Origin of the sequence: Dactylosporangium sp. NPDC000244, assembly GCF_040300725.1 — a bacterium.
Lineage (GTDB): Bacteria > Actinomycetota > Actinomycetes > Mycobacteriales > Micromonosporaceae > Dactylosporangium.
In genome coordinates this window covers 230685-286456 of record NZ_JBEPEH010000005.1, presented here as the reverse complement: position 1 = coordinate 286456, position 55772 = coordinate 230685, and the positions used below count along the sequence as shown (strand labels likewise).

The window sequence follows — 55772 nt, the reverse complement described above, 5'->3', positions numbered from 1 at the left end:
CGGCGCAGGTCGACCGCCTGCTCCTCGTCAAGGTGCTGCTCCACCCAGGGCAGCTCCTGGAAGAAGACCACCAGCTCGTCCTGCTTGGTCGCGACGTGCTCGACCTGCAGCCGGATCAGCGCCCGCATCCGGTCGGCGGCGTCGCCGGTGCGCGGCACCCGGCCGACGAGCTCGAGGGTCGCGTCGACCTGGTCGGACATCAGCTCGTAGAGGATGGCGCTCTTGGAGGGGTAGTAGTGATACAGCGTCCCCTTGTTGAGCCCGACCGTGTCGGCCAGCAGATCCATGGTGGCCGCGTCGTAACCGTGCTCGCGAATGAGGCGGGCTGCGGTGGTTCGGACTTCAGCGCGTCGCGATGGCCGAGGCACCCTGTTCCCTTCGCTGCGGTTTCCTTCGCCAGGTTCGGATGACGATGATAGAGGCACCCGACCGCGGACGCGATCCAGAGCGCTGGATCGTCACCGCTGCGGCGGGAGAGTGACGGCATTGCGTCGCCGACGCGCCGCCGTGAGCAGATCGGCGATGCCGCGCCGCCGGTGCAGACCTTACGGCCGTTGACGACGTAGACCTCGCCACAGCGTGGTGCAGCACCACGAGAACACGAGCCGCGGCGGGCCGGCACGCAGCAGCTCCTCGAAGACACCCCCGCCGGGTCAAACATAATCGTCTTAATCATCTAGCTGATTTGACTGAACTTGGTTAGCATCGGCGCATGCCCAGCGGCCTCGTCCGGACGTCAGACGACGACGGAGTACGCACGGTGACACTCCATCGTCCCGGGAAGCGCAACGCGTTGTCCCGCGCCATGCAGGTCGACCTCTGTGACGTCCTCGCCGCGGCCGACCAGGACGCCGCGGTCCGCGCGGTGGTGCTCACCGGCACCGATCCGGCGTTCTGCGCCGGGCTCGACTTCACCGACCGGGACCAGTTCGCCGACCGGTACGGCAACCAGTTCCGGCACCACCCGGCCCGCGCCCTGCGGGCCATGCGCAAGCCGACCATCTGCGCCGTCAACGGGGCGTGCGTCTCCGGTGGGCTGGAGGTCGCGCTCAGCGCGTCGTTCATCGTCGCCTCCGACCGGGCCTCGTTCGCCGACACGCACGCCCGCCTCGGCGTGGTGCCCACATGGGGCCTGACCGCCCTGCTGCCACGGGCTGTCGGCGTGCGCCGGGCCCGGGAGCTGTCGGTGACCGGGCGCACCGTCCCCGCCGCCGAGGCGGTGGCGATCGGCCTGGCCAATGATGTGGTACCGCATGAGCAGTTGCTCGCCTTCACACAGGCGCTGGCCTGTCAGGTGCCGGCGACGACCGCCGTCCATGACGTCCTGCGCCTCTACGACCGGGCCGAGGCGGCCGCCGTCGCGGCGCCACTGGAGATGGAGTGGATCGCCATGCTGGACCGTCCTTTCGACGCCGAGGCGTTCGCCGCCGCCGGCCGCGATGTGGCGCGCCGGTCGTGAGCATCCGCTTCACGCCGGACGAGGCCTGGGCCTTCGTCGAACGCGCGCACACCGGCATCCTGACCACGCTGCGCGCGGACGGGTGGCCGGTCACGCTCCCGGTCTGGTTCGTGGTACTGGACCGGACGATCTGTTGCACCACGCCGACCGGCACGAAGAAGGTCGCCCGCGTCCGGCGCGATCCCCGCGCCGCCTTCCTCGTCGAGTCCGGCCACGCCTGGACCGAGCTGGCCGCCGTACACCTGACCGGATCCATCGCCGTCGTCGCCGACGAGCCGACCGAGTCGGCCGTGCGGCAGCTGTTTGAGGCCAAGTACGCTCCCTCGCGGGTGGCGTCCGACCGCATGCCCCAGGCCGCGCAACGCGCCTACAGCGACCGGGTCACGCTGCGCTTCACGTCCGACGACCGAATCCTCAGCTGGGACAACAGCCGCATCCCCCTGCGTGACTGACGCCCGCACCGCATCATGGCCGACAATCAGCTCACACCAGGTGCGGGCGTCCCGCGCGAGAGGAGTTCGCCATGGCTGGCCCGCTGCAGGGGTTGCGCGTCGTTGAACTGGCCGGCATCGGGCCAGGTCCGTTCGCCGCGATGCTGCTCGCCGACCTCGGCGCGGACGTGGTCCGGGTCGACCGGGTCGGCGCCGTCTCGCCGATCGGCGCCGACCCCGCCGGTGACCTGCTCAACCGGGGCAAGCGCTCGATCGCAGTCGACCTCAAGCAGCCCGCCGGCGTCCGGACCGTGCTCGGCCTCGCCGCCTGCGCCCACGCGCTCATCGAGGGCTGGCGGCCCGGCGTCGCCGAGCGGCTCGGCGTCGGCCCGGACGCGGTCCTGGCCCGCAACCCCGCACTCGTCTACGGCCGGATGACCGGTTGGGGTCAGCATGGCCCGCTGAGCACCACCGCCGGTCACGATGTTGACTACATCGCCCTCGCCGGGGCGCTCGACCCGATCGGCACGGCCGGTGGCCCGCCGCAGATTCCGGTCAACCTTGTCGGCGACTTCGGCGGCGGCTCGCTCTACCTGGTCGTCGGGCTCCTGGCCGCGCTGCGCGAGGCCGAGCGGACCGGCCGCGGACAGATCGTGGACGCCGCGATCGTCGACGGCACCGCGCACCTCACCACGATGATGCACGCCATGCGTGCGAGCGGGCTGTGGCAGGACCGGCGGGGCGCGAACCTGCTCGACGGGGGCGCCCCGTTCTACGCCGTGTACGAGACCGCGGACGCCCTGCACATGGCCGTCGGCGCGCTCGAGCCGCAGTTCTTCGCCGAGCTGGTGCGCCGCCTCGGCCTGGACGGCGACCCGGACCTGCCCGGCCAGTTCGATCGCGACCGCTGGCCGGAGATGCGCCGTCGATTCGCCGAGCGGTTCGCCACCCGCACCCGCGACGAGTGGACGGCGCACTTCGCCGGTGGCGACGCCTGCGTCACGCCGGTCCTCGCCCCCGGCGAGGCCGCCCGCGACCCGCACCTCAGTGCCCGGGGCACATTCATCGAGCGGCACGGCACGGTCCAACCGGCGCCGGCGCCGCGATTCTCTGCCACCCCGGCCGAGCTGACTACCCCGCCGCCGCTGCCGGGCGAGCACAGCCGCCAGATCCTTGTCGACTGGGGCGTCGAGGACGCTGACGCCCTGCTCGCCTCCGCCGCGATCCACGAAGCCACCCCGGCGGAGGCGCGCTGACACGCACCGAGACTGGCCGTTCGCCGGTCAGTACAAGAGGCGTCCAGCACGGCGAAGTCACGGAAGCCGGCGGAGGTGCCAGCGCCCGCGACTCTCGGCGCATTGCTCGCGAATCCACACCTCGGGCTGCGCCGGCCTACACGGTGAGCCGCGCAGGCCGTCGATCACAAGGATGGAATTGCTCAGTCTCAGAGCAGCTCCAGCAGGGTCGCGTTGGCCTGTCCTCCGCCCTCGCACATCGTTTGCAGCCCGTACCTGATGTCGTTGTCGCGCATGTGGTGAAGCATCGTCGTCATCAGGCGGGCACCGCTGCCACCGAGCGGATGGCCCAGTGCGATCGCGCCCCCGAGCGGGTTCACCCGCTCTGGCCGGGCGCCGAACTCGGCCATCCAGGCCAGGACAACCGACGCGAACGCCTCGTTGATCTCGACGACACCGATGTCCTCCAGTGACAGGCCTGAGCGCTTCAGCAGCCGCTGCGTCGCCGGGATGGGCCCGGTCAGCATGGGCATGGGTGCCGACCCGACCACGACGGAGGTGCGGATCCGGGCTACCGGCCGCAGGCCCAGCTCGGTGGCCCTGTCCGACGTGGTGATGAGCAGGGCGGCCGCCCCGTCGCTGATCTGCGACGCGTTGCCGGCGGTGACGACGCCGTCCTCCCGGAAGGCTGGGCGCAGCTGGCTCATCACCTCGATGCTCCCGCCGCGCCGGATGCCCTCGTCCCGGCCGAGCACGGTGCCGTCCTCGAGCGTCACCGGCACGATCTGGGCGGAGAACCGGCCCTCGTCGGTGGCGGCCGCGGCCCTGGCGTGCGACTCGAGGCTGAACTCGTCCAGCCGGGTGCGGGACAGTCCCCACTCCTGAGCGATCGTCTCCGCGCCGACGCCCTGGTTGGGGAACTCGGCGCCGTACCGTTCGACGTAGCGGCGCCCGAGCGGGGAGCCTCCGGCCTGGGAGGAGCCCATCGGTACCCGCGACATGACCTCCACGCCGCCGGCCACGGCCACATCGTAGTGGCCCGCGATCACGCCGGCGGCGGCGAACGAGACGGCCTGCTGGGACGATCCGCACTGCCGGTCGATGGTGACGCCGGGGATGTGCTCCGGCCATCCCGCGGACAGCACCGAGGTGCGCGCGATGTCGAAGGACTGCTCCCCGACCTGGCCGACGCATCCCCAGATCACGTCGTCGACGACGGCCGGGTCGATACCGGCCCGATCGCTTAGCGCCTGCAGTACCAGGGCGGAGAGGTCGGCGGGGTGGACGCCGCTGAGGCCGCCGCCGCGCTTGCCGATCGGCGTACGGACTGCTTCGACGATGACTGCGTCTCTCATGACGTACGTCTTCTCCTAGGTCGGCGGATCAGCGCGGCGCCATCCGCAGGGCGCCGTCCATGCGGATGACCTCACCGTTGAGGTAGTCGTGGTGGATGATGGCCAGCGCGAGCTGGGCGTACTCGTCGGGCCGGGCGAGGCGCCGCGGGAACGGCACGCCGGCGGCGAGGCCCTGGCGGAACTCCTCGGAGACAGTGGCCAGCATTGGGGTCTCGACGATGCCCGGCGCGATGGTGTTGACCCGGATGCCGTACTGGGCGAGGTCGCGCGCCGCGGGCAGGGTCAGGCCGACGATGCCGCCCTTGGACGACGAGTACGCGGCCTGGCCGACCTGCCCCTCGTAGGCGGCGACGGAGGCGGTGTTGATGATGACGCCGCGCTGCCCGTGCTCGTCCGGCTCGGTCGCGGCGATCGTCTCGGCGGCCAGGGCGAGGACGTTGAAGGACCCGATGAGGTTGATCTGCACGACGCGTGCGTAGAGGTCGAGGTCGTGCACGCCGCCGCGGCCGAGGATCCGCATGGATGGGCCGATACCGGCGCAGTTGACGACCGTGCGCAGCGGCAGGCCGGCGCCGGCGGTTGCGACGGCGGCGCGGACCTCCTCGTGGTTGGTGACGTCGGTGGCGAGGTACTCGACACCGGGCAGTCGAGCCGCCGTGTCGATGCTCTGCTGGAGGTCGAGCGCGAAGACTCGGGCGCCCTCGCCCGCCAGCCCGGCGGCGGTCGCGGCGCCCAAGCCGGAGGCTCCGCCGGTGACGATGGCTGCCGTGTCAGCGACCTGCATCAGTCCTTCTCCTTTGGGGCAATGGTGATTGTCGCGGTGCCGTTCTTCGCGAGTGCGCGGCCGACGACCATCCGCTGGATCTGGTTGGTTCCCTCGAAGATCTGCATGACCTTCGCTTCGCGCATGTAGCGCTCGACCGGGAAGTCCCGGGTGTAGCCGTAGCCGCCGAAGACCTGCACGGCGTCGGTCGTGACCTTCATGGCGTTGTCGGTGGCGACCAGCTTGGCGATCGATGCCTCGCGGCTGAACGGCAGGCCGTGGTCCTTCAAGCGTGCCGCGTGAAGGGTCATCGCGCGGGCGGTCTGGACGGCCGTCTCCATGTCGGCGAGCAGGAACGCGAGGCCCTGATGCTCGATGATCGGCCGGCCGAAGGTGGTGCGCTCCTTCGCGTACGCCACGGCCAGGTCCAGGGCGCCTTGGGCGAGGCCCGTGGCGACGGCCGCGATGCCGAGCCGGCCGGAGTCGAGGGCGGCGAATGCGATCTTGAGGCCATCACCCTCGGCGCCGATCCTGCGGCTGGCGGGGATCCGCACGTGGTCCAGGCGCACCGTGGCCGTCGGCGACCCGGTGAGGCCCATCTTGCGTTCGGGCGGGTCGGCGCTCAGGCCCGCGGCGTCGGCGGGGACCAGGAAGCACGAGATGCCTTTGCGCTCGTCCGAGGTGCGGGCCATCACCTGGTAGAAGTCGGCGTGCCCACCGTGGGTGGTCCACGCCTTCGCGCCATTGAGCACGTAGTCGTCGCCGTCGCGGACGGCGCGCGTCGTCATGGCGGCCGGATCGGAGCCCGCGTTCGGCTCGCTGAGGCAGTAGGCCCCGAGCAGGCCCCCGCCGAGCATGTCCGGCAGCCATTGCTGCCGTTGCTCCGGGGTACCGAAGTTGACGAGCCCGAAGCAGGACAGCGCGTGCACGCTCGTGCCCACGCCGACGCTGGACCAGACCCTGGCGACCTCCTCGAGCACCTGCAGGTAGACCTCGTAGGGCTGGCCCCCGCCGCCGTACTGCTCCGGGTACGGCAGGCCGAGGACGCCGATCGCGCCGAGCGTGCGGAACACGTCGCGCGGGAATACCTCGTCCGCCTCGGCCTTCGCGGCCCTTGGCGCCAGTTCCTTGTCGGCCAGGTCGCGGGCGACCTTGATCAGGTCAGCGCTCTCGCTGCTGGGCATGACACGTGATGCGGGCATCGAAAATCCTCGGGAGTACGATATTGAGTACTAGAGTATCAGCTACAGTACTCGACATGATGCCCTGCCGTAGGGTCTGTGCCATGCCGTCGTCTGCGAAACCTCGCATCCGCCGCGAGGAGATGTTGGTCCAGCTCCGCGAGCTGTTCCTGGCCGAAGGGTTCGCGTCGTTCAACGTCGGCGACCTGGCGGAGCGGCTGCACTGCTCGAGGACCACGTTGTACGCCGTGGCACCCAGCAAGGAGCAGATCGTGGTAGCGGCCGTTCGCTCGTTCTTCAAGACGGCGGCCGAGCGCATCGAGGCCAGGGTCGCCGCCTCGGACGATCCCGCACGGCAACTGGCGATCTACATGGACGCCGTGGCGTCGGAGCTCCAGCCGGCCTCGGCCGTGTTCTTCGCGGACGTGGCCGAGTTCGGTCCGGCCAATGAGGTGTACCAGGAGAACACGCAGTACGCGGCACGACGGGTCCAGGATCTCGTGACCGAGGGCGTCAAGCTCGGGGTGCTGCGGCCGATCCACGCCTCGTTCGTGGGCGCCGCGGTGGCCGAGGTGATGAGCTCCATTCAGCGCGGCGCGATACAGGCGGCGACCGGGCTCGACGCGGCGGAGGCCTACCGTCATCTTGCCGACCTGGTCATCAGCGGCCTGACGGAGCGAACGGAGAGGACGGTCTGATGCGCGAGGCCATCGATACATCGGCGGCCGCGGTGCGAAGTGACATCGCGGAGGGGGTGGCGACGATCGAGCTCAACCGGCCGGAGTCCGCCAATGCGCTGGATCTTCCCATGGCGGCGGCACTCCACGACGCCGTGCAAGCGGTATCGCGCGACCCCGGCGTCCGCTGCGTGCTGCTGCTCGGCCGGGGCCGGAACTTCTGCGCCGGCGGTGACGTCGCGGCGATGAGCGGCGCCGCGGATCGGCACGCCTACGTGCTGAATCTGGCCACGACGGCACACCGCAGCGTGCTGGCCCTCACCGAGCTGGACGTTCCCGTGGTCGCCGCCGTCCAGGGCGCCGCCGCCGGCGCCGGGCTGGCGCTCACCCTGGTCGCCGACGTGGTCCTCGCCGGCGAGTCGGCGAGATTCCTGACGGCGTACGCGCAGGCGGGGCTGACACCGGACTGCGGAACATCTTGGCTCCTGCCACAGGTTGTGGGCCTGCGCCGGGCGCTCGCCCTCACGCTGACCGACCGCCGCCTGACCGCGCAGGAGGCCGCCGACTGGGGGCTGGTCACCGGCGTCTGCCCCGACGATCAGGTTACGGAGTCGGCTCGCCAGATCGCGCTGCGCATGGCGTTGGGGCCGGTCCCCGCGCTCGGCCGGACCCGGCGCCTGCTGCGTGACGCGCCGGGGCGTTCGCTGGCCGAGCAGCTGGATGTCGAGGCGGCGTCGATCGCCGAGGCAAGCGTGTCCCCCGCCGCCGACGCCCGGCTCGCCGCCTTCGCCGGCAAGAGCGGGAAGTAGGTTCAGCACTACCGGCGTCCGGGGGTCAGACCGCGCCGGCCGTCGACGCCAGGAGGCGCGGCAGGCGGTCGCGGATGATCTCCTCGGCGTCGGCGATGATGCTGTTCACCACGTTCTCGCAGCTGTCGACGTCCTCGATGAGGCCCTGCGCCTGGCTGGCCCACCACATCCCGTCCTGCATGGCACCCGCCGTCAGGACGCGCTCACGGCCCCGCGCCCCCGAGGCGAGATGGGCCACGTCGGCGAAGGCGGCGCCGGGCTGCCGTGAAATCTGGGCGATCTCCTCCGACACGGCGTTGCGCGCCACGCGGGCGGAGTTGCCGAACTCGCGGAAGACGACGGTGGTGTCACGCTCGGAGTTCGCGACGATCTGCCGCTTGACGTTGTCGTGGATGGGCGCCTCCGTCGTCGCCATGAAGCGCGTCCCCATGTTCGCCGCGCACGCCCCGAGCGACAGCGCGGCCACGAGGCCGGCGCCGGTGGCGATGCCGCCGCTGGCGATGACGGGGATGCTGAGCGCGCGGCTCGCGGCCGCGATCAGCACGAGACCCCCGATGTCGTCCTCGCCCGGGTGACCGGCGCACTCGAACCCGTCGATGCTCACCGCGTCGACCCCGAGCGCCTGCGCCTTCACGGCGTGACGCACCGAGACCGCCTTGTGAATGACCTTCACGCCGGCCGCCTTAAAGTGCGCTACGTGCGGCTTCGGGCTGCTGCCGGCCGTTTCGACCACGCCGATGCCCGACTCGATGATCACCGCCCGGTAGTCCTCGTAGGGAACCGGGCGGATCGTCGGCAGGATGGTGAGGTTGACGCCGAACGGCTGGTCCGTCAGCTCGCGCGTGCGCTCGATCTCCAGCGCGAGCGCTTCGGGGGTCGGCTGGGTCAGCGCGGTCAGGAACCCCAGAGCGCCGGCCTCGGCGACGGCCGAGATCAGGCCGGCCGTGCCGAGTCCGGTCATGCCCCCGCACAGCAGCGGATGCCGCACGCCGAAGGTCTCCGTGAAGACAGTTCTGATCATGTTGAGGACGGCTTTCGCTTCAGGGGTTGTGATACCAGAGACGGTACTACAGTACTCGTTTCAGTATCAACGACGGCGCCGGCGAGGAGTGTCAGCGTCCTCGCGATCGACGCCGCCCGGCCCGCGGCAGCACGCAGCTCCTCGTCGGCGGCCGTGGACAGGGTCTCCGGCGCGTACAGGCCGAGCCGTGTCCCGTCGAAGCGGAAGATCCTGCCGGTCACGTCGCGCGTGGCCTCGCTCAGCAGGGCCACGACGGCCGGCGCCACGTCTTCGGGCGCTCCCAGCGCGGGGCGGTCGGGCCGGGCGTCGATCGCCGCCATCCCGGTCTCCGCCAGCGGCGAGATGGCGTTGACCCGGATGCCGGCGGGCGCGCACTCGAGCGCCCAGCCCGCGGTCATGGCGGCCACCGCCCCCTTGGTGGCGCCGTAGGCGCTCATGCCGGGGATGCCGAACCGGGAACCCGAGACGACGGTGACGATGGAGCCGCCCGTGCCCTGCCGGAGCATGGCGCGCATGGCGTGGGTCGCGCAGAACTGCACGCCGAGCACGTTGATCTCCACGATGCGCCGAAGCCACGCCTCGTCCTCCTCCCAGGGCGCGGCGTGATGGGTGACCCCGGCGTTGGCCACCAGCCCGTCGAGGCGACCGAACCGCCGCTGCGCCGTGTCGACCAGCCTGGCGGCCGTCGACCACGAGCCGACCGAGCCGGGCTCCGCGACCGCGTGGCCACCGGCGGCGGCGACCTCCTCGACCACGGCGAGCGCGGCTTCCTCGTCCACGTCGTTGACGACGACGCTCGCCCCATGGGCCGCGCACGCGTGGGCGTACGCGCGGCCCAGGCCCTTTCCGGCGCCGGTGACGACGACGCAGCGCCCGTCCAGGAGACGGGCCATCAGCCGGCGTCCGTGCCGAACAAGTCGACGAGCGCCGCCTTGTTGATCTTTCCGGTCGGGTTCGTCGGCAGGGCCCGCACGACCCGCAACAGCTCCGGCTGCTTCTGGCGGGCCAGGCCCTGACCGGTCACGGCACGGCCGATCTCCTCGATGGTCCAGTCGTCGCGCCGCGAGACGATGGCGGCGCCGATGCGCTCACCGAGCCGGCCGCCGGGCACCGCGACGATCGCGACGGCGTCGATCTCGGGATGCTTGCCGATGGCTTCCTCGATCTCGCGGGTGCTGAACTTCTCCCCGCCGCGGTTGATGATGTCCTTGATGCGCCCCGAGATCCGAACCTGCCCGTCGCGCGCCAGCGAACCGAGGTCCCCGGTCCGGAACCATCCCCCGGGCGCGAACGCGTGCGCGTTCAGCTCTTCCCGCACGTAGCCGAGCATCATCTCGGGCCCGCGCAGCAGCAGCTCCCCGACCTCGCCCGGCTCGACGGCCTGTCCCGCGGGGTCCACGACCCGCAGCTGCACGCCCGGGGCGAGGTGGCCGTCGGTCTCCGCCCGGTACTCGAGCGGATCCAGCTCGTTGGCCAGCGTCGCCGTCGGCAGTTCGGTCATGCCCCAGGCCCGGTACGCCGCGATGCCGAGCTCCCCCGCCCGCGCGATGAGCGCGGGCGGGACGGAAGCTCCTCCGCAGCAGTACTGGCGCAGCGACGACCGATCGCGCCCCGCCGAGGCGTAGGCGTCGAGCAGCTCCCGCAGGAACGGCGTGGCGCCGGCCATGTAGGTCGCGCGCGTACGGTCGACCAGCTCGACGCAGGCGCCGGGGTCCCAGCGCTCCATCAGTACCGCGGCGCCTCCCACCCGGGCGGGGATCATGAACCCTTGCAGCAGGCCCGTGATGTGCGTCATCGGCGAGGCCATCACCATGCGGTCCCGGAACGTCAGCCCCCACTCCGCGATGGTCGTGCGCAGCTCGTGCTGCAGGCCCGCCACGGAGTGGACCACGCCCTTGGGCTCGGACTCAGTGCCCGAGGTGAACAGCACGAGGCATGGATCCGCCGGGCCGGCGGGCTCGACGCCCGAGGGCAGGGAGCCGGTGCCGGCCGAGTCCGCGGACCGCCAGCCGGCCGCGCGGCCACCGACGATCAGCCGCGCGGCAGGCTCGTGGCCGATCGTGCTGAGCGCCTCGTCGAACTCGTCGGGATAGTCGCGGCGGGCATCGGCGGCGTGGGCGATGACGGCCGCCGGTCGCACCTGGTCGAGGGCGCTGAGGATCTCGCGCGGGCCGTAGAGCGGCACGATCGGGCTGCTGATCGCGCCGATGCGCCAGATCGCGGCCGCGGCGGCGACGGCCTCGACGCCGGTCGGCAGCATCCAGGAAACTGCGTCGCCCGGCCGCACGCCGCCGTCGAGGAGGGTTCGGGCGATCGCGGCGGATCTGGCGGCCAGCTCGGCGAAGCTCGTCTCCCCCGCGGCCGTGATGACCGCCGGCCGGCCCGGCCAACGCGCCGCCCCCTGCTCCAGGAGGTGCCCGATCCGCTCGTCGGTGAGGAAGCCCTGCCGGCACCACGCCTCCGCGACGTCGGGTGCGACGATGCGCCGCCGGCCGCTCCAGTCAGCCACCCTCATTGCTGCGTCCACTCCGCCGGGCGCTTCTCCAGGAACGCCGCCGGCCCTTCGATCGCGTCCGGATGGGAACGGTGCCGCCGGATCAGCTCCCAGCCGAGGTCGAGCTCGGTGGCGATGCGGCGCTCCTCGAACGTGCGCAGGACGCGCCGGCTGAGCCGCACGGCCTCCGGCGAGTTCTTCGCGATCATCCCGGCGAGCTCCAGGCCCCGGTCCCGCAGCGTCGCGGGGTCGGCCACCTCGGACACGAGGCCGGCCCGCTCGGCCTGCTCGGCGGAGAGCGACTCGTACCGCCCCAGCAGCACCATGCGCGTCAGGATGTCCGGGCGCATCCTCAGGCGCAGCTGCAGCGGCTCGAGCGCCGAGACCTGCCCGACGCTCACGTGCGGGTCCAGGAAGCGGGCCGCGGACGAGGCGATGCAGATGTCGGCGTCGGCGACGAAGTGCAGGCCACCACCGGCGCAGGCCCCGTTCACGGCCGTGATCACCGGGATCTCCACGTGCGCCCCCGGCAGGAAGTCGAGCTCGGCCGCCGCGGTGTCACCCACCCGGGTACGTGGCGCCGCGAGCATGCCCGCGTCGGCGCCGCCGCAGAAGGCCTTGCCGGCGCCCGTGAGCACGATTGAACGCAGCCCCGGCGCACCGGCCGCGGCGCGCCACAGGCTCGCCAGCGCATCCATCAGTTCGTCATTGAGAGCGTTGGCCGCCTGCGGGCGGTTGAGGGTCACCAGCAAGGTGCCATCGATGACCGTGCTGAGCAGCACTCCCTCCGCGCGTTCCAAGTCTGCTCTGTCGCGCTGGCTCGACACTGGCGCCTCCTCACGGCGCTTCCCGCGCCCTCCCTTGACTATCGTCCAAATCATATATATGTTTCTGCGCCATGCGGAAGAGGGATGTCACGTCAAGCGCCTGGAGGGACGCCCCGTATGCATGACTTTCTCCAGTCGGTCCTCGTGCCGGGCCTGTCCGACGGCGCGATCTATGGCCTAGTTGCGGTGGGTTTCGCCACGCTGTTCTCGACGACCGGGGTGATCAACTTCGCACACGGCCAGATGGTCATGTTGATGCCCATGTCTGTGCTCGTGGCGATGCAGGCCGGCCTGCCCACATGGCTCGCGTACGTCGTCGCGCTGGTGGTGGTGGTCGGGGTCGCCCTCACGGTCGAGTGGTCGGCGGTACGACCGTTCGTGCAGTCGGGCCAGTCCGTCTCGTGGTTGCTCTCGACACTGGCAGTGAGCGTGATCTTGGCCGAGCTGCTGGCCATCCCGTACAACGGGGAATCGCGCAATTTCAAGCACGGTGTCAGCGCACACCGGTTCGACCTGGCGGGCATCGCCATATCGCCGGCCGAGCTCGCGTCGATCGCCGCGCTGTTCGTCGTGACTGGCCTGCTCGTCGCCTTCTACCGGTACACCCGAATCGGGCTTGAGCTGCGCGCCATCGCCGACGATCTCGACGGTGCGGAGGCGGTCGGGATCTCCCGCGCCCGCGCCTCGCAGATCGCCATGACGCTTGCCGCGCTGGTCGCCGCGGTCACCGGGGTGCTGGTCGCCTCGACCCAGCTCGTCACGCCGTCGCTGGGACTGTCGTACACGTTCTACGGCTTCGTGGCCACCGCGATCGGCGGCATGGGCAGCATCGGCGGAGCCCTGGTCGGCGGCCTCATCGTCGGCGTCCTGAGCCAGGCGATCGGCGTGTACGTCGGCAGCCTCGTCGTGAACCTCGCGGTGTTCGCCCTGCTGCTGGTCGTCTACGTGATCCGCCCACACGGCCTCTTCGGCGCCGCGCCGGTGCGGGCGGTCTGATGGTGCACAAGCTGCTCGAGAAGCCGGCCCGGGCGATGGCTCCCGTGTCGCGAGCGCTGCGCGGCGGCCTGGAGCGAACTCGCGAGGCCGTGCCGCCCCCCGTCCGCAGCGTGCTCGCGGCGCCGGGCCTGCACAGCCTGCTGATGGCGGCCGTGGCGCTGGTCCTGCTCGTCGCGTGGGGCCCGCAGTCGTACAACGGCTACGTCCTGCAGCTGATCTGCCTGTACGCCGTCGCCACCCTGGGCCTCAACATCACCACCGGGTACGCGGGCGCGCTCTCGCTGGGCCAGGGCGCCTCGTTCGCCATCGGTGCGTACATCACTGCCATCCTGGTGGCATCGCACGGATGGCCGTTCTGGATCGCCATCCCGCTCGCCGTCCTGGGCGGGCTCGTCGCCGGCGCGGCGATCGGCTTCCCGGCCGGGCGCTTCGGCGCGATCGGCCTGGCCATGTTGTCGCTCGGCCTGATGCTCGTCGTCAACGACATGCTCATCCAGTTCCAGAACGTCACCGGAGGCAACTCCGGACTGTCCGGCATCGACCCCCGCCTCTGGTTCGACCACGACCCGGTGGAAACGCCGTGGGTCGTCCCTACCGTCATCGTCGTCGTCGCCGCCCTCTGCTACTGGCTGCACGCCCGGTACCGGGTGTCACGGCTCGGCCGATCCACCGTCGCGGTTCGCGACGAGCCCATCGGCGCGTCGGCCCTCGGCATCTCGGGCTACATCACGAAGGTTGCGGGCTTCGCGGTCGGCTCCGCGCTGGGCGCGCTCAGCGGAGGGCTCTTCGCGATCCTCTCCGCCTACATCTCCCCGGATGCCTTCTCGCCGAACCTTTCCATCCTGTTCCTGGTGATGGTCGTCCTCGGCGGCAGCGGCTCCCGGCTCGGACCGGTGGTCGGCGCGGCGCTGCTGATCCTGATCCCGCTCCGCCTCGACGCGTACCCGCACCTCAACAACCTCCTCTACGGCCTGCTGCTCATCGTCCTCATGCGGCTGCGCCCCCGCGGCCTCTTCAGCCGTACCGCCGCGCCGGCCAAACAAGCGCTGCGGGAGATCGCCGGCACGCCGCCCATCGAGGTGCCCGAACGCGCGCCCGGCGCGCCGATCCTGCGGCTGACGGACCTGCGGCGCACCTTCGGGGGCGTCAACGCCCTGCGCGGCGTGTCCTTCGACCTGGCGCGCGGGGAGATCGTGGGCCTCATCGGCCCGAACGGTTCCGGCAAGACGACACTGCTCAACGTCGTGTGCGGGCACTACCCGCCGACGGCCGGTCAGATCGAGCTGGACGGGGCGGAGATCGGCGGGCAGAGCCCGGCCGCCATCGCCCGGCGCGGCGTCGCCCGCACGTTCCAGACCCCGAAGACGTTCCCCGGCATGAGCATCGAGGAGCATCTCGCACTCGCGGCCGCTCGCGGCGACCGCGAACCGGAACTGCTCCAGGCCTGCCGCCGCGGCGCCCTCGCGCTGCTCGAGCTGGGCGGTTTCGACCCGCACGACGCGGCCGCCATCACCCGGGAAAGCAGGGTCATGAGCCACGGTCAGTTACGTTTCCTGGAAGCCGCCACCGCCATCAGCGCCTGTCCGCAGGTCCTCCTCCTGGACGAACCGGCGGCGGGACTCTCGGCCTCGGAGATCGAGGGATTCGAGCGCGTCGTGAGCGACGTCGCGGCGGCTGGGATCGCCGTCATCATCGTCGAGCACCACCTGGAGATGATCAGCCGCCTGGTCGACCGGGTCGTCGTCCTGGACCTCGGTACCCTCCTCTGGGAGGGCCGGCCCGAGGATCTCCACACCGTCGATGCCGTCCGCGCCGCCTACATGGGTGTCGCATGAACGGCGGGCGCCTGAAGGTGGACGGCCTTCGCGTACGGTACGGCGGCGTCACCGCCGTCGAGGACCTCTCGCTCACGGTGGAACCCGGGACGTGCCTGGCCCTGCTGGGCGCGAACGGCGCCGGGAAGACCTCCACATTGCGTGGCATCGGCGGTCTCGCCGCGGCCGGCGGCGGCATCTGGCTGGACGACCGTCGCCTCGACACGCTCTCGGCGAGCAAACGGGCCCGTGCGGGCCTGGGCCACGTGCTCGAGGGCAGGCACGTCTTCAAAAGCCTGTCCGTGGCGGAGAACCTCCGCGTGGCGGCGGGCCGGGCATCCCGGCCCTCCGAGGTCGACCCGCTCGACCTGCTGCCCGAGCTGCGTGAGCTGATGCCCCGCCTGGCCGGCGGCCTGAGCGGGGGCCAGCAGCAGATGCTGGCCATCGCGCGAGCGGTCGCGGGCGCTCCCCGCGCCATCATGCTCGACGAGCCGACGAACGGGCTTTCGCCCAAGCTGGTCGGACGGACGATCGAGATCCTTGCCGATCTGCGGGACGCCGGCTTCTCGGTGCTGCTCGTGGAGCAACGGCTCGAAGTCGCCCAGAAGCTCGAAGCCGACGTCGTGGTGCTGCGGCACGGGCGCGTGGAGCACCGCCTGCACGGGACCGACCCCAGCCTCCCGGACCTGCTTCACGCCGCCTATCTCTCCTGAGAACTCACAGAAAGCACGAGGACCACATGGCCACCTTCATCAAGAGAGGCGTTGCCGCCGCAACGCTGTGTACGGCGCTCGTCGCCCTCGCCGCATGTGGCGGCGGCGAGTCCTCCGGCAACAAGGGCGAGAGTTCCGGCTCCACCATCAAGATCGGGTTCGTCGGGGCGCTGACCGGCTCCCTCGCGCCGAGCGGCCAAGTGTCACTCGCGGGGCTCAAGGCCGGCGCCGAGTACGTGGAGCAGCACAACCCCGGCACAAAGATCGAGATCATGCAGAAGGACACCAAGGGCGAGCCGACCGCGGCGGTCGCCGCGACGCGGTCGCTCGCACAGGAGGGTGTCTCCGCCTTCTACTTCACCACCGAGGCGTTTCCCCCGGTTCAGGACATCCTGAACCAGGTGAAGGTGCCCGGCGACACGGCGGGCGGCATCGGCTCGATCCTGGCGGACGTCGGCGACTCGAAGCGGTACAAGTACGCGTTCAGCACCGGCGCGGGCACCTCGGGCGACACCTCGATCGTGCCCCTGCTCTCGTACGCGGCCTCGGCCGGCAGCACGGTGGCGATGCTGGACGACTCCTCGGCGTACGGCACATCGCAGACGAAGGAAACCCTGGCCGTCGCCAAGAGCCAGTTCCCCAACGTGAAGATCGTGCAGGAAAGCTTCCCCTCCACCGCCTCGGACGTCACCGCGCAGCTGTCCAAGCTGCGGGACTCGGGCGCGCAATCGCTCATCGTCTGGTCGTACGGCGCCCCGCTGGTCGCGGCCATGTCGAGCCTGAACAAGATCGGCTGGAACCCGCAGATGTCCGGCGTGCTGGGCATCGGCGATCCCGCGACGTCGGAGCTCATCCCGAACGGCATGAAGAGCACCCTCGCCGCCGGCCCCATGGCCAAGACGTTCCTGTCGGCCACGCAGGGCGAGTCCCCCACCGGCATCACCGCGGACTTCGTGAAGCTCTACCTGAAGGCCAAGGGCAAGGACTCCTTCAACGCGCTGGACACGGTGGGCGCCATCTCCTTCGACTGGGTGCTGCTGGTGACCCAGGCGTCGCAGAAGGTCAAGTCGACCAACGCCGACAAGATCAAGCAGCAGCTGGTCTCCGGCGAGGCGCTGCAGGGCGCCAACGGCACGTACAAGTTCGGTGCCGACAAGCGCATCGGGCTGGACGCCGATCAGCTGGGCGTGTTCGTGCCCGCCAAGCCGTGCCCGAACGGCAAGTGCGTCGAAGCCTCCGTAGGCGCGGGGCGCTGAATGCCTGAGGAGACCACAGTCGATCTCCGGATGGGATCGCAGGCGGACGACTTGCGCGTCCGCCTGCGGGCCCTGCTCGCCGAGCTCCTCCCCGAGGACTGGACGACATCGTTCGCACGCGACCCGGCGGTGCAGTCGGTCGTGGCCGGGGTCACCGGACGCCTCGCGAGCGAAAAGCTCCTCACGCTCAGCTGGCCCAAGGAGTACGGCGGCGCGGAGGCCGACGTCTGGCAGCAGACCGTGCTACGGGAGGAGCTGTGGGCGCACTTCGAGCCGCGCGGCCCGCAGTACATGGGCTTGAACTGGGTCGGGCCGGTGATCATGGAGGTCGGCACGGCGGAGCAGCGGGCTACCCACCTGCCCGCCATCTCGGCCGGGCAGGCCGTGTGGTGCCAGGGCTTCAGCGAGCCCGGGGCCGGCTCGGACCTCGGCGCGCTGCAGCTCAGTGCCCGCCTCGACAACGGCGAGTGGGTGCTGAACGGCCAGAAGATCTGGACCTCCTACGCGGGCCTGGCGCAGTGGTGCTTCCTGGCGGCGAAGACCGACAAGGCGGCCGGGAAGCGCGAGGGCATCACCATCTTCCTGGTCCCCATGGACCTGCCGGGCATCACCGTCGTCCCCATCGAGTCGATCATGGGCGAGCAGCACCTCAACGAGGTGTTCTTCGATGACGTGCGGATCGGCGGCGACGCGATCCTGGGTGGCGTCGGCAACGGGTGGGACGTCATCAAGCTGGTGCTGAAGCACGAACGCATCGGTATTCCGCGTTACGCCCGGGACGAGCGGGTGCTCGCCGCGCTGGCGGGGCACGGGTCACTCGAGGAGCCGACGGCGCTGCATTCCTACGCCCGCGCGCTGGTCCACGCCCGCGTGGCCCGTCTGCTCAACTACCGCGCCGTTGCGTTGAACGACGCCGGGCGGCTGACGGACCGCGAGGCCTCCATCGCGCGGCTGGCGTCGATCCAGCTCGACCAGGAGGTGGCGCAGCTGGCGCTGGACCTTGCCGGCGCCGACGCCCTCGCCCCCGACCCGTCGGCCGGCCTGCTCGGACGCGTCGAGGACGTGTTCCGCTACGCACGGTCGGCGACCATCGCGTCCGGGACCATCGAGGTCCAGCGGATGCTGGTCGCCCGATCGTCGATCGAAGGAGCTCGGCATGCGTCGTGAGTGGCCGCAGGCGGCGATCGTCTACCAGGAGAGCGTCGCCAAGGCGCTCGGGGCGCTGGGCGGCGTCAACATTGCGCGCGACGCGGAGACGGACCCGGGCCGGCGGCGGGCAGTCGTGGCGCCGGCCCTGGACAAGCTCGACCTCCGGACCCTGGATCCCTGGGGCGAGCAGGACGAGTCGGCGGCCGCCGTACTCGGGGTCAAGGCGGCCGGCGCCGTCGTGCTTCCGTGGCCGCTGGTCCACGAGCTGGCCCTGGCCCCGCACCTGCGCCGGGAGATCAACGGCGTCTACCTGTCCGCCGGCGCACCCGGGCGACTCGACCATGCCGACCTGTTCGAGCGCGCCGTCGCCGTCGACCTGGTCCGGGGCGGCGCCTCCTCGGTCACGGCGAGCCCGCTGCAGCCGGCGCCGCTGGACCCGTTCGCCTCGGGCGTCGTCCTCGGCGCCACCGAGCTGGACATCGACGTGCCGCGGGCCGTCTCGATGCACCTGCTGCTCGATGCGTTCTGGGTGCTCGGCGCGCTCGGCACGGCCGTCGAGCTTGCGGTCGTCCACGCGCGGGAGCGGCAGCAGTTCGGCAAGCCGATCGGGAGCTTCGGTGAGATCCGGTGGCGCATCGCGGACATCGCACTTGCCCTCGATGGGCTCGAGGAACTGACGTTGCACGGGTGGTGGCTGGTCCGGGAGGGCGCGGCAAGGCCCGCGGACCTGCTCGCCCTCCGGGTGCAGATGCTGGAGTCGGCGAACGTCGTACTGTCCAATGCGCACCAGGTGCTTGGCGCGATGGGCCTGTGCGAAGAGCACGATCTCACCGTGATCGACCGTCACCTCCAGAGCGTCCTGCACCGCCCGGCCGGGCTGATCGCCTCGACGGATCTCCTGGCGCAGGCGGTCGCCAGGGAGGGCTTCGACGGCATATACCCGGTTGCGGCCCGGCGCTAGACGCCGGCGCGACAGCGAACAAACGCCCGGCCGGGTTTCGACCCGGCCGGGCGTTGTGCATCGAACCTGACTGCGGTCAGGCGACGGTCATTCCTGGGCGTTCATGCGGGGGTTGCCGTACTCGTCCAGCACCCGCACGGGCGGAGCGTTCTCCGAGGCGACATACAGCTGCGACGCCTGCAGATGGGCCCGCATCAACCGTCCGGCCTGATCGGCGTCGCCCGCCTCGATCGCATCCACGATGGAGTCGTGCGCCCGCAGGACCGCGCGACGCAGGTCCACCGTGGGGTAGCTCTCCTCCTCGGCCGCCTGGCGCGCCCAGCCCCGCTCCTGAATGCTCCAGACGCTCTCCAGCATGCCGACGAGGATCCGCAGCGTCTGGTTACCGGCCGCGTCGACCAGCTCCTCGTGGAACTTGCCGGCCGCGCCCGTGAAGGCGGGCCCGTCCTCCACGACCTGCAAGGCCTCGTCGCCGAACTGCCGGAGCCGGGCACCGATGGCGGCGTGGTCCTCGCGAAGCGCCGCATGCTCGGCGCACAACGGCTCCAGCAGGTTGCGGGCGGCCGCCAGGTCCGGCATGGGCAGTGCACGCGAGTGCATCAGCAGTCCCATGTGATACGCGGCGGAGTCCAGTGTGGGGCTCTTGATGACGGTGCCGCCCCGCTTCCCGCGGCGGACGCTCACCAGCCCCTCTGTCTCCAGGATGCGGAACGCCTCGCGAAGGCTCGGACGGCTGACCGGATAGTTCTGGAGCATCACCGGTTCCGTCGGCAGCTCCGATCCGTCGACGAGATCGCCTTCCATGATGCGAAGCCGCAGCTGAGCCGCCATCGCCTCGGCCACCCTTGGTGTCCGCAACGGCACCCGGCGAGGGCGCGCGGAATTCTCGGGTTCGGGCATCAGAGAGTTTCACCGCCGTCGACAAAGATCGTCTGACCCGTGATGAACGAAGCGAGATCGCCCGCCAGATGTACCGCTAACGCCCCCAACTCCGCGGCGTCGCCCGTGCGTCGCATCGGAATGCGCTCCTTCAGCCAGGCCTGACCTTCGGGACTGTCGTGCAGGGCCTGGGTCATGCTGGTGCGGAAGTGCCCCGGCGCGATGGTGTTCACCGTGACGCCGAACGCCGCCCACTCTTTGGCGAGCGCTCGCGTGAGCTGACCCAGGGCGCCCTTGGCGACCTGGTAGCTCACGGTCAGGTTGGCCGACCTGGCGACGCTGCTCGACGCAATGTTGATCACCCGGCCTCGCTGCTGCTCCAGCATCCCCGGCACGAACGACCTGATCAGATGCAGCGATCCGCGCACGTGCGTGTCCAGCACCGAGTCCCAGTCCTCATCGGACATGGCGACATCGGCCGGCCCGGATCCCGGCTGCCCGACCTTCTGGCCGGACGACTCGTCCACCGGCAGCGCAACGACAGGCTTCTTGACCAGATTACCAGCGTTGTTCACGAGGATATCGATGGCCTTGACCTCATTGAGCACGTCGTCCCGTAGGCGATCCAGATCACCAGGTTGCCGAATGTCCGCCGGAAAGGCAAGCGCCCGGCCTCCCGCGGCATTGATCTGCACCACGAGGCTGTCGAGCTCTTCGGCCTTACGGGAAACGACGCACACGACGGCGCCCGCCTCCGCCAGGGATGTCGCGATCGCGCGCCCCAGCCCGCGGCCAGCCCCGGACACGAGGGCAGACCGTCCGGCGAGTGAGCCCGCGACGTGGGTGGCTGTCATAGTCTGCCTTTCGGAAGTCCGAGCGTTCGCTCCGCAATGATGTTCCGTTGCACTTCGGACGTGCCGCCATAGATCGTGGCGCCCAGCGAGTCGAGCCGCTCGTCGAAGAGCGCCGGGTCGTCGAATGCCTTCTCGCCAGCCACTTCCAGCGACAGCAGCGCCGCGCGCTGCACCGACTCGGAGCCGAGCAGCTTGAGGATCGACGCCGCGGGGGATGGCAGGTCCGCGAACCGCTGGGCGGCCGTGCGCAGGCCGGTCAGGCGAACACTCTCCGCGTCCGCCAGCGCGCGGCCGAGCTTGACGAGCTGGTGCTGCGCCAGGTCGGGGGCGCGCAGCGCGGGACCCATGGCCCGGTTGGTCTCCAGCCACGTGTTGATCCAGATCATGTCCCGCTCGTGCTCGAGGCTGGACATGGCCACCGTCCAGCCGCCATTGAGCTCGCCGAGCAGCGCGTCCTGCGGCACCTTCACGTCGTCGAGGAAGACCTCGCAGAAGGACTCGACCGCGGGACCGGCGGTGCGGATCGGGCGGACCACCACCCCGGGGCTTCGCATGTCGAGGATCAGGCACGAGATGCCGTGGTGCGGCTTGCCGCCGGTGGCGGTGCGGACGTAGAGCGTGCACCACCGCGCCTCGTCCCCCTGTGTCGTCCAGATCTTCTGACCGTTGACCGTGAACACCCCGTCGGTAAGGGTCGCGGTCGTGCGCAGAGACGCCAGGTCCGAGCCGGCGCCGGGCTCGGACATGCCGAGGGCCCACCATTCGTCGCCGCGGGCGGCTGGGCGCAAAAGCCGGTCCCGCTGGGCGGCGGTCCCGAAGGCCCGGATGGCCGGTGCCGCGACCCCGACGCCCTGGATGTTCATCAACCGGGGAACCCGGCGACGCGCGCCGACAAGCTTGACGGCCAAGGCATCGGCACCGTTCAGGTCGCGCCCGCCCTCATCCCGGCCCCACTCGGGGATCAGCCAGCCCTCGTCGAACGCGGCCGCCTGATAGGCCTTGCGAAGCTCGGCATCGCCGCGGTACCGCTGATAGTTCTCGACGTAGTCGGCCGGCAGGAAGTCATCCAGGAACGCGTCGAACACAGCCCCCAGGTCCGTCATCGAGCTTCCCGCCTTTCGATCCGTGCCGCCGCCATGAAGAGGTCGTCGGGGGTGCCGAGCAGGCCGGCGCTCTGATGGGCGCGGCGCAGGAACAGGTGGCAGTCCGCCTCGAAAGTCACGCCCATGGCGCCCATCAGCTGCGTGAACCGTGCCGCGACCTGGACGGCCGCCTCGGCCGCCACCGCATTGGCCAGCAGGCAGTCGCGGGTCGGCACGTCATCGAGGGCTCCCGCAACGAGGCGCAGGGCCGCGCCGAGCGTAAGGCTACGAGCCTTCTCGACCGACACGTAGGCGTCCGCGAGCTGGTGCTTGACCGCCTGGAACGCTCCGATCGCCTGACCGAACTGCTGGCGCTGCAGCACATGCTCGATCGCCGCGTCCAGGGCACCCGCAGCGGTACCGACAAGGTCGGCGGCAAGGCAGACGCGAGCGCTCGCCATGATCCGTTCCAGATCGTCGAGCGCGATCGCGCGGGATTCGACGGCGGCCGCACCCTGGAACCGCAATGCCGGGACGGGCCGGGAAGGATCAATCACCGTCGCGCGCTCGAGCACCTCGACCCCGTCCGCGTCCCGGTCGACCACCGAGATCCAGGCGCGGTCCGGCCCTTGCACAACCAAGGTGAAGGTGGCCGCGTCGAGACCGCCGAGCACGTGCGCCCGCTCGACGAAGCACCGGCCGTCCTCGACGACACCCTCAGCGGTGGAGAAGCCCGCGGGCGACCGCCGGTAGTCCTCACGGTGCACCCCGGCCGCGATCTGCGTCTGGGACGCCAGCACCGCCGGCAGGAGCGGCACCGCCAACAAGCTGCGCCCGGCCTCCTCGAGCATGACGACCAGGTCGATTGTCCGGCCAAGCCCGCCGACGGCCTCGGGAACGCCGATGTCCAGGTAGCCGCCCTTCGAGAGGGTTGCCCAGCCGTCGGGCGCAAGCGCGGCGCCGTCGATGGCGGCGCGCATGTCCGCCGGACCGTTGAGTGATCGGAACTGAGCGCAAGCCGTCTCAGCGAGAGCACGCGCATCCTCGTCCGGGGCCAGAAGAGACCAGTCCACCATCGTATCCAGGAACTCCTCAGCATCATCCGGCCTCCGACGCTCGCGATGCTACCCGAGTTTTCCTCATTCGAGTAATATGATTTAGATGTTTAACCCCTCACACGTCACCGCCGACATACCTTTGGCTCGGATCACCGAATTTCTGGAAACTATCGAAAACCGACGGACCAATCGAGCGTGACCGGCAAATCGGGACACTCATGGCCTACCGGTTCCCTGACTTGCAGACGCGCGGGCCACGGCTCGGCGACGTGCGCGGCCGCGGCCGCGGCCGCGGCCGCGGCGACATGATCGCCGTTGAAATCTTGATGGTGCGGCCGGAGGCTCTGGTCACTGGTGCTGAGCCGGCGTATGCCTTGAGTGCTCGCGCGTCGGTGAAGCGGGCTCGGTCATCGCCGATCTCGGCCAAGAGCCGGCCACCACTGAGATCGCCGGTTCCGGGGAAGCTGGTGATGACCTCGTAGTCGGGGTGAGCTGGCCTGCGTTTGTCGCATTCGGCGTTCAGCGTGGCGAGCAGTGCGAGCGCTTGGCGGCCCATGGCGTCTTCGACGAGCGGCGCCTGCCGCAGCTGCGGCAGGTGAAGAGCTTCAGAAATCTCTGCGGCCTGCCGGTCGATGCCGCGTTGTCGGCCGGCCTTCCGTAAGGCCAGCTGCTCGACCGCCGTGGTCATCGCCGCGCCGCGTGCCCGCAGCGCCGCGATGTCGTCGGGGCTGGCCCGCTGCGCAGCCCGGGCAGCGACCAGTGCCTCGACGGCCCGGCGGATCTCGGTAATCTCAATCGCTTCCGCGGCCGAGATCTCGCGTACCCGGGCGCCCCGGTTCGGCTGCAGCTCGACCAGGCCCTCGCCGGCCAACCGGGTCAGCGCGTTGCGCAACACGAACCGGGTGGTGCCGTACCGCTCGGTGAGCTCCGTCTCGATGAGGCGCTGGCGGGGCGCGGAGTCCCCGCGGCAGGATCGCGGCCCGCAGCGCTGCCGACCCACCGCCGCCTGATGTCCAGGCTCGCGCGATTCCTCATCCTCCGCTTCGCGGGGCCGCCGTAACAGGGGTGGCCGGCCGAGCGCGTCGGGCGCGGACCTACCGGCCCGGGCGGCCCGCGTCCGACGCGGTGCTGCCTCACAGGCCCGCGACGCGCAGGCCGGCGTGGATCTTGTAGCGCTTGTTGATCGCGATGAGATTGGCCGTCAGAGCTTCGACGCTTCGGAGATCCACCTGGGCGACTACCTCCCGGCCAACCTGACCGAGATCCAGCGCTGGCTCGATCGCGAGCCCGGCGCCCACGACTGGCGCCCGTTCGTCCGCTACACCCTGCAATGCGAGGGCATCGCGCACCCGTCCGACGAGGAGCTCGCCGCACGAGAAGACCTGACCAGAAGCAAGATCACGGATTTGGTACTCGTAGATGCCCGCCATCCCCGCCCGCTCGACCGCGCGTACGCCACCGTGATCAGCCCGTACTGCGCGGACTCCGCCACGGGCGACCGGGCCACCTGGCAGTTGTTCATGCGCCACATCACCGGCCTGGTCGAGCCCGGGGGCCTGTTCGTCACGGCCGCCCTGCGACGATGCCGCGGCTACACCGTGGCGGGCAAGACCTTCCCCGGCGCCGACATCGACGAACACGACATACACGCGGTGCTCCAGCCCGAGTTCGCCCCGTTCGACGGCACGATCGAGGTCCGCCACACGGGCCAGGACACCGCCCATGGCTACTCGGCGATCGTGCTCTGCCAGGCCCGCCGACAGCCTTCTTGAGGAGGGGTGTCCGGCGGCGTCCACACCGGCCTGATGCTGACGGTCTTCGAGGACCCGCACGGCCGGTGGGACGCCGCGATCGTCAGACGCTGAACCGGCTGCGGTACCGCCGCGGCGTCCAGCGGTGACCCAGCGCGGTGAGCAGGACGCCGATGATGACGGCGATGCTGCCGAGCTGGGCGAGGCCGGTGACGGCGGCGCCGGTGACCGGCAGGGGGCCGGTGGCGACGGCGGTGGGCACGACCGTGACGGCGGCGGTGAGGTACCGCACCGTGTTGTCGGGCGCGAGCCCGGCCGCGACGAGGGTGTGGCTGCCCGGGGCGAGGCCGGCGGGGACGGTGACGGTGGCGCTGAACGCGCCGGTGCCGTCGGTCGTGACGGTGCCGACCGTCACCGGCGTGGAGTAGATGGCGACGGTGATCGTGGTGTTGGGCTTGTACCCGGAGCCGGTGATCGTGATCGTCTGGCCGGGCTGCGGGGTGGTGTCGGTGGCGCCGGTCAGGGCACCGTCGGGCGCGGGCGGCGCGGTGGCCGGCAGTGTGACGGGAGCCGGGGCCTGCAGGACGGCGAAGCCGGCGGTGGCCTGCGGCGCGGCGGCGTAGTTCGCGTTGCCGGGCTGGTCGGCCGTGATGGTGCAGGTGCCGACCGTGAGCAGGGTGGCCTGGGCGCCGGACACGGTGCAGACCGCCTGGGTGGTGCTGGCGTAGGTGATCGGCAGCCCGGACGAGGCGGTCGCGGCCAGCGTGACCGGGCCCTCGTTGACGGCGGTGGCGTTCAGTGCGGTGAACGCGATCGTCTGGGTGCCCTGGCCGATGGCGAACGACCGGGTCACGGCCGGGGCCGCGGTCCAGTCGCTGTTGCCGGCCTGGTCGGCGTCGATGGTGCAGGTGCCCACGGTGACGGCGGTGACCGTCGCGCCCGACACGGTACACACGGCAGTGGTTTCGGAGGTGAAGGCGACCGGCAGCGCGGACGAGGCGGTCGCGCTGAGCGTCAGCGGCGCGTCGGTGAACAGCCGGGCGGCCGGTTGCGCGAAGGTGATCGTCTGCGACCCGGGTGCGATGGTGAGACTTCGCTGGACCTGCGGCGCGGCGGCGTACGTGGTGTTGCCCGGCTGGTCGGCGTTGATGGTGCAGGTGCCGGCGGCCAGCGGGGTGACGGTGGAGCCGCTGACGGTGCAGACGCCCGGCGTGGCGCTGGTGAACGCCACGGCGAGCCCGGACGTGGCGGTCGCCGCGAGGGGCTGCGGCCCGTCGGACAGGGCGATGCCGGCCAGCGACCCGAAGGTGATCGTCTGCGTGTCGGTGGTGACGTTGAAGGTGCCGGTGACCTGGGTCGCGGCGGACCAGTCCGCCGAGCCCGCCTGGTCGGCGGTGATGGTGCAGGCGCCGGCGGCCACGAGGGTCACCGTGTTGCCGGACACGGTGCAAACGGACTGTGTAGTACTGCCGAAGCTCACCGCCAGCCCGGAGGTCGCGGTCGCGGTGACGGTGACCGGGCCGGCCGGTAGCGCGGTCGCCGCCGGCGGCGTGAACGCGATCGTCTGGCTGCCCTGGGTGACCTGGAAGCTCACCGTCACCTGCGGTGCGGCGGCCCAGTCGGCGTCGCCGGCCTGGTCGGCGGTCAGCGTGCAGGTGCCGACGTGCGCGAGCGCGACCGTACCGCCGCTGACCGTGCACACGCCCGAGGTGGTGCTGGCGACCGTGACGGTCAGGCCGGACGTCGCGATCGGGGCCACCGTCACCGTGTTGGCGGACAGCGCCGTGGCCGGCGGCTGGCCGAAGGTGATCGTCTGGGCGCCCGGCAAGACGGTGAACGAGTCGGTGACCTGCGGCGCGGCGGCGTAGGTGCCGTTGCCCGGCTGGTCGGCGCGGACGGAGCACGTGCCGGCACTCACGAGCGTCACCTGAGCTCCGGACACCGTGCACACCGCCGGGGTGGCGCTGCTGAACGTGACCGCGAGGCCGGACGTCGCCGAGCCGGACAGCGCGATCGGGGCCGGCGCCAGGGCATGGTCGGCCGGGGCCGTGAAGCTGATCGTCTGCGAGGCCTTGGTGACCTCGAACGAGTCGTCCACCTGCGGCGCGGCGGCGCGCGTGGCATCGCCGGCCTGGTTCGCATGGACGGTGCAGGTGCCGACCGTCAGCAGAGTCGCCGTGGTGCCCGACACGGTGCACACCGACGGTGTCGCGGTGGTGAAGCCCACGGTCAGCCCCGACGTCGCCGACGCCGCGAGCGTCACCGGGCCGGCGTTCACCTGGGTGTCCGCCGTCGGCGTCCACGTGATCGTCTGGGCGTCCTTGGTGACCTCGAACGAGTCGGTCTCCGTCGGCGCCGGGTCGTAGGTGCCGTCGCCGGCCTGGTCAGCGGTGACCGTGCAGGTGCCCAGCGAGATCAGGGTGACCGTGTCGCCGGAGACTGTGCAGACCGCGGAGGTGCCGCTGCTGTCGAACGTCACCGTCAGCCCGGACGACGCGGTCGCGACCAGGGTGACCGTATTGGCTGACAGCGGGGTGTCCGGCGTCGGCGTGAACGTGATCGTCTGGCTGGTGCCCTCAATGACGAACGGCTTGCGCGTCGCGAGGCCGGCGCGGCCGACCGTGTTGGCCGCGCTCTGCGCGCGCCCGTCGGTCGCCGGCCGTCCGGAGGGCGCGGCGCTGGTCGCCGTGGTCGTCTTTGGCGATGCCGTGGCGGTACGGCCGCTCGCGCTGGGCGATGCCGTGGCCTTACGGCCGCTCGCGCTGGGCGATGCCGTGGCGGTACGGCCGCTCGCGCTGGGACGCGGCGACGGCTTCCGCTTGCCGTGCGTGCCGGTGCCATCGGCCGCCTTGCCGGCGCTGCCGGGAGCCTTGCCGGCGCTGCCGGGAGCCTTACCAGCGCTGTCGGCCGCCTTGGCGGTGCCGATCGGTGCGGCGGCGGCCGCCGTCGGGCCGATCCCCACGCCGCCGAGCGTGACCAGGAGCAGCGCGAGGCCGGTGCTCGCCCCGCGCACATAGCGCCGCGCCGGCGACAGGCCGGGGGGCGCGTGCCTGGCACGGTACCGCGGTTCGCACCGGTCGAAACGGTGCCTACCGAAGGCGGTGGTACTTCCGAAGCGCAGCATGTCGCATCCCCCGTGACGCCGGCATCAGCGCGCAGTGCGCCGATGCTCTAGGGCGCAACGTAGACGCAGGAACCGCCCACGAGGGCCGAACCGCACAATCTGCAACTCTTACGTCACAGTGCGTGAGAGGTGCCTCATACAGAGACGTCTCTGCGGTACGCGCTCGGCGAGTACCCGGAGCCGCCCCGCCGAACGCGCGGGGCGGCTCGGCGCGGTGGGGTCAGCCGCAGTTGGCGGTGAACTGGTACCAGGTGTAGCCGCTCGTGCCCGGGGTGAAGATCGGGCCGACGTGGTACGTCGTGGGCGTGGTGCCGTTGCAGAAGTAGGTCAGGGAACCGTTGCTCGACGCAACAAAGCCCCACGGGTAGCCGGACGCGCCGTTGTAGCGCTCCAGGACCAGGTAGGCGCTGGCCGACGAACCGGGGCAGGCGCTGGTCGTGGTCACCCGGATCGCGGTGCTGTCGATCGAGTACGAGTAGTTGAAGCCGTAGCAGGAGTCGGCCGGGCCGGCGGCGGCCGGCTGGGCGGGCGACACTGCGGGCACGAGGGCGGCGGTGGCGATGGCGGTCGCGGCGATGGCGCGAAGCTTCATGGGTCAACCATTCGTGCGCTCGGAACTCGGAACGAGAATGACCGGGCCCGGGTGGTCGACCCTGTGATCGACAGGGATCGTCCGCGGTAAATCTGGTGCGATGATCGTAGCTTCGGCATCAGGATCGCGCAATAACGCGACGAGTTGACGAAATTACCTACGGTTGGCCCGGCCCCCTCCCACCAGGAACACGCCGCCCGTTTGTCCCACTCGCCCCATCGGGGCCCTTGTCCGGTCGTCTGGTCGACGTGAGCGTGCCCACGTTGGCTTCGCTCATGTCCGGCTCATCAATGCCGATGACCAGACCATGGGCCGTTCGTCGGGGTCACAACGCTGGGCGACCGTACGCAACGCCGACGAACCCCACGAGATTCTCGTCGCACGGCGGGCGACCCTGCCCGACACGTGGCTACTGGCGTTCGCCAGCCTGTTGTGGAGTCAGGTGGTCGGCTGGTTCGCGCTCCTGATCACCGGACGCGCCTGGGCGTTGGCGTGGATCGTGGCCGACGGCGCGATCCAGGCCGGCCGGATGTGGCTGACGCTGCAGCACAACCGGGCGGCATCCGGACGCGGGCACCCGCCCCACCGCAGCCTCGTGCTGGCGAACGTCATGTGGTTCGTCGTCATGGCCGCCGGCATCGTCGGCACGTTGCGCGCGGGCGACCCGCGCCTGCTGGCTCTGGGGTGCATCCTGCCCGTCGGGTTCATGGGTTACGTCGCCTCTCGATACGCCGCGTTCCCCCACCTGGCCGCGCCGCTGCTGTACCTGATGGGCGCGGCGCAGGCGGTGGGATTCCTCGGCGTACCGCAGCTGCCTGTGGTGGCCCTCCTGGCCCTGGCCGCGCCGATCGCCTTCCATCTGCTCGTCCTGCAGAACCACACGATCCTGATGAATGCGTTCGTGGCACAGCAGGAGAACTTCCGCCTCTCCATGCACGACCCGCTCACCGGTCTCGCCAACCGCCTGCTGCTGCGGGAACGCACAGCCACCCTGCTCGACGATCTGACCCGCGACATGGCCTACGACCGCCGACCGACAGGCTTCGCCGTACTGTGCCTCGATCTGGACGGCTTCAAGCCGATCAACGACCGGTACGGGCACGCCGTCGGCGACCGGCTCCTCAACAGCGTGGCCATCCGGCTGCGCCAGGCCGTCCGTGGGCAGGACCTGGTCTGCCGGATCGGCGGGGACGAGTTCGTGGTCCTGGTATCGGGCGCCGACGGCGACATCGCCGTCCACACCGCCGAACGGCTCATCGAGTCCTGCAGCCTGCCCTACTACCTCGGCGACGCGACGACGGCCCGGGTCGGCGTGAGCGTCGGCATCGCCCTGGCCCCCGAGCACGGCACGTCCGCCGACGAACTCCTCGCGCACGCCGACGCCGCGCTGTACGCGTCGAAACGCCGCTCGAAGGGCACCTGGACGCTCCACCCGTCGGCCGTCGCGCGCTGACCCGGCCGGGGACTCCGGCGATGGCGTGAGGTTGCGGCCCGGTGATCCGCGCGTTGGCGCGTACCCCTTTTCGTGTCGCTGCAACTGGTGGTGGCGTTTTGTCAACCGTGTCGGGCACCGACGCCAGCCTCAGCGGGCGAGTCGACATCTACCTCGGTGGGTGAGTCGCAGGTCGTACGCTTCTGTGGTCCGCGGACCAGGACAACGACCAGCAGGACGGCCATGACGCCGACACCGACCCACATGCCCTGCCGCCAGCCGTCGACGAAGGACTCCTTTGCGACGCTCACCAGCGTCGCAGCCTGGGGGCCGGCCGTGTCGGCCACCGCGAGGGCGTTGGACACACCTTCGCGGGCGGTCTCCGCGGTGCCGGCAGGCATCCCTTCGAGGCGAGGGCCGATCGCCGTGCGGTACCCCGCCGACAGGACCGCGCCCAGCAGTGCCACGCCGAGCGCGGTGCCGAACTCGCGCGTGACGTCGTTGAGCGCGGACGCCACGCCCTGCTGCGAACGAGGCAGCGACGAGGTGATGGCCTCGGTGGACGGCGTCATCGCCAGGCCCATGCCCAGCCCCATCGCGACGATGCCCGGCAGCACCGACAGGTAGCCGCCCTCGACGGACACCAGACCGGCCATCAGCGCCAGCCCCACCGCGCCCAGCGCGATACCGAGCGCCATCGTCGCGCGAGCGCCGATGCCAGCGGCGATCTTGGGCGCGAGCCAGGAGGTGAGCATCATGAACATCGCCATCGGCAGGATCGCGACGGTGGCCAGCAACCCGGACCAGCCCAGCACCGCCTGAAGGTACGGATAGAGCACGACCGCAACACCGGCCTGCACCCCGAAGACCGCCAGCAACGTCACCGAGCCGCTGGCCAGCCCACGCTGCCGGAACGAGCGGACATCCAGCAGCGGGCCTTCCCGCCGCAACTGCCCGACCACGAACACCACGGCGCCGAGGACCCCGACGATCAGGCTCACCAGCGTGACCGGGGCGGTCCATCCCCGTTCGGGACCCTCGTGCAGCACGAGGATCAGCCCGACCACCGTGACGATGGACGTGAACGCACCAACAGTGTCGAAAGGGTGCGTGGACGTTTCCCGGGAGTCCGGGATCGACCGCACCGCCACCACGACCGCCGCGAGGACGAGGACCACCGGCAGGACGAACAACCACCGCCAGGTCGCGACATCGACCAGCAACGCCGACAGGAACATGCCGAGCAGCCCACCGGCACCGGCGACCCCGGTCCACACCCCGATAGCCTGCGAGCGAGCCTCCACCGGGAAACTCGACGTGATGACGGCCAGGGTCACCGGCATGATCATCGCCGCGCCGGCCCCGGCGAGCACCCGCGAGGCCAGCAGGATCTCCGACGACCCGGCCAAACCCCCGGCGGCACTGGCGATCCCGAAAATAACCAGACCGGCCAACAGCACCGGTTTGCGGCCCCATCGGTCGCCAACCGCACCTAGCGGCAGCAGCAGTGCGGCGAGGGCGATGGTATAGATGTTGATGACCCACAGCACGGTGCTCTGCGAGATGCCGAACTCGACGGCGATGTCCGGCTGAGCCACGTTCAGCCCCGACACCGAGGCGATGACCGCCATCAGTGCCAGGCACACGCCGAGCATGACCGCGCGTCGCCGCCGCGGATCGTCGATCGTGGCCGCACCGGCGCCGGCCGGCTGCGGCAAGGAGTTAATGCTCACGGTTGTCCTTCGAGTCGATGCGTAGGGTCGTGGCACAGGCGGGCGCCGGCCACGGCATGGAAGAGTTCAGCGGCGCGTGGCCCGCACCACGACGTCGTTCAGCACGACCTGCTGCCCGGCCGGGCCGGTCACGGCGCGAACCAGGTCGTCGGCCCTGTCGATCGTCCAGACACCGCTGTCCAGGCGTGCGGTGATATCCGCGGCGGTGACCGACGCCTCGGCCGGGGGCCGGTCACCGTGCCGCTGTCCCTCGTGGGTGTGCAGATGCCCCACAATCAGCAGAATCCCGCCCGGCGCCACCCACTGCGCCAGACGCTCGTAGAAGGCCAGTTGCGACGTGGCCGGGTGGGCATAGTGCGTGGCCACCAGGTCGAACAGGGTGTCCGGTTCCCACACGGTCAGATCGGCCTGGACCCAACGCACATCGGGTACGCCGTGCTCGGCCGCCCGGCCGGCGGCACGCTTCAGGGCCGTCGACGCGATGTCCACGGCAGTGACCTTCCAGCCCTCACCGGCGAGCCAGACCGCCTCGGCGCCCTCGCCGCACCCGGCGTCCAGGGCCGTCCCGGGTGTGAGGCCACTGGTCGCCTGGACCACGTACGGGTTGGGGCTGAGGCGGCCTCCCGGCTGCCGTTCACCCGCCCGGTCCCAGTGGTCTTGCCAGTACCGCTCGTCGAAGTCGTGTGTCATCGCCACTCTCCAGGGTGCGCACAGCATCGCCGCGCCCCCGGGCGTTTCCCCAGGTCGCGGGCCATACCGGAATAGTCGGCTGCACGGGCCGGGCCGGCAAGGAACGTTGCCAAATGGCAAAATGGGGGTATGGACGAGGACTTTGATCGCACTCTCGACGCTGTGGGGCCGCGGCTCAAACGCCTGCGCATGCGCACCGACATGACGCTGAGCGACCTGGCAGCACGGACCGGCATCTCCGTGAGCACGCTGTCACGGCTCGAGGCCGGCCTGCGTCGCCCCACGCTCGAACAACTGCTACCTCTCGCCCGAGCACACGGCGTCACCCTCGACGAACTCGTCGACGCCCCTCCCACCGGAGACCCACGCATCCACCTGCGCCCGGTCGCCTGCACAGACGGGTCGGTCATCATCCCGCTCACCCGTCGCCCCGGCGGCATTCAGGCATATAAATTCGTGCTTCCCGCCAGCAGCGACGACACCCCACCCCAGCTGCGGACCCACGAAGGCTACGACTGGGTCTACGTCCTCAACGGCACACTGCGCCTCGTCCTGGGCGAACACGACCTGCTTCTCAGCGCCGGCGAGGCGGCCGAGTTCGACACCCGCACACCGCACTGGTTCGGCGCCACCGAATCCGGCCCCCTCGAATTCCTCAGCCTCGTCGGCCGACAAGGCGAACGCGCACACGTCCGCGCCGCACCAAGAACAGACTCCCCCGAGTGAGAGTCGGACGATCTGACAGTCCTCAGCCGGAGCGCCTCTCCCCTCCCCCGCTTTTGGCCTGCGGGGTTCGACGGCGAGCGGCTGCGGATCGCTCCGCGAGCTGGAGCATGCAGGTTTTCCTGACATGGATGGCCATCACGAGACGCTCGTCGTCGGGCCGCGTCGAACCGGTCCCGAGTCGCGCTGAAGAGCTCACCGTAGGCATCCTGCGCGAGGGCGGAGGCCTGGCCGCTGAGGTCCTGCACGACCTCGGCATCAACGTGGCCGACCTCCGCCGCCGCCTGCTTGCCCGGGTGCCGCACGCCGCCTGAGGATTCGGCGCCGACGGCGAAGGGTCAGCGGATCTTCGGGCAGTACTTCTGCGCGGCCTCGACGGCCTTCTCCAGGCGGGTGACGGCGTCCCCGGAGGAGGGCTTGGTGTACCACATGTCGACCGCGTCCAGATACTGCTCCAGCGCCGCCCGCTGGCCGGCGTCCGGCGACTTCGCGACCTCCGCGCGGGCCGCCTTACTCAGCCTCGGGACCATCTCCTCGAGCTTCGCCTTCAGCTCGGCGGCCCTGGTTGTGTCGCCCTGGTTCGTGGCGGTGACGTACTGGCCCCACGTGCTCGTCAGGATCACCCGCTCGGGCGCGTAGACGTCGTCGATCGCCTGGCACACCGACTCGATGGTGACGCTGGTCGCGGTGCTCGCGGTGGGTGCGCTACTCGCAGTGCTCGCGGCGGGCGCCGCACTCGCGGTGCTGGCCGTGCTCGCGGCGGGCGCGGTGGCGCTGGGAGTGCCCTCGCAGCCGGCGGCGAGCGTCGCGGCGGCGGCCAGGGCGAGGGTCAGGGCGGTCAGTCTTCGGCGCGTGTGCAAGGCGGGCTCCCCGTGGTTGTGGATCTCGACAGGAGGAGGATGGCACACACGCGTCGATCGCGGTGCCCGACGGCTGTCTATGCCCGTTGGCAGGAGGAGCCGCTCGCCCGAGGAGCAGGTGCGCGAGGCTGGTTCGCGCGGGCGACGCTGCGCGCGTAAGCCCTGGATCGCCGGTGTAGAGCTGCTCGGCTGCAGTCTGCGGTCAGGGGATGATGATGTCGTCGCGTTGGGCTGCGACGGCGGCAGCGGAGTGGTGGAGGGCATCGCGTACGGCGGCGACGCCGGGGGCGTCGGTCGCGGTGGTGCGAGTGGCGGTGAAGATGGTGCGTTGCAGGCGTTCCTCGGTGATTGGGTGTGCGGTGATCTGCGGTAGTGCCGCGGTCAGGAGCGCGGGGAGCAGGGCGACGGCGCGGCCGGAGGCGACGAGCGCGCCGAGGACGAGTCCGTCGTCGCTGCGGTGGGTGATGCGGGGTTCGAACCCGGCGAGGCGGTTGCAGACGTTGCGTAGCACGGCGTCCAGGCCGGTGCCGTGGTGTCCGGTGGCCCAGGCCAGTTCTTCGTAGTCGGCTAGCGACCTGGAGGCTCGGGCGGCCGGTCGGGTGGCGAGCAGGACGTCTTCGCGCATGAGGTCGCGGCGGTCGAGGTCGCGCTGGCGGCCCACGGGAACGGGGTCGTATTCGATGCCGACGACGAGGTCGACGGTGCGGGCGCGAAGTTCGTCGAGAGCGGGGATGGTTTCCCGCTGATACACCTCGACCTGCAGGTCGGGGGCGGTGGTGGCGAGTCGCTCCAGGGTGGCGGGTAGCAGGGCTAGGGCCGGGGTCTGCACGATTGTCAGGCGTAGCCGGCCGGTCGGGGCGTCGGTGATGGTCGCGAGTTCGGCGCGGACGGCTTCGTCGGCGGCGAGAGCCTCGGCGGCGTGGTCGGCCAAGCGTCGGCCGGCCGGGGTCAGTTCGACGGTGCGCCCGACCCGGCGCAGCAGTTTGGCCCCGGCCTCGGTCTCGAGCTGGGCTAGCTGCACGGAGACGCTCGACGGGCTGAACGACAATGCGTCGGCGACGGCGGCGACGGTGCCCAGCCGGGCAAGAGCATCCAGGAGGCGTAGTCGTCGTAGCTCCATTGTTCTGATTTTGCCACGACTTCTGTTCAGAAACCGGAACTGGATCCGAACGATGCTGGCGGAGAAGCTGGTAGTCGTGGTTCTGATCTCTGTGTTTTTCGCCCCCGCCCTGATGGCCGCTGCCTCCCTGATCGAACGCCGCCTCGGTCCGTCCGCGGCTGGATGGGTCGGGGCCTTGCCGGTTGCCTTCGCGGTTGCCGTGATCGCTGTCGCGGTCGACTCGGGGCCGGCCACGGCCGCGGCGATGGCGCTCAGTGCCGGCGTGCACGTCCCGGCGCAGGTCATCTTTGGGGTGGTGTTCGCGCGCGTGCTCCACCGTCACGGTCTGCTCAGGGGCGCCGTCTTCGGCGCTCTGGCGTACCTCGTCGGAGCACTGCTGATCGAGCGGCTGCCGGCGGTGCTCGCCGTGAGCATCGCGGTCGTCGTGCTCTCGGTGGCCCCACGGGTCATGCCGTCCGTGCCGCTGCTTCCGGCGTCAGCGCGGCGCTGGCCCGTCACGGCATTGACCTGCGCGGGCGCGGCTGTCATCGTCGCCGCGGCGGTGGTGAGTAGCCGTCTGGCCGGTCCGGGCCTGACCGGAGCGGTCGCGGCGTTCCCGACGATGTGCACGATGCTGACCGTGGTAGCGGTGACCCGTGACGGCGCATCCGCGGGCGTGCACACTCTCGCCGGTCTGGTGCGCAGCCTGCCCTGCTACCTCGCCTTCTGCGTCACGGTCGCGCTCAGCGCCGCCGTCGCGGGCACCACGTGCGTCGGACTCGGCCTGCTGGCCTGCCTTGCGGCGGCCGCACTGACCTGGAAACGCGTGCCGGTCGCCCGGACCTCGGCGCTCGATACCGGCCAGGTCCTGGAGACGGCGGCCTGATCGCGTCCTGACGCCTGAAGGGTCGACGCCCGTCCCTCAAGATCATGTCGCTTTCTCGCGAGGATTGAATCGACGTGGGTCGTCGGGCCGCTATCCGGGCATCGATTTGGCGTATTCGTCGAGCAGCTGGGCGACGCGTGGGTGTTCGAGCATGGCGAGCAGTGCGTGTCCTTGCTGGGTGAGGGTCATCGGACGACGGGGCCGGCCGCGGGTGAGTAGAGGTTTGCCGATGGCGGTTTCGAGTTGCCCGATCTGAGTGGCCAGGGTTGATGGGTGGACGCTGATCGCTCGGGCGGCGAGGTTGAGGCTGCGATAGGCGATGACCTGTTGGAAGCGGCGTAGTCGCAGCTCGACCTGGACTGCCCAGGCCTCTCCAACAAGAGGCGCCATGAGTGCGGCGACCACGGCGTCCCAAGTGACCAGTCACCAGCCGACCATGCAGTCACAGCCGCAGGGCCGAATCGGGGAGTCTTCGCTGCTCAGGCGTGGCAACGCACCCGAGCCAGGATCGTGTCGGGGGCGACCGACTCGAGGTAGGAGTTCAGCGCCTGAGCGTGCTCGTCAGCGCCGCGGTCGCCGGTCGCCTCACTGAGCCAGTCGCCGGTCAGAGTGATGTAGACGTAGGTGGCCAGGGCCCGAACGGCGGCGCGGGCCAGGTAGGTGTCACGGTCGTCGGCGAGGGTGGTGACCGGGTCGGCGAGCAGGAACGAGAACGTGAAGTGGGGGTGGCGCTGGGTTGCCGCCGCGGTGGCGACCGCCTGGATCGCTGGCTGGGCCAGCCATTCGCCCTGGCCGTCGAACGCCGACCGGGGGCGGGTGCCGGGGTGAGCGGCGGTCAGCTTGGCCCACGCATCGAACTCGCCGGCCGCGTGCCGCACCGCGCGGTCCCGCATCGTCGCGAAGTCGATCGCAGCCTTGCGGGCCGCGAAGGCGGGCCGCCGGCCGGGCAGTAGCCGGTCGAGGCCGCGCGGCCGGAGCGGGAACGCGGCGGCGTCGCGGGCCGGCTCCCACCGGTCCCAGTCGGCCGAAGGGTCGTACGGGCCGCGGGTGTAGTCGTCGCGGTCGTACGGGGCGAGCGCCGCGGCGAGGGCGGCCGGGACGTCGGCCGGAGACGTCGGCGGCAGGAAGACGGTGGCGTAGAAGTGCACAGGGCGGCATCCTACGGTCCGGTTTCGGAAAGTCCGGTCTCCGGTTGTCGCCTGATCATGGTTCCGCGACGTGGATGACAACCTTGCCGCGCCTGTGCTCGGTCTGCAGCGCCTCGTAGGCGGCGCGCGTGTCGGGCAGCGCGACGACGCGGTCCACCACCGGGGCGAGCCGGCCCGTCTCGATGAGCTGCCCGACCTTCTTGAGCTGGTCGCCGTTCGGCTCGACGACGAAGAACGCCCCGCGGGCTCCGTGCGCGGCGCCCTGCCGGGCGTCCGGCGGGGTCGCGGCACTCACCAGCACACCGCCCGGCCGTAGGACGTTCCAGGAACGGGTCTGCGTCTCACCTCCCACCAGGTCGAGTACCACATCAACGCCGTTGACGCGGTCCTCGAAGCGCTCGTTGGCGTAGTCGACGACCTCATGAGCGCCCAGCTCGGTCACGAAGTCCCTGTCGCGTCCCCCGGCGGTCGCGGTAACCCGCGCGCCGAGGCCGGCGGCGATCTGCACGGCGAGCGAGCCGACACCCCCGGCCGCGCCGTGGATCAGAACGTGCTGCCCGTCCCGTAGGGAGGCGTGGTCCACCAGCGCCTGCCAGCCCGTCAGCGCGGCCATGGGCGCGGCCGCGGCCCCATCGTGGTCCACGGTGGCGGGCTTCGGGGCCAGGATGTCCACCGGTACCGTGGCGTACTCGGCGGCGGCTCCGTCGCGCAGGAACGGGATGAGCCCGTAGACCTCGTCGCCGACCTGGGTCTCGGTGACTGCGGGACCGAGCGCGGCGACCACGCCTGACATCTCATGCGAGGGGATGATCGGTGTCCGGTCGCGGCCCCCCGGTACGAAACTGTCGGTCCAGGTGGCGTCCCAGGTGAGCTCCCCGGCGGTGATCGAGGCGGCGCACACCGCCACGAGCACCTCACCCGCGGCCGGCACGGGACGCGGCGCCTGCTCGTACACCAGCCGTTCGGGCCCTCCGCGGTGGTGTGCTCGCACCGCGCTCATCGTGTACATCTGCGCTCCCCCGGTATCAGGGCCTTCGGCGCTGCCACAGTCACGCGCGGCATGCATCGGCACCAGGGCAAGCGGGTGACTGCGCCTTCCCGTAGCCGGCGAGCCGAGCTGTTCGTGCCAACCGTACCGTCGGTTCAGCGCTCACCGTGGATGAGGACTCGGGGGACCATTACCGAGCTGGTCTCGACACCCGCTGTACGTCGGAGTCGCGATCACCGAACCGATCCACCGACTGTTCCCGTTCCACCGGCCTATCGATGGCGTTGGTGGAACGATGGAAGGCGTGGGAATTGCGAAAACTGCCATGCCTGCTATCTCGCCGCTTGCTGGCGAGCCGATCGAACGTGCCGATGCGGAACAGCTCGCAGGAGTGCTGAAGGCAATCGCCGACCCGGGCCGGCTGCAACTGCTCAGTCTGATCCAGTCCGCTCCGGAGGGCGAGGCGTCGGTGACTGACCTCACCGCGCCACTTGGCCTCTCCCAGCCGACCGTCAGTCATCACCTTCGGATCCTTACCGAGGCCGGCCTGCTCGAGCGCGAGAAGCGCGGCGTCTGGGCGTACTACCGCCTGGTGCCGTCGGTGATCGCGGCGATAGCCGAGCTGTTGACGCCGCCTCGCAAGCGGGCGACGAAGAGGGCCCGCTGAGCCGGCCCGGCTCACAGCAACCGGATTCGCGTCGGAACACGAATCCGGACGTGGTACGCCGCAGCGCGTGCGGCCGACGGTGGGGTTCATCCGTCAGCGACATGCGCGGTCGGCGGTTGCCCGCTGCGGGTAGCGGCACACGATGCCGCTGATGTTCGGATGCGTGCCGGTCGTGGCGGCCGGCAACATGTCGGGCGCGCGGCCGCGTTCGACCCAGTCCACGAGCGCCGCGAGCGGGTCGATGGGCGCGGGTCCGGACCCGCCGGAGCAGTGCCCCACGCCCGGGGCGAGGAAGACGCGGTAGAACTGGTCGGTGGCCTCGGCGCCACCCATGGCGGATTCGACGCGGCGGCGGTAGCCGACCGTACCCTGCGGGAAGATCACCGGGTCGGCCAAGCCGTGCCAGGTGAGCATCTTGCCGCCGGCGGCGCGGAAGGCGGACAGGTCGGGATCGTCGGAGCCGATCACGGCGCCGTACCGGGCCCTGGACACGTCGAACAGGCGCTCGAACTCGGCGTAGCCGATGGTGGAGACGTCGCGGTGAGGTTGGCGTAGCAGAAAGTAGCGAATCCAGTCCGCGGCGACGGGGAACGGCGCGCCGTGCCGCGGGCCGAACAGCGGCTTGGCCGTGCCGGCGAGCCAGTTGAAGGACGCTCCGCGCGGCAGGCCGTACCATTGCCGTTCGCCGGCGCGGGTTGTCGGGCCGTCCCAGATTCTGCGGACGATGTCGGCGTCGGCCGAGGTTATCCGGATCGTCCGGCCGTGACAGCGCACGCTCGTGCCGACGAGTCGGCTGGGATCGAACCGGCAGGTGTCGGGCCGCCCGATGATCCCGTCGAGGCTTCCGTCGTCGCCGTCGCACGCGGCGATCGCGGCGCGGTTGAAGGCGGCGAACTCGCATGCGGTCGGGTGGACGCCGGCCTCGTTCATGACCACCTGCGGCCAGAACTGGGCCAGGGTGAGGCGGTTCCAGGCGATGGCGGGCGCGTCGGCGAGGATGCCGTCGAAGTCGCCGGGGTACCGCTGCGCCTCGATCAGGCCCTGCCGGCCGCCAGTGGAGCAGCCGGTGAAGTACGAGTAGGCAGCCGGCCGGCCGTAGAACCCGGCAATCACCTGCTTCGCGATCTGGCTCATGTCGTGCACTGAGCGGTAGGCGAAGTTGACCAGCAGCCCGTCGTTGATCGTCCCGTCATGCCGCAGTGCCCAGACGGGTGGGCGCTTCGGGGTGCCCGGCAATCCGGCGTCGGTGGACGCCGCTGCATAGCCCTGCCGGACCGCCGGGACGAGGGCGCGCTCGAACTCGCCCGCGGCAAGTGCTCCGCCACCGGTGGCCTGGAAGCGGCCGTTCCACGTCGATCGTGGCAGCCATAGCTCGATGCGGACCCGGTCGCGAAGCGGCGGGTGCGTCAAGACGATCGTGACGTCGCAAAACGCCGGGACCCCGCTGGCACCAAGCCGGTCGAGGCGGGAGGCCGCAGCGCCCATCCCGTCCGGGCGGCCGACCGCGGACATCGCGAGGATCCGCGCGCCGGGCAGGTACGGCCGCGGCGGGCGCGGGCAGCCGCCGGGGCCCGTGAGCAACACGGCCCCGACGGCAACGGACACCATCAGCACCACTGGCAGCAGGAGCGCGCCGAGGTGAAGCACAGGTCTTCGCATCGCAGCTTCCGCGGGGACGGCCGCGCCGGCGGATGTGCACCGAACGTCCCACAACTACCCGCTGCGGCCCGCGGCACACTCCGGCCGGGGCAACCGGGCGCCGGACCAAGCGTCCTGCGAACGCCGGGTGGCTCTCCCTGCCCGGCGGCGACATCGTCACCCTCGAAGCCCTCACCGTGACCCTCACCCGCATCGGATCGGCCACCGTGGAGCTCGGCGCAGCGCCGAGGGGCACCACCGACGTCATGCTGAAGCTGACCCGCCTCACCGCCGGCCCCACCGCCACCGGCACGCCAACCGGCGTCGTGACCATCCCTCGCTGGCGTCGGCCTGGTCGCCGCCCACCAAGTCTCAGTCCTTCGGGCTGCCCACCCGGCCGCCAGTCGAACGAGGGCAATGCGGACCGGAATATCAGCCGTTCGCGAGGCCCTTCACCGGCTCGTCGGAGTCGGTCACCGTTGCGGCCGGCGACCGGCCGGCGCGATCCCGGGGACGCCCCGGACAGCGACCGGCCGCGGGCGGATAGCGCAGCTGCCGCGCTCCGGTATCAGCTGCTGCTCTAGCGATCGATACAGAACTCGAACTGTGTCGGTCGCGCCTCACGCCGGAGTCTTGACCGGCCACGCCCGCATGGCGAGCTCCGCGATCGCCTCCAGCGTGGCACGGCTGGCCCCGTCGCGGGCCTGCTGCGCGATGCCCTGCATGGTGGCGAACACGTAGTGCGCCAGTTGACGAGGGTTGGTGTCATCGGGCAGCTCGCCGCCCGCGATCGCCATCCGGACGGCGCCCTCGAGCGCCTTGATGCCGTCGTTGCGCAGCTTGCGCAGGGCCTGCTCAACCTCCGGCGAGGTGGTGTTGGTCGCCGCACTCACGACGAGGCAGCCGCGGGGCAGGCCCGGCCGGGTCACGGCGACCGCGGATTCGCGCAGCAGCCGGCGCACCCCGCGGGTCAGCGTCGGCTCCCCGACGATCGCCTCCACCATGAAGGAGTTGTACCGCCGTACGTACTCGGCGACGACCTCGTCGAACAGCTTGCGCTTGCTGCCGAACGCCGCATACAGGCTCGGCGCGCCGATGCCCATCGCCGTGGACAGATCGTTGATCGACGTCGCCTCGTAACCCTGCCGCCAGAACAGCATCATGGCGGCACGCAGGGCGACGTCCCGGTCGAACTGCCGGGGCCGTCCTCGAGCTGTCACGGAGAAATCGTATCTCATTCCTTAGCGACCACTACACAATCGGACAGTCACACGCCACCGACGGCCCGCAGCTCGAACGGCACGCCGGTACTGCGTTCGCGTCTGAGCTGCGACGTCACACGGCGTTCCCAGAACGTCTACTGGACAAATCCCGCCGCGGACTGTTTGTCTAGCTATCACTACAGAAATGAGGTGCGGTATACCTGCGCCGACGGACGGCTGGATGCTCGCGCTCGTCGCCGCGGCGGTCGCGGCCGTCCTCGCGGTCCGTGCCCGGCAGACCGGTTGGGCAGCGGCTACGGGTGGTGGCCTGGTTGCGACTCTGGCGACCGCAGCCATGGTGAGCGCGTTCTCCTATCATGGCGACACCGAACGGGCCGTGCTGACGCTGCTCTTGCTCGCGCTGAGCCTGCCCGCCATCGTCCCGGCGATGTTGTACGCATCTGTCGTTCCTCGACCCGCCGGAGCCTTGGCTGCCGACGGCGTCGAGGTCCCCCACGACGGCACCACCGCCGCCTTCGAATCGGGGTACGCGCGGACCGCGGGCAGGTTCTGTCGGGTGGAGCCACGCCAGGGAGGCCCGCGCGTTCACAGTCCTGGCGGAGGTGGAGACGGATATCAGCCGCAGCGCCACGGTCACGGTGCAGTGGGCCCTCCGGCCTGCCGCCCACCCGTCATGCCGCCGACTGGTGCGGCACCGTCGGGAATGCCCGCGGCGGTGATGCGCCAGTCGGCGGCGTGCCGGCGTTGCTGCCAGAAGGCGGCGAAGCGGCCCTGCGCGGCGAGGAGGTCCTCGACCGTGCCGTCCTCCACGACGCGACCGTCCTCGAGGAAGAGCACCCGGTCGGCGTGGCGGATGCTGGTGAGGCGGTGCGCGACGATGACTCGGGTGCGCGGCACCTGGTCGTTGCCGAGGGCGCGCACGATCGCCGCTTCGTTCTCGGTGTCCAGGGCGCTGGTGGCCTCGTCAACGAGCAGGACCGGCGCCGCCTTGAGCAGGGCGCGGGCGATGCTGACCCGCTGCCGTTCGCCGCCGGACAGGGCGGTGCCGGCCTCGCCGACGGTGGCGCCGTCGCCGTCTGGGCGGCGAGCGGTGAGCTCGTCGACGCGGGCGAGCGCGACGACCTGCGCCAACCGGTCCGGGCCGGCGCCGGGGTCGCCGGCGAGGACGTTCTCCCGGACCGTGCCGTCGAAGAGGTACGGGTGCTGAAACACCACGCTGACCAGGGCGCGCCGTGCCTGCGGGTCGAGGGAGGTGGCGTCGGTGCCGTCGATCAGGACCCGGCCGTCGGTCGGCTCGTGCAGCCCGGCCAGCAGCGCCAGCACGGTGCTCTTGCCCGAGCCCGAGGGGCCGACGATCGCGGTGGTGCTGCCGGGTTCCAGGGTCAGGTCCAGCTCCTGCAGCACCGGCGGGGCGTCGGGCGCGTACCGGAAGCCGACCCGTTCCAGCCGGATGCGCGGAGGCACGGCGGTGATCTGGTCCGTGGCGCCGACGGTCGCCGTGGGCGCGTCGCGGACGGCGCGGATGCGGCGCAGGGCCGTGGTGGTGGCTTCCAGGCCGGGGGTGAGGTCGCCGAGCGTGGTGAAGGGTTCCAGGTACCGCGCGATCACGACGATGAGGGCGATCGCCTCCGGCACGCTGACGTCGCCGTGCGCGGCCAGGACCGTCGTGGTCCCGGCGAGCAGCACGAGGGCGGCCTGGCTGGCGACGCTGAACAGAATCTGTCCGGGGATCTGCAGGAGCAGCAGCCGGACGGTGGCGCTGTGCTGGGCGGTGAGGGCGGCGCCGACGATGCTGTGCGCCGGTTCGGCCCGCCGAGCGGCGCGCAGAGCCGGCTGGGTGCGGGCGAACTCGACGATCCGTTCGGTGAGCGTGGTGTTGCTGTCGGCGGCGGTGCGGTCGGCGGCCCGGCCGATGCGCCCGCCGGCCCAGAACGCGCCGAGCAGCAGCGGCACGCCGGCGAGGGCGGCCAGCCCCAGCGGTGCGGAGACCGGTACCAGGGCGACGGCGATCGCGATCGGGAACAGCACGGCGCCGAGGACCGGCGTGACGAGGTAGATGACGAGGCCGACGAGATCGGGGCCGGTCGCGGCGAGCGCCTGCCGGGCGGTGGCGGTGTGCTCGGCGGTGAACCAGGTCAGGCGGATGCGGGCGAGCCGGTCGGCGACGTCGTGCTGGGTGTGCTCGAGCAGGGCGAAGCCGAGGTCGACGCCGATCCGGCCGGCGTACGCGTCGACGACCCAGCCGGCGGTGGTGACGGCGGCCAGCGCCGCCAGCCACGGCCAGGCGTCGCCCGGGTCGGCGCTGAACAGCGCGCCGACGATCGGCACCAGCAGCACGGCGGCGGCGGCGCGCAGGAGCACGCTGAGGACGGTGAGGGCGGCGTGCCCGGCGACGCGGCGGCGCCGGTCGGCGGGTAGCAGCCGCAGCAGGGTCCGAATCACAGGGTCGCCTCCTCGGGCGTGGCGGCGCGGGCCTCGTCGGCGGTCCACAGCCGGTGGTAGCGGCCGCCCGCGGCGAGCAGTTCGTCGTGGGTGCCGGTTTCGGCGACGCGTCCCTCGTCGAGCACGACGATGCGGTCGGCGCCGGTGACGGTGTGCAGGCGGTGCGCGATGACCACGACGGTCCGGCCGGCGGTGAGCCGGTTGAGTGCCTGCTGGACGTGGTACTCCGATTCGGGGTCGGCGAACGCCGTCGCCTCGTCGAGCACGAGGACTGGGGTGTCGGCGAGCAGCGCCCGGGCGATCGTGAGGCGTTGCCGCTCGCCGCCGGAGACGGCGGCGTCGGGTCCGAGGACGGTGTCGTAGCCGCCGGCCATGCGCGTGATCCGGTCGTGGATGTGCGCGGCGCGGGCAGCCGTCTCGACCTGCTCCCGGGTCGCCGCCGGGACGGCGAGGGCGATGTTGTCGTGGACGGTGCCGTGCACGAGCTGCGTGTGCTGGAACACGAACCCTACCTGCTCGTACAGTTCGTCGGCGGTCAGGTCGCGCAGGTCGCGCCCGCCGATGCGGATCGCGCCGTCGCTGACGTCGTGGAAGCGGGCCAGCAGCGCGGCAAGGGTCGACTTGCCGGAGCCGGACGGACCCACCAGTGCCGTCACGGTGCCCGGCCGCAGCACCAGCGACACGTCCTGGATGACCGCAACGCCGTCTCGGTAGGCGAAGCTGACGCGGTCGAACACCACCGTGCCGGGCTCGTGCGGCTCGCCCGCGCCGCGCGGGTCCCGCACCGAGAGCTCGGGTTCGTCGAGGGTGTTCTGGATGCGACGGGCCGCCAGCAGACCGTTGCGCAGGCCGCTGAGGCCGTACCCGATGCCGAGCAGTCGCGCGCCGAAGCCGGTGCCGAGCAGCAGGAACGGCAGCAGCTGCACCGGCTCCAGGGTCCCGACGGTGACCAGCCAGGTGCCGATGGCGGTGATGAGCAGCAGGAACGTCGCCGGGCGGGTGGTCAGGTCCATCGCCGTCTTCTTGCCGGTGAACGGTCGCTGCCAGTCGTTGAGGAAGCCGATGTATTCCTCGAGCCGGGCCCGGAACGTGGAGGCCGTCGCGCCGCCGAAGACGCGGATCACCGGCTGGCCTTCCAGGTAGGCGCCAGCGTCGCCGTTCATCCGCTCGGCCCAGCGCAGCGCCTGCGCGGTGCGGGGACCGGACTGCACGATCATGATCCACATCGTGACGAGGTATACGAGCACCGGCAGGAGCAGTGCAAGGGCCATGCGCCAGTCGACGGTGAACAGGTAGGTCAGCACGGCGACCGGCGCGACGACGGCCGCGACGGCGTCGGGGACGGCGTGCGTGACCAGGTAGTGCAGGGCGAGAGTGTCGTCCTGCACTACCTGCTTGACGTGTCCGGAGCCGCGAGCGGTGAACCAGCCCAGCGGCAGCCGGGCGAGTTTGCCGAGCAGCCGGTGGCGCAGCTGCCGGGCGAAGCGGGCGTCGACCGCGTGCAGCCACAGCGTGAGCGCCGAGCCCAACAGCATGCCGGCGCCGAGCAGGCCGAGCGCCCAGCCGCCGACGCTCCACAGCGCCCCGGCCGGCGCGCCGGCCAACATCCGCCGGGCCAGCTCGACGAGCAGCACGAACGGGGCGAGCTGGACGAGCGTGGCGACGGCCTGCAGCACGCCGGCGAGCCATAGGGTCCGCTTGAGCGGCGCCAGCAGCCGGCCGCCGGCTTGCGCCCGCCACGCCCCGCGCACCGGCGCCGCCGACGGTTCAGGTGCCGGTGACGGTGCCGGCACCGGCTCGGGTGGTTCGGTAGAGCGGCGCTTGCCGAATGCGCGGCCGTGGTACCAGTACGCCTGCGCGTACACCTCCGACTTGGGGAACCCGAACTCGTCGCGGAGCCGGACCCGCAGGTGTTTGAGCGAGCCGGACTCGGGGCCCGCCCACACGTACCAGTCCGACCAGTCCCGGGCCTCGATCGCGGCGGCGAGGGACGTCTCGCCCTGCCGCGGCACCCAGTGCGTGCGCAGCCGCGGGTGGCCGGCGAGGGGGATCAGCCGGTCGGCGTCGTCGTGCTGTTCGAGGTACAACTCGACGGGGATCTCGTCGGGGACCGTGCTCAGGATGCCGTTGACCGCGGGGATCGAGGCGGAGTCGGCGACCAGCAGGTAGCCGGCCGGCGGCTCCTGCGGCACTTCGAACCGCGAGGAGCCGAGCGAGGACACCGCGATCTGCCATCCCGGCTCGGCGCGCTGTGCCCACGCCGACGCGGGACCGGCCGGTTCGTGCAGCACCATGTCGATGGTGAACTCGCCGGTAGCGGTGTCTGCCGACGCGATCGTGTACGCCCGCTGATGTTCGGCCTCGCCGCCGTCCGGGTCGGGGAACCAGAACCGTAGCCACGCCGTGGGTTCCGCGACCGCGTCCTGGAACAGGGTCGGCGAGCTGAGCCGTACCCGGATGAAGTGGGGAGCGATCGCTTCCTTGCCGATGACGGTGGCCTGGTGGTCGCGGGCCCCGAAACCGCGCATCAGCGCGCCCTGAAACCCGCGCTTGGCCATCACAACTCCTTCTGAGTGCTGGAGAGGTCCGCGATGATCTCCGCGACGGGCCGTCCGGGCGGCGCGGCAAGCAGCAGGCCGCGGATGGCGCCGGTCAGCACGAGGCGTACGTAGTCGCCGCGTTGCATCTGCGGCAGTGCGAGGTGGGCCGCGCCGAGGTGGTCGTCCACGACGATGCCGGCGATGGCCGCTTCGCGTTCCCGGCCGAGCCCGCCGGCGTCCTCGTACTCGGCGGCCTCGCTGTGCTCCTCGGAGGCGGCCATCGCGATGCTCAGCGACGCGACCGCGCCGCTGAGGACGATTGCCGCTTCGGTGCTGTAGCCGCGCCGGGCGAGTGCTTTGACCTCGTCGGTGAGCACCCGCCGGCCGGCATCACCACGCGGGAACAGAATCTGCAGGTACAGCGCCAGGCCTGGATGCGCCAGGAGGAACTCCCGCAGCTGCATCGCGAACGACAGCAGGTGCGCCTCGACGCCGAGCGCGGGGTCGTCCCGCAGTGCCAGGTCTCCGAGGATGCTCTCGCCGATGAGCCGTTCCAGGCCCCATCGGCCGTCCACGTGCCGGTACAGCGCGGCGGCGGTCACGCCCAGCTCGGCCGCGACCGCCTTCACGCTCAGCGCCCGCATCCCGAGCGCCCGACCGGCCCGCACAATGTCGTTGGAGCCGATGCGCGGCGCCCGCCCACCGATGTTCTTTGCCGTACCAGTCATAGGTTCGCCCAGCGTTATAGGGGGTAACAAAGGGCACCCTAACCTAACCTCCGGGCCTCGGCAATGGCGACCTGCGTGATTCGGTGACCTCTGGTCTCGGTACTCGCTCGCACCGCCGAGCAGCCGCAGATGCCGGCGAACTGCGCGAAGTCGACCGGCTTGCGGAAGAAGTACGCGGCCGGCACCCCGAACTCGCGCAACATGCGCTCCTCGATCCCGGAGCCGGTCAGGACCACCACCACCAGCAGCAGGATGTTGGGAACGGGCGCGTCGCGGAACGCGCCGGTCCGCCGCAGATGGTCCAGCGCCTCGCCGCCGTGACCGATCACCGTGACGGGATTGCGCAGCCGGTGCCCGGGTCCATGTGACGCGGGCCGAACGTCGCTATTCGGCGTCGCCGCATGGGCGGCTCAGGGTGAAGAACACGCGGTCGCGCCGGGCTGGAACTCGCCCAACTGCGCGACACCCGCGACCACCGCACGCCCGGCGACCCGCCGCAGGACCAGCCCGGAAGCCACGGCGACGAGATCGCCACGCGTTCGCCGAGCACGGCCAGCGCAACGTGCAGCGACGGGGCTTCGATCTGCTGTACACCCGGGCCGTGCTCATCCGCTGACGCCCGGCCGCGCGGCGCGCCCGTTCACGGCCGGTGCGGATCACGCCGTCGAGATGTGCGCCGGCGACCGGTTCGCCGGCACCACGTCTCCGCCGTCGAGACGTGGTGCCGACAGGCGCCGCGATGGTCGGGACGGTCAGTCGCGGGCCAGCGCGTAGCCCACGATCGCCGCGGCCGACACGATGATGTGGCCGGGCGCGAGATCCGCCTCGAGGGCGTCGGCACTGGCCGCCGAGTGGCCGCGGTACCAGTGCGCGTTCGGCGAGTCCGAGTCGACATCTTCGACGTGCAGGACCGCGCCGAGGCGCACGCCCGCCTCCTGCGCGTACAGCTCCGCCTTGGCCCGGGCCGCCGCCACCGCGCGACGGCGGGCGTCGGCGCGCAGTTCCCGCTTCGTGCTGACGTCGAAGTCGACCCCCTCGAGCTCGTTGGCCCCGGCCGCAACCACGTCGACGAGCAGCGGCTCGACGTCGTCCAGCCGACGCGACTCAACTGCAAAGGCGGCTTGGCATTGGTACCCGACGGGCCGATGCGCCCCATCGATGTACTCCGTCGCCGTCCGGAGGTCCAGCCGCGACGACTGCACCTCCCCGTCCGCGACCCCGTGCTCGCGCAACGCCCCCCGCACCGCCCGGACCGCGCCGCGCGTCTCGGCGAACGCGCCCGCCGGAGTCTGCTCGACCCGCACGATCTTGAACCGGATCCGCACCAGGTCCGGCATGGCCTTCACGCTCGCCGCCCCGTAGGCGGTGATCCCCCATGGACGCTCAACCATCTGCATGCGGCGATGCTAGACACGCGCCCCGAAACGGATGGACCCCTCCGCTGAGGTCAGGCTACGGCGTTCAGGGTGAGCATGAGGCGGCTCAGGCGGGACGGCTCGGCATCGGCGCCGGCATCGCAAGCCAGTTAGCGGCCTCAGGCTGGGATATCGCCTTCACCTTCTGGACCGCCACAACGCCGGGACCCGCCCCGTGACTACCCGGCCGGGAGCGGCCAGAGCCTGGCGGTGTGGTCGTTGGCGGCGGTGGCGAGCGTCCGGCCGTCCGGGCTGAACTCCACCGAGCTCACCGTGTCGCTGTGGCCCTCGAGGTCGCCGATGCGGGCCGGCGCGGCCGGATCCGCCATGCTCCACAGCGTGACCGTGCGCCAGCTGCTGAGCGCCATCGTCCGGCCGTTGGGGCTGAAGGCCAAGGCCCCCACCGAGAACCTCGGCCGGGGAAGGGTGGTGCTGAGTTGGGGCGCGGCCGGATCGGTCACATTCCAGACGATGATCGTGACGCTGTCGCCGACGGTGACGAGGGTTCTGCCGTCCGGGCTGAATCGCACGGCCCGCACCCCTTCCTTGAAGGCGGGGAGGGTGGCGATGCGCTTGAGGCCGGCCGTGTCGTTGAGGCTCCACAGCGCGACCGAGTTGTCGTGTTCGGCGGTGGCGAGGGTCTTGCCGTCCGGGCTGAACACCGCGGCCGTCCTGTCGCGGAGGTCGTCGCCGGGGAGAGTGGCGATGCGTTTCGGGGCGGCCGGATCCGCCATGCTCCACAACACCACCGTGTGGTCGCCGCCGGAGGTGACCATGGTCTTGCCGTCCGGGCTGAACTCGATCGCATACATCCACCACTTGTGGTTGAGCGTGGCGATGCGCCTGGGCACGGCCGGGTCGGTCATGTCCCACACGATGACCGCGGCGCCGCGGCCGTCCGTCGCCATGATCCGGCCGTCCGGGCTGTACGCGATCAGCTCGACCGAGTCCTGCTCATCGGCGGTGGCGATGCGCTTGGGTGCGGCCGGGCTGCTCACGTCCCACACCATGATCCCGTCTTTGAGGCCGGCGGTGGTCATGGTCCTGCGGTCCGGGCTGAACGCCACCGCCGTCACCTGGCCCGTGTGGCCCTGGAGCGTGGCGAACGGGCTCGCGGTGACCGTGGCCGACGCGGCCGTGGACCGCACCAGGCCGGAGGACTTGACGGCCGGGGACCTGTTCAGCATGACGATCACCACCGCGGCGGCCAGGACCGCGGCGAGTACCGCGACAGGCAGACGCCACCGGTGGGCAGCCGCCGGTGTCTGAGGGGCCGGAGGGCGAATCGCCGTCACCGGAGCCGGCTGCGGCGACGGCACGTGCAGGGTCCCGCCGGCGACGATCAGCTCCGGCTGCTCGATCACCATCGGCGCAACGCCCAGCGCGCGGTGCAGCAGCGTGCCGGCCAGCGACATGCGGCTGGCCCCGCCGACCAGGAACACCGCGGCGACGTCCTCGGTCCCGATACCCGCGTTGCGCACGGCGAGGCCAGTCGCGTCGACGGTGCGGTCCAGCAGCGGCCGGGCCAGATCGTCCAGCTGCTCCCGGCCCACGACCGCGTCCAGATCCAGGATCGGCGCGAAGATCGTCGTCGAGGAGGCCCGCGACAGCTCCTCCTTGCCGGTCCGCACGTCGTCCCAGAACGCGCGGGAGGCCCGCCGGTCATCGGGGGTGCTCGGGGAGGTGAGCCGGCCCCAGGCCGCCGGGTCGCGCCCGCCGTGGACGGCCCCGAGATGCGCCACGATCGCCGCGTCGACATCCAGCCCGCCGGTGTCCGGCAGGCCCTGCGCCGCCAGCACCTCGAACCCGTCGGCGTTCCTGCGTACCACCGACGCGTCGAACGTGCCCGCCCCGAAGTCGTACACCACGATGCACTTCCCGGCCGGGATCGCCTGCCCCAGAACGTGCACGAAGTAGGCCGCGGCGGCGACCGGCTCGGCCACGAGTACCGGTGCCGGCAGCCCCGCGACGGCGGCGGCCTCGGCCAGGGTCTGCCGCCGGTGCGCGCCCCAGCCCGCCGGATGGGTCAGCACCAGCCGGTCGACCCCGGCCCCGGCGACCCGGACCGCCTCGTCCCGCACCCGGCCCAGCACCGCCCCGATGAGCTCCGGCACGGGTACTTCCCGCTCGCCGAGCAGCACCTGCCCGTCGTCGATCCGCGCCTTCGGGTGCGGCTCGAACGCCTCCGGACGGCTGCGCGCCGCCCGCACGGCGTCCCGGCCCACGATGAGCGCGCCGTCCGGGCCGAAGCAGACCGCCGACGGCAGCAGCGGCGTCTCCCCGAACAGCAGCGGTACCGCCCGCCCGCCGTCCAGCCCGACCACCGCCACAGTCGACGAGGTCCCGAAATCGACGCCCAACGTAATCACGAGACCTGTCGTACCACGCTGACCTCAAAACTCCGTATACGTGGCCGCACCCGGCCATCTCAAGGGGCGAACCACCTTCGGATGCCATGCTGTCCGCTGCGCGACGACCCGGCCCACGACACGGTCCGGCACCTGCTGTCCTTCGGCCTGCAGCTGCGCTCGTTCGTGCTGGAGCGCCCCGGGCCGGCGGTGTACCTGCAGACCCTGTTCCCCCGCGGCGAGGGCGGCCTCAGGCTGCTCGTGGCCGAGAAGGAGGCCCTCGAGCGGGCGCGGGTACGGCGCCGACGCGGCGATCGTGCTCTGCTCCGCCGTCGCCCTGCTCGCGATCGGGTACGCCGCCGCCGAGAAGGCCCAGCGCGACCGCGCCGACGGCCTCGACGACGCACGGGGCGATGCGCTCGCGGCGACCCTCGCCGATGAGCGCCTCACGCAAGCCCACCAGGCGCTGCCCGTCGTGGACGCCGACGATTCGGGCCGCGTCGGCGCGATTCGGGCCGCGTTGGCGGCGGCCGGGCGGCTCATCGGCCCGGTCGCGCCGACGGCCAGCTTGACCACCGCGAACGTCACAACCATCAGCAGCACCTGCGTGGCGATGACCCGGAACAGGTCCTCGCGGGGGTGGCGGGCCGAGACCGACGTGAAGGCGGCGAACGCGCCGACGCCAACCATGACGGTCGCCACGTCGGGCCAGAACATGCCGTGCTGGGCGCGGCCCTGCCGGCCGGCGGGAACAGCAGCAGGGCGACGACCAGCATCACCATGCCGACGACGGCGGCGACCAGGGCCACGCCGTGCTCGCCGAGGCCCTGCCCGGGGGCGCGGACGACGAACGGCAGGTGCGCGGCGTACCCCACCCCCCACACGGCGCCGACCATCCGGGCCGTGCACCAGAACGGCCGGCGCGGGTCCCCCACCGGCAGGCGGCGCACGATCCGCCCGGTACAGGTGTGGAACAGCGCCAGGTTGGCCACCACGACGCACCAGCTGACGATCGCGGCGGCCCGAAAACCAAGGACGCCGGTCGCGTCGAGCACCACGACCGCCACCTCGGCACCGCCCGCCGCGGCCACGACGGGCCACCACCGCGGGCGGCCCGCCGGCGCGTCTGCGAGGGCATACCCGTCGCATCGGCCGCCGGCCCGGACAACTGAGCCGCGCTACACCTTCTGCACACGCGTGGAGTCGACACCCACCGCCGCCCCGTCGACGTCGACGGGCAGCACGCGCGGCAGGGGCCGGCCCTCGCGGTCGAGCAGGGTCGAGTGGGGCTCGTCGTCGCCGAAGGCGTGGCGTTCGCCCCACTGTCGCAGCGTGACGATCACCGCGAACAGGTCACGGCCCGCGTCGCTGAGTGCGTACCGCTTGCGCCGGCCGGATGGCGCGTCGACCTGGACGAGCACGCCGCCGGTGACGAGCTTGCGGAGCCGGTCGCTGAGGATATTGCGGGCGATGCCGGTGCGCTGCTGGAAGTCCGTGAAGGAGCCGGCCCCGTCCATCGCGTCCCGGATGACGAGCAGGCTCCACCGGTCGCCGATCAGGTCGGCCGCCCGCGCGACCGGGCAGTCCGGATCGGTCCACGTCATGCCACGCCCCCTTGAGTTGCAGATTGCAACCATTCTGCCCTACGGTCGATTCAGTAGCAAACTGCAACCGATTGGAGTGGTACCTGTGACAGGGCGCACGAGGCTGCTGCTGGCCGTCATCTGCGGCGTCGCGGTGGCGAGCGTGTACGCGGGCCAGCCGGTGCTCGGCCCGTGGGGCGGGACCTCGGCGTGCCCGCGGCCGCGGTGGGGTGGTTCGTCGCGATCGCGCAGCTGGGCTACCTGGCCGGCCTGGTGCTACTGGTGCCGCTGGGGGACCTGCTGGATCGGCGGCGCCTGATCGCGCTGCACCTCCTGCTGCTCGCCGGGGGCCTGACGGCGGCCGCGGCCGCGCCGTCCGGCTGGGTCGCGCTCTGCGGGCTCGCGGTCGCGGGGGTCTTCGCCGTGGTGGTGCAGACGACGGTCGCGTACACGGCCTCGCTGTCCGGGCCGTCGGAGCGCGGCCGCAACCTCGGGATCGTGACCTCGGGGGTGGTGATCGGCATCCTCGGCTCACGTCTGCTCGCCGGGCTGCTCGCCGACGTCTGGGGCTGGCGCGGCATCTACTTCGTGCTGGCCGTCCTGGCCGCCGGCCTCGGACCGGTCTCGCTGCGGCTACTGCCCGCCGAGGGGCGATCCGCGGCACCCCGGTACGGCAACGTGCTGCGCGCCTTCATCGGCCGGTTCGCCGAGCCGGTGTTCCTCGGCCGCGGCCTCATCGCCTTCTTCCTGTTCGCGTCCTTCGGGACACTGTGGAGCGGCATGGCGTTGCCGCTGTCCGGGGCGCCGTGGCACCTGAGCGAGGCGCAGATCGGGCTGTTCGGCATCGCCGGACTCGCCGGCGCAGCCGGCGCGGCCCGCACCGGACGCTGGGCCGACGCCGGCCATGCGAACCGGGTGACCGGTATCGCGCTGGCGGTCCTGCTCGCCTCGTGGGCCGCGATCGGGCAGCTGCCCCGGTCGCTGCCGCTGCTGGTGCTCGGCGTGATCGTGCTCGACTTCGCCGTGCAGGCCGTCCACGTCAGCAACCAGCACATCCTGACCACCGTGCACGCCGACCGCGTCTCCACGACCATCGGCGCATACATGGTCTTCTACTCGCTCGGCTCCGCGACCGGAGCCGCCGCCACCACCGCCGTCTACGGCACCGCCGGGTGGACCGGTTCGGCCCTGCTCGGCGCCGCCTTCGCCCTGGCCGGCCTGCTCACGCCCGCCGCGCACGCCCGTCCCGGAGATCGCCCGCCTGGTGCTCATCGCCGGGGAGGGTCTCGCGCTGGTGTACCTGGCCCATCGCGACGCCGCCGCCGCCGAGGCCGACCTGGTCACGATCCGCACCGCGCTCCAAGGAATGGCCTGACGTCATGCGCATCCTCTGCCTGGGCGACAGCATCACCAAGGGACAGCTCGGCGTCGACTACGTGGCCATGCTCCGGGAACGGATCGATGCCGAGTGCATCCAGGACGGCGTCAACGGCGACCTGGCGTACAACCTCCTGCAGCGCCTGGACGCCGCCATCGCGCACCGCCCCGACGTGGTGACGGTGCTGATCGGGACGAACGATGCGCGCGCGGCCATCGATCCGCAGCAGGCGCGGGCCGCGATGCGCAGAAAGCGACTGCCGGAAAAGCCGACCCTGCAGTGGTACCGGCGGAATCTCAGCGAAATCGTGACGCGCCTGCGCGACGGGACGGGCGCGCGGATCGGCTTGCTGTCGCTGCCCGCGCTCGGCCAGGCGCCGCCGGAGCAGCAGGCGACCGTGTACAGCGGCGTGGTACGGGAGGTCGCGGCCGAGCTCGGCGTCGCGTACGTGCCGCTGCTGGAACGACAGCTCGCCGACCTGGGGCAGGCCCGGCCGCGGCCGTACGGCGACGCGAGCCGCCTGCGCAACCGGGCCGTCCTGCAGCGGCTGATCCTGCGCCGCTCGTGGGACGACATCTCCCGGCGCAACGGACTCGAGCTCACGACCGACCTGTCCACCAGAACAGCCGCGGGGCCCGGCACATCGCCGACGCGATCGCGGAGTTCGTCAACTCACCGCGCTAGGTGGGCAGCACGGCGACCGCGCCGTACGGCCGGGCCGTGCGCAGCTGCACGAGCCCGGCCACCGCGATGCCGGCGTTGGCGACGACGAAGAACGCGATGTTGACCACGACGGCACACCAGCTGGCCACCGCCACACCGGCAGCCGCCCGGGCGGCCTGAGCGCCGCCCGGGCCGGACGCCCGGGCGTCAACCGGACGTGCTGGCCGCCGCCATCTCCAGGGCGATGTCGACCAGCATGTCCTCCTGCCCGCCGACGAGGCGGCGCCGGCCCGCCTCCAGCAGCAGGCTGCGCGGGTCCACGCCGTACGTCGTCGCCGCCGCCTCCGCGTGGCGCAGGAAGCTCGAGTACACCCCGGCGAACCCCAGCGTGAGCGTCTCGCGGTCCACGCGCACCGGCCGGTCCTGCAGCGGCCGCACGAGGTCGTCGGCCGCGTCCTGCAGCGCCAGCAGGTCGCAGCCGGTGTCCCAGCCCCGCAGCGCGGCGACGGCGACGAACGGCTCGATGGGGCAGTTGCCGGCGCCGGCGCCCTGGCCGGCCAGGGAGGCGTCGACGCGGTACACCCCCTCCTCCACCGCGGCGACGGAGTTCGCGACCGACAGGGACAGGTTCTCGTGCGCGTGGATGCCGATCTGCGTGCCGGCGCCGAGCACCTCCCGGTAGGCCCGGACCCGGGCCCGCACGTCCTCGGTGGTCAGCCGGCCGGCCGAGTCGGTGATGTAGACGCAGTGCGCGCCGTAGGACTCCATCAGCCGGGCCTGGGCGGCCAGCTCGGCCGGCTCCAGCATGTGGCTCATCATGAGGAAGCCGGAGACGTCCATCCCGAGGTCGCGGGCCGCGGCGATGTGCTGGGCGGCGACGTCGGCCTCGGTGCAGTGCGTCGCGACCCGCACCGAGGTGACCCCGCGGGCGTGGGCCTCGCGCAGTTCGGCGACGGTACCGACGCCGGGCAGCAGCAGCGTGGTGATCACGGCCCGGGACGCGGCGGCGACGGCGGCGTCGATCCACTCCCAGTCGGTGTGGCTGCCGGGGCCGTAGGTGAGGCTCGACCCGGCGAGCCCGTCGCCGTGGGTCACCTCGATCGCGGC

The 55772-nt window shown here is 71.5% G+C and carries 53 protein-coding genes and 3 pseudogenes (2 of these 56 cut by a window edge); 20 read left to right on the top strand and 36 right to left on the bottom strand.

Annotated features, from left to right (window positions below; genetic code table 11):
- Positions 1–368, bottom strand: partial view of a TetR/AcrR family transcriptional regulator gene (locus tag ABT369_RS09655; protein ID WP_350611291.1) — the 5' portion only. The gene continues 217 nt to the left of window position 1, outside the view; 368 of the gene's 585 nt are visible here — the first part of the coding sequence; it begins with the start codon at positions 366–368; its stop codon lies beyond the left edge, outside the window.
- 344 nt (positions 369–712) lie between these two features.
- Between ABT369_RS09655 and ABT369_RS09650 the strand changes: the two genes are divergently transcribed.
- The 3 genes from ABT369_RS09650 to ABT369_RS09640 all read left to right on the top strand — a co-directional run bounded on the left by ABT369_RS09650 (position 713) and on the right by ABT369_RS09640 (position 3146).
- Positions 713–1459: an enoyl-CoA hydratase-related protein gene (locus tag ABT369_RS09650; protein ID WP_350611290.1), complete on the top strand. Its 747-nt coding sequence runs from the start codon at positions 713–715 to the stop codon at positions 1457–1459.
- Positions 1456–1911 (top strand): pyridoxamine 5'-phosphate oxidase family protein, encoded by a 456-nt coding sequence (locus ABT369_RS09645; protein WP_350611289.1) that lies wholly within the window; start codon positions 1456–1458, stop codon positions 1909–1911. The genes ABT369_RS09650 and ABT369_RS09645 overlap by 4 nt, the downstream gene beginning before the upstream one ends.
- A gap of 71 nt (positions 1912–1982) precedes the next feature.
- A complete protein-coding gene (locus ABT369_RS09640) occupies positions 1983–3146 on the top strand; it encodes a CaiB/BaiF CoA transferase family protein (protein ID WP_350611288.1) in 1164 nt (387 codons plus the stop codon).
- A 188-nt stretch (positions 3147–3334) separates the two neighbouring features.
- Here ABT369_RS09640 and ABT369_RS09635 read toward each other — a convergent pair whose 3' ends face one another.
- Genes ABT369_RS09635 through ABT369_RS09625 form a run of 3 tightly spaced genes read right to left on the bottom strand, consistent with a single transcriptional unit; the run spans position 3335 to position 6445 of the window.
- A complete protein-coding gene (locus ABT369_RS09635) occupies positions 3335–4480 on the bottom strand; it encodes a thiolase family protein (RefSeq protein WP_350611287.1) in 1146 nt (381 codons plus the stop codon).
- Between the two features lie 28 nt (positions 4481–4508).
- A complete protein-coding gene (locus ABT369_RS09630) occupies positions 4509–5264 on the bottom strand; it encodes an SDR family NAD(P)-dependent oxidoreductase (RefSeq protein ID WP_350611286.1) in 756 nt (251 codons plus the stop codon).
- Complete coding sequence (locus ABT369_RS09625; protein WP_350611285.1) at positions 5264–6445, bottom strand: acyl-CoA dehydrogenase family protein; 1182 nt, start codon at positions 6443–6445, stop codon at positions 5264–5266. The genes ABT369_RS09630 and ABT369_RS09625 overlap by 1 nt, the downstream gene beginning before the upstream one ends.
- An 83-nt stretch (positions 6446–6528) precedes the next feature.
- Between ABT369_RS09625 and ABT369_RS09620 the strand changes: the two genes are divergently transcribed.
- A complete protein-coding gene (locus tag ABT369_RS09620) occupies positions 6529–7122 on the top strand; it encodes a TetR/AcrR family transcriptional regulator (protein WP_350611284.1) in 594 nt (197 codons plus the stop codon).
- Positions 7122–7910, top strand: a complete 789-nt coding sequence (locus ABT369_RS09615) for an enoyl-CoA hydratase-related protein (RefSeq protein WP_350611283.1) — start codon at positions 7122–7124, stop codon at positions 7908–7910. The genes ABT369_RS09620 and ABT369_RS09615 overlap by 1 nt, the downstream gene beginning before the upstream one ends.
- A 25-nt stretch (positions 7911–7935) precedes the next feature.
- Here the strand turns inward: ABT369_RS09615 and ABT369_RS09610 are convergent, their stop codons facing one another.
- Genes ABT369_RS09610 through ABT369_RS09595 form a run of 4 tightly spaced genes read right to left on the bottom strand, consistent with a single transcriptional unit; the run spans position 7936 to position 12225 of the window.
- A complete protein-coding gene (locus tag ABT369_RS09610; protein ID WP_350611282.1) occupies positions 7936–8931 on the bottom strand; it encodes an NAD(P)H-dependent flavin oxidoreductase in 996 nt (331 codons plus the stop codon).
- Entirely contained in the window at positions 8928–9824 is an 897-nt protein-coding gene (locus ABT369_RS09605; RefSeq protein ID WP_350611281.1) for an SDR family NAD(P)-dependent oxidoreductase, read from the bottom strand. Before ABT369_RS09605 ends, ABT369_RS09610 begins: the two co-directional genes overlap by 4 nt.
- Positions 9824–11446, bottom strand: a complete 1623-nt coding sequence (locus tag ABT369_RS09600; protein WP_350611280.1) for an AMP-binding protein — start codon at positions 11444–11446, stop codon at positions 9824–9826. The genes ABT369_RS09605 and ABT369_RS09600 overlap by 1 nt, the downstream gene beginning before the upstream one ends.
- Positions 11443–12225, bottom strand: coding sequence for an enoyl-CoA hydratase/isomerase family protein (locus tag ABT369_RS09595; protein WP_350611279.1), 783 nt, complete (start codon positions 12223–12225; stop codon positions 11443–11445). The genes ABT369_RS09600 and ABT369_RS09595 overlap by 4 nt, the downstream gene beginning before the upstream one ends.
- Positions 12226–12369: 144 nt before the next feature.
- Here ABT369_RS09595 and ABT369_RS09590 point away from each other — a divergent pair, with 144 nt between their 5' ends.
- From ABT369_RS09590 to ABT369_RS09565, 6 genes are read left to right on the top strand one after another with little or no spacing between them, the layout of a single operon-like run.
- Positions 12370–13248, top strand: a complete 879-nt coding sequence (locus tag ABT369_RS09590) for a branched-chain amino acid ABC transporter permease (protein ID WP_350611278.1) — start codon at positions 12370–12372, stop codon at positions 13246–13248.
- A complete protein-coding gene (locus ABT369_RS09585; protein WP_350611277.1) occupies positions 13248–15083 on the top strand; it encodes a branched-chain amino acid ABC transporter ATP-binding protein/permease in 1836 nt (611 codons plus the stop codon). Before ABT369_RS09590 ends, ABT369_RS09585 begins: the two co-directional genes overlap by 1 nt.
- Positions 15080–15775 (top strand): ABC transporter ATP-binding protein, encoded by a 696-nt coding sequence (locus tag ABT369_RS09580; protein WP_350611276.1) that lies wholly within the window; start codon positions 15080–15082, stop codon positions 15773–15775. The genes ABT369_RS09585 and ABT369_RS09580 overlap by 4 nt, the downstream gene beginning before the upstream one ends.
- 26 nt (positions 15776–15801) lie before the next feature.
- Positions 15802–17031, top strand: coding sequence for an ABC transporter substrate-binding protein (locus tag ABT369_RS09575; protein WP_350611275.1), 1230 nt, complete (start codon positions 15802–15804; stop codon positions 17029–17031).
- A gap of 30 nt (positions 17032–17061) precedes the next feature.
- Entirely contained in the window at positions 17062–18198 is a 1137-nt protein-coding gene (locus tag ABT369_RS09570; protein ID WP_350611274.1) for an acyl-CoA dehydrogenase family protein, read from the top strand.
- A complete protein-coding gene (locus ABT369_RS09565) occupies positions 18188–19141 on the top strand; it encodes an acyl-CoA dehydrogenase family protein (protein WP_350611273.1) in 954 nt (317 codons plus the stop codon). Before ABT369_RS09570 ends, ABT369_RS09565 begins: the two co-directional genes overlap by 11 nt.
- An 87-nt stretch (positions 19142–19228) precedes the next feature.
- Here the strand turns inward: ABT369_RS09565 and ABT369_RS09560 are convergent, their stop codons facing one another.
- From ABT369_RS09560 to ABT369_RS09535, 7 genes and pseudogenes are all read right to left on the bottom strand, one after another.
- The gene (locus ABT369_RS09560; RefSeq protein ID WP_350611272.1) at positions 19229–19972 is read right to left on the bottom strand and encodes a FadR/GntR family transcriptional regulator; all 744 of its coding nucleotides are present in this window, start codon (positions 19970–19972) and stop codon (positions 19229–19231) included.
- A gap of 68 nt (positions 19973–20040) precedes the next feature.
- Positions 20041–20826 carry an SDR family NAD(P)-dependent oxidoreductase gene (locus ABT369_RS09555; RefSeq protein ID WP_350611271.1) on the bottom strand — a complete coding sequence of 262 codons (786 nt, stop codon included), beginning with the start codon at positions 20824–20826 and terminating at the stop codon, positions 20041–20043.
- 44 nt (positions 20827–20870) lie between these two features.
- The gene (locus tag ABT369_RS09550; protein ID WP_350611270.1) at positions 20871–21977 is read right to left on the bottom strand and encodes an acyl-CoA dehydrogenase family protein; all 1107 of its coding nucleotides are present in this window, start codon (positions 21975–21977) and stop codon (positions 20871–20873) included.
- Positions 21974–22936 (bottom strand): acyl-CoA dehydrogenase family protein, encoded by a 963-nt coding sequence (locus ABT369_RS09545; protein ID WP_350611269.1) that lies wholly within the window; start codon positions 22934–22936, stop codon positions 21974–21976. Before ABT369_RS09545 ends, ABT369_RS09550 begins: the two co-directional genes overlap by 4 nt.
- A gap of 394 nt (positions 22937–23330) precedes the next feature.
- Positions 23331–23492 (bottom strand): annotated as a pseudogene (locus tag ABT369_RS57950) (transposase); the annotation flags it as partial.
- A gap of 402 nt (positions 23493–23894) precedes the next feature.
- Positions 23895–24014 (bottom strand): annotated as a pseudogene (locus ABT369_RS57945) (hypothetical protein); the annotation flags it as partial.
- Positions 24015–24147: 133 nt separating this feature from the next.
- Positions 24148–24225: pseudogene (locus ABT369_RS09535) on the bottom strand (NADPH-dependent F420 reductase); the annotation flags it as partial.
- Between ABT369_RS09535 and ABT369_RS09530 the strand changes: the two are divergent.
- On the top strand, positions 24208–24786 hold the full coding sequence (locus ABT369_RS09530; protein ID WP_350611348.1) for a class I SAM-dependent methyltransferase: 579 nt from the start codon (positions 24208–24210) through the stop codon (positions 24784–24786). The pseudogene ABT369_RS09535 and the gene ABT369_RS09530 sit on opposite strands and share 18 nt — an antisense overlap.
- Positions 24787–24868: 82 nt before the next feature.
- Here the strand turns inward: ABT369_RS09530 and ABT369_RS09525 are convergent, their stop codons facing one another.
- On the bottom strand, positions 24869–27244 hold the full coding sequence (locus ABT369_RS09525; RefSeq protein WP_350611267.1) for a beta strand repeat-containing protein: 2376 nt from the start codon (positions 27242–27244) through the stop codon (positions 24869–24871).
- Between ABT369_RS09525 and ABT369_RS09520 the strand changes: the two genes are divergently transcribed.
- Positions 27222–27782, top strand: coding sequence for a hypothetical protein (locus ABT369_RS09520; protein WP_350611266.1), 561 nt, complete (start codon positions 27222–27224; stop codon positions 27780–27782). The genes ABT369_RS09525 and ABT369_RS09520 overlap by 23 nt on opposite strands.
- Positions 27783–28109: 327 nt before the next feature.
- Here the strand turns inward: ABT369_RS09520 and ABT369_RS09515 are convergent, their stop codons facing one another.
- A complete protein-coding gene (locus ABT369_RS09515) occupies positions 28110–28481 on the bottom strand; it encodes a hypothetical protein (protein WP_350611265.1) in 372 nt (123 codons plus the stop codon).
- A 307-nt stretch (positions 28482–28788) separates the two neighbouring features.
- Here ABT369_RS09515 and ABT369_RS09510 point away from each other — a divergent pair, with 307 nt between their 5' ends.
- Complete coding sequence (locus tag ABT369_RS09510) at positions 28789–29934, top strand: diguanylate cyclase (protein WP_350611264.1); 1146 nt, start codon at positions 28789–28791, stop codon at positions 29932–29934.
- 101 nt (positions 29935–30035) lie between these two features.
- Here the strand turns inward: ABT369_RS09510 and ABT369_RS09505 are convergent, their stop codons facing one another.
- The gene (locus ABT369_RS09505) at positions 30036–31631 is read right to left on the bottom strand and encodes an MFS transporter (protein ID WP_350611263.1); all 1596 of its coding nucleotides are present in this window, start codon (positions 31629–31631) and stop codon (positions 30036–30038) included.
- 81 nt (positions 31632–31712) lie between these two features.
- Positions 31713–32336 carry a class I SAM-dependent methyltransferase gene (locus tag ABT369_RS09500; RefSeq protein WP_350611262.1) on the bottom strand — a complete coding sequence of 208 codons (624 nt, stop codon included), beginning with the start codon at positions 32334–32336 and terminating at the stop codon, positions 31713–31715.
- Between the two features lie 129 nt (positions 32337–32465).
- On the opposite strand from ABT369_RS09500, the gene ABT369_RS09495 reads away from it, so the two are divergent.
- Together ABT369_RS09495 and ABT369_RS09490 are read left to right on the top strand one after the other, a co-directional pair.
- Positions 32466–33062, top strand: coding sequence for a helix-turn-helix domain-containing protein (locus tag ABT369_RS09495; RefSeq protein ID WP_350611261.1), 597 nt, complete (start codon positions 32466–32468; stop codon positions 33060–33062).
- Positions 33063–33190: 128 nt separating this feature from the next.
- Positions 33191–33373, top strand: a complete 183-nt coding sequence (locus ABT369_RS09490) for a Clp protease N-terminal domain-containing protein (protein WP_350611260.1) — start codon at positions 33191–33193, stop codon at positions 33371–33373.
- 24 nt (positions 33374–33397) lie between these two features.
- On the opposite strand, the gene ABT369_RS09485 is transcribed toward ABT369_RS09490, so the two are convergent.
- Both ABT369_RS09485 and ABT369_RS09480 read right to left on the bottom strand, forming a co-directional pair.
- Positions 33398–33919: a hypothetical protein gene (locus tag ABT369_RS09485; RefSeq protein ID WP_350611259.1), complete on the bottom strand. Its 522-nt coding sequence runs from the start codon at positions 33917–33919 to the stop codon at positions 33398–33400.
- Positions 33920–34121: 202 nt separating this feature from the next.
- Positions 34122–35039, bottom strand: a complete 918-nt coding sequence (locus tag ABT369_RS09480; protein ID WP_350611258.1) for a LysR family transcriptional regulator — start codon at positions 35037–35039, stop codon at positions 34122–34124.
- Positions 35040–35091: 52 nt separating this feature from the next.
- Here ABT369_RS09480 and ABT369_RS09475 point away from each other — a divergent pair, with 52 nt between their 5' ends.
- Complete coding sequence (locus ABT369_RS09475) at positions 35092–35904, top strand: hypothetical protein (RefSeq protein ID WP_350611257.1); 813 nt, start codon at positions 35092–35094, stop codon at positions 35902–35904.
- Positions 35905–35994: 90 nt separating this feature from the next.
- Here ABT369_RS09475 and ABT369_RS09470 read toward each other — a convergent pair whose 3' ends face one another.
- The 3 genes from ABT369_RS09470 to ABT369_RS09460 all read right to left on the bottom strand — a co-directional run bounded on the left by ABT369_RS09470 (position 35995) and on the right by ABT369_RS09460 (position 38043).
- On the bottom strand, positions 35995–36309 hold the full coding sequence (locus ABT369_RS09470; RefSeq protein ID WP_350611256.1) for a LysR family transcriptional regulator: 315 nt from the start codon (positions 36307–36309) through the stop codon (positions 35995–35997).
- 74 nt (positions 36310–36383) lie between these two features.
- Entirely contained in the window at positions 36384–37052 is a 669-nt protein-coding gene (locus ABT369_RS09465) for a hypothetical protein (protein WP_350611255.1), read from the bottom strand.
- A 55-nt stretch (positions 37053–37107) separates the two neighbouring features.
- Positions 37108–38043 carry an NADP-dependent oxidoreductase gene (locus ABT369_RS09460; RefSeq protein WP_350611254.1) on the bottom strand — a complete coding sequence of 312 codons (936 nt, stop codon included), beginning with the start codon at positions 38041–38043 and terminating at the stop codon, positions 37108–37110.
- Between the two features lie 322 nt (positions 38044–38365).
- Between ABT369_RS09460 and ABT369_RS09455 the strand changes: the two genes are divergently transcribed.
- Positions 38366–38707 carry an ArsR/SmtB family transcription factor gene (locus tag ABT369_RS09455; protein ID WP_502891720.1) on the top strand — a complete coding sequence of 114 codons (342 nt, stop codon included), beginning with the start codon at positions 38366–38368 and terminating at the stop codon, positions 38705–38707.
- A gap of 93 nt (positions 38708–38800) precedes the next feature.
- Here the strand turns inward: ABT369_RS09455 and ABT369_RS09450 are convergent, their stop codons facing one another.
- From ABT369_RS09450 to ABT369_RS09400, 11 genes are all read right to left on the bottom strand, one after another.
- On the bottom strand, positions 38801–40366 hold the full coding sequence (locus ABT369_RS09450; RefSeq protein ID WP_350611252.1) for a tannase/feruloyl esterase family alpha/beta hydrolase: 1566 nt from the start codon (positions 40364–40366) through the stop codon (positions 38801–38803).
- 599 nt (positions 40367–40965) lie between these two features.
- A complete protein-coding gene (locus ABT369_RS09445) occupies positions 40966–41565 on the bottom strand; it encodes a TetR/AcrR family transcriptional regulator (protein ID WP_350611251.1) in 600 nt (199 codons plus the stop codon).
- A gap of 636 nt (positions 41566–42201) precedes the next feature.
- Positions 42202–44010: an ABC transporter ATP-binding protein gene (locus ABT369_RS09440; RefSeq protein WP_350611250.1), complete on the bottom strand. Its 1809-nt coding sequence runs from the start codon at positions 44008–44010 to the stop codon at positions 42202–42204.
- Positions 44007–46568: an ABC transporter ATP-binding protein/permease gene (locus ABT369_RS09435; RefSeq protein ID WP_350611249.1), complete on the bottom strand. Its 2562-nt coding sequence runs from the start codon at positions 46566–46568 to the stop codon at positions 44007–44009. Before ABT369_RS09435 ends, ABT369_RS09440 begins: the two co-directional genes overlap by 4 nt.
- Positions 46568–47278 carry a TetR/AcrR family transcriptional regulator gene (locus ABT369_RS09430; RefSeq protein WP_350611248.1) on the bottom strand — a complete coding sequence of 237 codons (711 nt, stop codon included), beginning with the start codon at positions 47276–47278 and terminating at the stop codon, positions 46568–46570. The genes ABT369_RS09435 and ABT369_RS09430 overlap by 1 nt, the downstream gene beginning before the upstream one ends.
- Before the next feature lie 38 nt (positions 47279–47316).
- Positions 47317–47607: a hypothetical protein gene (locus ABT369_RS09425; RefSeq protein WP_350611247.1), complete on the bottom strand. Its 291-nt coding sequence runs from the start codon at positions 47605–47607 to the stop codon at positions 47317–47319.
- 423 nt (positions 47608–48030) lie between these two features.
- Complete coding sequence (locus ABT369_RS09420; RefSeq protein WP_350611246.1) at positions 48031–48675, bottom strand: SIMPL domain-containing protein; 645 nt, start codon at positions 48673–48675, stop codon at positions 48031–48033.
- 197 nt (positions 48676–48872) lie between these two features.
- Positions 48873–51062 (bottom strand): Hsp70 family protein, encoded by a 2190-nt coding sequence (locus ABT369_RS09415; protein ID WP_350611245.1) that lies wholly within the window; start codon positions 51060–51062, stop codon positions 48873–48875.
- Positions 51063–51086: 24 nt separating this feature from the next.
- Positions 51087–51743 (bottom strand): hypothetical protein, encoded by a 657-nt coding sequence (locus ABT369_RS09410; protein WP_350611244.1) that lies wholly within the window; start codon positions 51741–51743, stop codon positions 51087–51089.
- A complete protein-coding gene (locus ABT369_RS09405; RefSeq protein WP_350611243.1) occupies positions 51635–52132 on the bottom strand; it encodes a hypothetical protein in 498 nt (165 codons plus the stop codon). Before ABT369_RS09405 ends, ABT369_RS09410 begins: the two co-directional genes overlap by 109 nt.
- An 87-nt stretch (positions 52133–52219) precedes the next feature.
- Complete coding sequence (locus tag ABT369_RS09400; protein WP_350611242.1) at positions 52220–52645, bottom strand: winged helix-turn-helix transcriptional regulator; 426 nt, start codon at positions 52643–52645, stop codon at positions 52220–52222.
- Between the two features lie 171 nt (positions 52646–52816).
- Here ABT369_RS09400 and ABT369_RS09395 point away from each other — a divergent pair, with 171 nt between their 5' ends.
- Together ABT369_RS09395 and ABT369_RS09390 are read left to right on the top strand one after the other, a co-directional pair.
- Positions 52817–54181 (top strand): MFS transporter, encoded by a 1365-nt coding sequence (locus tag ABT369_RS09395; RefSeq protein ID WP_350611241.1) that lies wholly within the window; start codon positions 52817–52819, stop codon positions 54179–54181.
- On the top strand, positions 54067–54789 hold the full coding sequence (locus ABT369_RS09390; protein WP_350611240.1) for an SGNH/GDSL hydrolase family protein: 723 nt from the start codon (positions 54067–54069) through the stop codon (positions 54787–54789). Before ABT369_RS09395 ends, ABT369_RS09390 begins: the two co-directional genes overlap by 115 nt.
- 83 nt (positions 54790–54872) lie before the next feature.
- Here the strand turns inward: ABT369_RS09390 and dmpG are convergent, their stop codons facing one another.
- Positions 54873–55772 carry the 3' portion of a 4-hydroxy-2-oxovalerate aldolase gene (gene dmpG / locus ABT369_RS09385; RefSeq protein ID WP_350611239.1) on the bottom strand. 117 nt of this gene lie beyond the right edge of the window, so the window shows 900 of its 1017 coding nt (coding positions 118–1017); its start codon lies beyond the right edge, outside the window; its stop codon occupies positions 54873–54875.

Coding starts and splice junctions, on each gene's coding strand:
- ABT369_RS09615 (WP_350611283.1), top strand. CDS start 7,122: ATGCGCGAGGCCATCGATACATCGGCGGCCGCGGTGCGAAGTGACATC.
- ABT369_RS09435 (WP_350611249.1), bottom strand. CDS start 46,568: ATGGCCAAGCGCGGGTTTCAGGGCGCGCTGATGCGCGGTTTCGGGGCC.
- ABT369_RS09650 (WP_350611290.1), top strand. CDS start 713: ATGCCCAGCGGCCTCGTCCGGACGTCAGACGACGACGGAGTACGCACG.
- ABT369_RS09430 (WP_350611248.1), bottom strand. CDS start 47,278: ATGACTGGTACGGCAAAGAACATCGGTGGGCGGGCGCCGCGCATCGGC.
- ABT369_RS09500 (WP_350611262.1), bottom strand. CDS start 32,336: ATGACACACGACTTCGACGAGCGGTACTGGCAAGACCACTGGGACCGG.
- ABT369_RS09455 (WP_502891720.1), top strand. CDS start 38,366: ATGCCTGCTATCTCGCCGCTTGCTGGCGAGCCGATCGAACGTGCCGAT.
- ABT369_RS09475 (WP_350611257.1), top strand. CDS start 35,092: ATGCTGGCGGAGAAGCTGGTAGTCGTGGTTCTGATCTCTGTGTTTTTC.
- ABT369_RS09585 (WP_350611277.1), top strand. CDS start 13,248: ATGGTGCACAAGCTGCTCGAGAAGCCGGCCCGGGCGATGGCTCCCGTG.
- ABT369_RS09600 (WP_350611280.1), bottom strand. CDS start 11,446: ATGAGGGTGGCTGACTGGAGCGGCCGGCGGCGCATCGTCGCACCCGAC.
- ABT369_RS09550 (WP_350611270.1), bottom strand. CDS start 21,977: ATGACGGACCTGGGGGCTGTGTTCGACGCGTTCCTGGATGACTTCCTG.
- ABT369_RS09420 (WP_350611246.1), bottom strand. CDS start 48,675: ATGCAGATGGTTGAGCGTCCATGGGGGATCACCGCCTACGGGGCGGCG.
- ABT369_RS09490 (WP_350611260.1), top strand. CDS start 33,191: ATGGCCATCACGAGACGCTCGTCGTCGGGCCGCGTCGAACCGGTCCCG.
- ABT369_RS09390 (WP_350611240.1), top strand. CDS start 54,067: ATGCTCCGGGAACGGATCGATGCCGAGTGCATCCAGGACGGCGTCAAC.
- ABT369_RS09580 (WP_350611276.1), top strand. CDS start 15,080: ATGAACGGCGGGCGCCTGAAGGTGGACGGCCTTCGCGTACGGTACGGC.
- ABT369_RS09620 (WP_350611284.1), top strand. CDS start 6,529: ATGCCGTCGTCTGCGAAACCTCGCATCCGCCGCGAGGAGATGTTGGTC.
- ABT369_RS09630 (WP_350611286.1), bottom strand. CDS start 5,264: ATGCAGGTCGCTGACACGGCAGCCATCGTCACCGGCGGAGCCTCCGGC.
- ABT369_RS09400 (WP_350611242.1), bottom strand. CDS start 52,645: ATGACGTGGACCGATCCGGACTGCCCGGTCGCGCGGGCGGCCGACCTG.
- ABT369_RS09605 (WP_350611281.1), bottom strand. CDS start 9,824: ATGGCCCGTCTCCTGGACGGGCGCTGCGTCGTCGTCACCGGCGCCGGA.
- ABT369_RS09560 (WP_350611272.1), bottom strand. CDS start 19,972: ATGGCGGCTCAGCTGCGGCTTCGCATCATGGAAGGCGATCTCGTCGAC.
- ABT369_RS09625 (WP_350611285.1), bottom strand. CDS start 6,445: ATGCCCGCATCACGTGTCATGCCCAGCAGCGAGAGCGCTGACCTGATC.
- ABT369_RS09515 (WP_350611265.1), bottom strand. CDS start 28,481: ATGAAGCTTCGCGCCATCGCCGCGACCGCCATCGCCACCGCCGCCCTC.
- ABT369_RS09570 (WP_350611274.1), top strand. CDS start 17,062: ATGGGATCGCAGGCGGACGACTTGCGCGTCCGCCTGCGGGCCCTGCTC.
- ABT369_RS09495 (WP_350611261.1), top strand. CDS start 32,466: ATGGACGAGGACTTTGATCGCACTCTCGACGCTGTGGGGCCGCGGCTC.
- ABT369_RS09640 (WP_350611288.1), top strand. CDS start 1,983: ATGGCTGGCCCGCTGCAGGGGTTGCGCGTCGTTGAACTGGCCGGCATC.
- ABT369_RS09480 (WP_350611258.1), bottom strand. CDS start 35,039: ATGGAGCTACGACGACTACGCCTCCTGGATGCTCTTGCCCGGCTGGGC.
- ABT369_RS09610 (WP_350611282.1), bottom strand. CDS start 8,931: ATGATCAGAACTGTCTTCACGGAGACCTTCGGCGTGCGGCATCCGCTG.
- ABT369_RS09635 (WP_350611287.1), bottom strand. CDS start 4,480: ATGAGAGACGCAGTCATCGTCGAAGCAGTCCGTACGCCGATCGGCAAG.
- ABT369_RS09545 (WP_350611269.1), bottom strand. CDS start 22,936: ATGCGCGCCGCCATCGACGGCGCCGCGCTTGCGCCCGACGGCTGGGCA.
- ABT369_RS09575 (WP_350611275.1), top strand. CDS start 15,802: ATGGCCACCTTCATCAAGAGAGGCGTTGCCGCCGCAACGCTGTGTACG.
- ABT369_RS09590 (WP_350611278.1), top strand. CDS start 12,370: ATGCATGACTTTCTCCAGTCGGTCCTCGTGCCGGGCCTGTCCGACGGC.
- ABT369_RS09565 (WP_350611273.1), top strand. CDS start 18,188: ATGCGTCGTGAGTGGCCGCAGGCGGCGATCGTCTACCAGGAGAGCGTC.
- ABT369_RS09510 (WP_350611264.1), top strand. CDS start 28,789: ATGGGCCGTTCGTCGGGGTCACAACGCTGGGCGACCGTACGCAACGCC.
- ABT369_RS09450 (WP_350611252.1), bottom strand. CDS start 40,366: ATGCGAAGACCTGTGCTTCACCTCGGCGCGCTCCTGCTGCCAGTGGTG.